General features: G+C 45.0%; 53 protein-coding genes and 3 pseudogenes (1 of these 56 running past the window's edge). 30 read left to right on the top strand and 26 right to left on the bottom strand.

Annotated features, from left to right (window positions below; genetic code table 11):
• The 5 genes from psb27 to pstS form a co-directional block, all read right to left on the bottom strand.
• Positions 1-251: the 5' portion of a photosystem II protein Psb27 gene (gene psb27 / locus PN466_RS12150; protein WP_271939900.1), read on the bottom strand. It extends 148 nt beyond the left edge of the window; only the first 251 of its 399 coding nucleotides appear in the window; the start codon lies at positions 249-251; the stop codon falls past the left edge of the window.
• A 92-nt stretch (positions 252-343) separates the two neighbouring features.
• Positions 344-1,177 (bottom strand): phosphate ABC transporter ATP-binding protein PstB, encoded by an 834-nt coding sequence (gene pstB, locus PN466_RS12145; protein WP_271939899.1) that lies wholly within the window; start codon positions 1,175-1,177, stop codon positions 344-346.
• A gap of 35 nt (positions 1,178-1,212) precedes the next feature.
• Entirely contained in the window at positions 1,213-2,109 is an 897-nt protein-coding gene (gene pstA, locus PN466_RS12140; protein ID WP_271939898.1) for a phosphate ABC transporter permease PstA, read from the bottom strand.
• A 70-nt stretch (positions 2,110-2,179) separates the two neighbouring features.
• Entirely contained in the window at positions 2,180-3,130 is a 951-nt protein-coding gene (pstC, locus tag PN466_RS12135; RefSeq protein ID WP_271939897.1) for a phosphate ABC transporter permease subunit PstC, read from the bottom strand.
• Positions 3,131-3,216: 86 nt separating this feature from the next.
• Positions 3,217-4,347 carry a phosphate ABC transporter substrate-binding protein PstS gene (gene pstS / locus PN466_RS12130; protein ID WP_271939896.1) on the bottom strand — a complete coding sequence of 377 codons (1,131 nt, stop codon included), beginning with the start codon at positions 4,345-4,347 and terminating at the stop codon, positions 3,217-3,219.
• 677 nt (positions 4,348-5,024) lie between these two features.
• Here pstS and PN466_RS12125 point away from each other — a divergent pair.
• On the top strand, positions 5,025-7,607 hold the full coding sequence (locus tag PN466_RS12125) for an EAL domain-containing protein (RefSeq protein ID WP_271939895.1): 2,583 nt from the start codon (positions 5,025-5,027) through the stop codon (positions 7,605-7,607).
• Here PN466_RS12125 and PN466_RS12120 read toward each other — a convergent pair.
• On the bottom strand, positions 7,599-8,582 hold the full coding sequence (locus tag PN466_RS12120; protein ID WP_271939894.1) for a GntR family transcriptional regulator: 984 nt from the start codon (positions 8,580-8,582) through the stop codon (positions 7,599-7,601). The genes PN466_RS12125 and PN466_RS12120 overlap by 9 nt on opposite strands.
• A gap of 143 nt (positions 8,583-8,725) precedes the next feature.
• Between PN466_RS12120 and PN466_RS12115 the strand changes: the two genes are divergently transcribed.
• The 4 genes from PN466_RS12115 (at position 8,726) to PN466_RS12100 (ending at position 11,222) form a co-directional block, all read left to right on the top strand.
• Positions 8,726-8,914 (top strand): hypothetical protein, encoded by a 189-nt coding sequence (locus PN466_RS12115; RefSeq protein WP_271939893.1) that lies wholly within the window; start codon positions 8,726-8,728, stop codon positions 8,912-8,914.
• A gap of 76 nt (positions 8,915-8,990) precedes the next feature.
• Positions 8,991-9,554: a peptide deformylase gene (gene def / locus PN466_RS12110; protein ID WP_271939892.1), complete on the top strand. Its 564-nt coding sequence runs from the start codon at positions 8,991-8,993 to the stop codon at positions 9,552-9,554.
• Positions 9,555-9,563: 9 nt separating this feature from the next.
• Entirely contained in the window at positions 9,564-9,764 is a 201-nt protein-coding gene (locus tag PN466_RS12105; protein WP_271939891.1) for a hypothetical protein, read from the top strand.
• A gap of 123 nt (positions 9,765-9,887) precedes the next feature.
• Positions 9,888-11,222, top strand: coding sequence for a PrsW family glutamic-type intramembrane protease (locus tag PN466_RS12100; protein WP_271939890.1), 1,335 nt, complete (start codon positions 9,888-9,890; stop codon positions 11,220-11,222).
• Positions 11,223-11,232: 10 nt separating this feature from the next.
• Here PN466_RS12100 and PN466_RS12095 read toward each other — a convergent pair whose 3' ends face one another.
• Positions 11,233-11,838, bottom strand: coding sequence for a hypothetical protein (locus tag PN466_RS12095; RefSeq protein WP_271939889.1), 606 nt, complete (start codon positions 11,836-11,838; stop codon positions 11,233-11,235).
• 268 nt (positions 11,839-12,106) lie between these two features.
• Between PN466_RS12095 and PN466_RS12090 the strand changes: the two genes are divergently transcribed.
• From PN466_RS12090 to PN466_RS12065, 6 genes are all read left to right on the top strand, one after another.
• Entirely contained in the window at positions 12,107-12,916 is an 810-nt protein-coding gene (locus tag PN466_RS12090) for a carbon-nitrogen hydrolase family protein (protein ID WP_271939888.1), read from the top strand.
• Positions 12,917-13,013: 97 nt separating this feature from the next.
• Positions 13,014-14,447, top strand: coding sequence for a cation:proton antiporter (locus PN466_RS12085; protein ID WP_271939887.1), 1,434 nt, complete (start codon positions 13,014-13,016; stop codon positions 14,445-14,447).
• A gap of 196 nt (positions 14,448-14,643) precedes the next feature.
• Positions 14,644-16,566, top strand: a complete 1,923-nt coding sequence (locus PN466_RS12080; RefSeq protein ID WP_271939886.1) for an N-acetylmuramoyl-L-alanine amidase — start codon at positions 14,644-14,646, stop codon at positions 16,564-16,566.
• A 107-nt stretch (positions 16,567-16,673) separates the two neighbouring features.
• The gene (locus PN466_RS12075; protein ID WP_271939885.1) at positions 16,674-18,218 is read left to right on the top strand and encodes an N-acetylmuramoyl-L-alanine amidase; all 1,545 of its coding nucleotides are present in this window, start codon (positions 16,674-16,676) and stop codon (positions 18,216-18,218) included.
• Between the two features lie 60 nt (positions 18,219-18,278).
• Complete coding sequence (gene murI, locus PN466_RS12070) at positions 18,279-19,130, top strand: glutamate racemase (RefSeq protein ID WP_271939884.1); 852 nt, start codon at positions 18,279-18,281, stop codon at positions 19,128-19,130.
• Between the two features lie 154 nt (positions 19,131-19,284).
• A complete protein-coding gene (locus PN466_RS12065) occupies positions 19,285-19,605 on the top strand; it encodes a hypothetical protein (RefSeq protein ID WP_271939883.1) in 321 nt (106 codons plus the stop codon).
• On the opposite strand, the pseudogene PN466_RS26315 reads toward PN466_RS12065, so the two are convergent.
• Positions 19,575-19,843 (bottom strand): annotated as a pseudogene (locus tag PN466_RS26315) (IS701 family transposase); the annotation flags it as partial. The gene PN466_RS12065 and the pseudogene PN466_RS26315 overlap by 31 nt on opposite strands.
• 468 nt (positions 19,844-20,311) lie before the next feature.
• On the opposite strand from PN466_RS26315, the gene PN466_RS12060 reads away from it, so the two are divergent.
• A complete protein-coding gene (locus PN466_RS12060) occupies positions 20,312-20,545 on the top strand; it encodes a hypothetical protein (protein ID WP_271939882.1) in 234 nt (77 codons plus the stop codon).
• 693 nt (positions 20,546-21,238) lie between these two features.
• Here PN466_RS12060 and PN466_RS26310 read toward each other — a convergent pair.
• The 3 genes and pseudogenes from PN466_RS26310 to PN466_RS12045 form a co-directional block, all read right to left on the bottom strand.
• Positions 21,239-21,949 (bottom strand): annotated as a pseudogene (locus PN466_RS26310) (site-2 protease family protein); the annotation flags it as partial.
• A 100-nt stretch (positions 21,950-22,049) separates the two neighbouring features.
• On the bottom strand, positions 22,050-23,360 hold the full coding sequence (locus PN466_RS12050) for a site-2 protease family protein (RefSeq protein ID WP_271939881.1): 1,311 nt from the start codon (positions 23,358-23,360) through the stop codon (positions 22,050-22,052).
• A gap of 464 nt (positions 23,361-23,824) precedes the next feature.
• Complete coding sequence (locus tag PN466_RS12045) at positions 23,825-24,955, bottom strand: site-2 protease family protein (protein ID WP_271939880.1); 1,131 nt, start codon at positions 24,953-24,955, stop codon at positions 23,825-23,827.
• A gap of 309 nt (positions 24,956-25,264) precedes the next feature.
• Here PN466_RS12045 and PN466_RS12040 point away from each other — a divergent pair, with 309 nt between their 5' ends.
• Positions 25,265-25,780, top strand: coding sequence for a 2TM domain-containing protein (locus tag PN466_RS12040; protein ID WP_271939879.1), 516 nt, complete (start codon positions 25,265-25,267; stop codon positions 25,778-25,780).
• 166 nt (positions 25,781-25,946) lie between these two features.
• Here the strand turns inward: PN466_RS12040 and PN466_RS12035 are convergent, their stop codons facing one another.
• Positions 25,947-26,486 (bottom strand): GIY-YIG nuclease family protein, encoded by a 540-nt coding sequence (locus PN466_RS12035; RefSeq protein ID WP_271939878.1) that lies wholly within the window; start codon positions 26,484-26,486, stop codon positions 25,947-25,949.
• 136 nt (positions 26,487-26,622) lie between these two features.
• Between PN466_RS12035 and PN466_RS12030 the strand changes: the two genes are divergently transcribed.
• The 7 genes from PN466_RS12030 (at position 26,623) to PN466_RS12000 (ending at position 38,034) form a co-directional block, all read left to right on the top strand.
• Positions 26,623-27,087 carry a GUN4 domain-containing protein gene (locus PN466_RS12030; RefSeq protein WP_271939877.1) on the top strand — a complete coding sequence of 155 codons (465 nt, stop codon included), beginning with the start codon at positions 26,623-26,625 and terminating at the stop codon, positions 27,085-27,087.
• 10 nt (positions 27,088-27,097) lie between these two features.
• Positions 27,098-29,602, top strand: coding sequence for a GH116 family glycosyl hydrolase (locus tag PN466_RS12025; protein ID WP_271939876.1), 2,505 nt, complete (start codon positions 27,098-27,100; stop codon positions 29,600-29,602).
• A gap of 50 nt (positions 29,603-29,652) precedes the next feature.
• Positions 29,653-32,400 (top strand): zinc-dependent metalloprotease, encoded by a 2,748-nt coding sequence (locus PN466_RS12020; protein WP_271939875.1) that lies wholly within the window; start codon positions 29,653-29,655, stop codon positions 32,398-32,400.
• Between the two features lie 201 nt (positions 32,401-32,601).
• Positions 32,602-32,778 carry a hypothetical protein gene (locus tag PN466_RS12015; protein WP_271939874.1) on the top strand — a complete coding sequence of 59 codons (177 nt, stop codon included), beginning with the start codon at positions 32,602-32,604 and terminating at the stop codon, positions 32,776-32,778.
• A gap of 602 nt (positions 32,779-33,380) precedes the next feature.
• Positions 33,381-35,075: a methyl-accepting chemotaxis protein gene (locus tag PN466_RS12010; protein ID WP_271939873.1), complete on the top strand. Its 1,695-nt coding sequence runs from the start codon at positions 33,381-33,383 to the stop codon at positions 35,073-35,075.
• A gap of 71 nt (positions 35,076-35,146) precedes the next feature.
• Positions 35,147-36,985, top strand: coding sequence for a serine/threonine-protein kinase (locus PN466_RS12005; RefSeq protein WP_271939872.1), 1,839 nt, complete (start codon positions 35,147-35,149; stop codon positions 36,983-36,985).
• Between the two features lie 17 nt (positions 36,986-37,002).
• Positions 37,003-38,034 carry an SGNH/GDSL hydrolase family protein gene (locus PN466_RS12000; protein WP_271939871.1) on the top strand — a complete coding sequence of 344 codons (1,032 nt, stop codon included), beginning with the start codon at positions 37,003-37,005 and terminating at the stop codon, positions 38,032-38,034.
• Positions 38,035-38,138: 104 nt separating this feature from the next.
• Here PN466_RS12000 and PN466_RS11995 read toward each other — a convergent pair whose 3' ends face one another.
• Both PN466_RS11995 and purN read right to left on the bottom strand, forming a co-directional pair.
• On the bottom strand, positions 38,139-39,620 hold the full coding sequence (locus PN466_RS11995; protein WP_271939870.1) for a GAF domain-containing sensor histidine kinase: 1,482 nt from the start codon (positions 39,618-39,620) through the stop codon (positions 38,139-38,141).
• 96 nt (positions 39,621-39,716) lie between these two features.
• Positions 39,717-40,367 (bottom strand): phosphoribosylglycinamide formyltransferase, encoded by a 651-nt coding sequence (gene purN / locus PN466_RS11990; protein WP_271939869.1) that lies wholly within the window; start codon positions 40,365-40,367, stop codon positions 39,717-39,719.
• Positions 40,368-40,619: 252 nt separating this feature from the next.
• On the opposite strand from purN, the gene PN466_RS11985 reads away from it, so the two are divergent.
• The 5 genes from PN466_RS11985 (at position 40,620) to PN466_RS11965 (ending at position 43,248) form a co-directional block, all read left to right on the top strand.
• Positions 40,620-41,147, top strand: a complete 528-nt coding sequence (locus tag PN466_RS11985; RefSeq protein WP_271939868.1) for a hypothetical protein — start codon at positions 40,620-40,622, stop codon at positions 41,145-41,147.
• Positions 41,148-41,178: 31 nt separating this feature from the next.
• Entirely contained in the window at positions 41,179-41,856 is a 678-nt protein-coding gene (locus PN466_RS11980; protein ID WP_271939867.1) for an HAD-IA family hydrolase, read from the top strand.
• Positions 41,857-41,940: 84 nt separating this feature from the next.
• Positions 41,941-42,708, top strand: coding sequence for a YebC/PmpR family DNA-binding transcriptional regulator (locus PN466_RS11975; protein WP_271939866.1), 768 nt, complete (start codon positions 41,941-41,943; stop codon positions 42,706-42,708).
• 5 nt (positions 42,709-42,713) lie between these two features.
• On the top strand, positions 42,714-42,974 hold the full coding sequence (locus PN466_RS11970) for a MoaD/ThiS family protein (protein ID WP_271939865.1): 261 nt from the start codon (positions 42,714-42,716) through the stop codon (positions 42,972-42,974).
• A gap of 91 nt (positions 42,975-43,065) precedes the next feature.
• Positions 43,066-43,248, top strand: coding sequence for a hypothetical protein (locus tag PN466_RS11965; RefSeq protein ID WP_271939864.1), 183 nt, complete (start codon positions 43,066-43,068; stop codon positions 43,246-43,248).
• 34 nt (positions 43,249-43,282) lie between these two features.
• Here PN466_RS11965 and PN466_RS11960 read toward each other — a convergent pair whose 3' ends face one another.
• Positions 43,283-43,666 (bottom strand): GxxExxY protein, encoded by a 384-nt coding sequence (locus PN466_RS11960; RefSeq protein WP_271939863.1) that lies wholly within the window; start codon positions 43,664-43,666, stop codon positions 43,283-43,285.
• Positions 43,667-43,728: 62 nt separating this feature from the next.
• On the bottom strand, positions 43,729-44,652 hold the full coding sequence (gene lipA / locus PN466_RS11955) for a lipoyl synthase (protein ID WP_271939862.1): 924 nt from the start codon (positions 44,650-44,652) through the stop codon (positions 43,729-43,731).
• 233 nt (positions 44,653-44,885) lie between these two features.
• Between lipA and PN466_RS11950 the strand changes: the two genes are divergently transcribed.
• Positions 44,886-45,494: a response regulator gene (locus PN466_RS11950; RefSeq protein WP_271939963.1), complete on the top strand. Its 609-nt coding sequence runs from the start codon at positions 44,886-44,888 to the stop codon at positions 45,492-45,494.
• Positions 45,495-45,501: 7 nt separating this feature from the next.
• Here PN466_RS11950 and recR read toward each other — a convergent pair whose 3' ends face one another.
• The 3 genes from recR to PN466_RS11935 form a co-directional block, all read right to left on the bottom strand.
• Positions 45,502-46,113, bottom strand: a complete 612-nt coding sequence (gene recR, locus PN466_RS11945; protein WP_271939962.1) for a recombination mediator RecR — start codon at positions 46,111-46,113, stop codon at positions 45,502-45,504.
• A gap of 287 nt (positions 46,114-46,400) precedes the next feature.
• Positions 46,401-47,396 (bottom strand): anti-sigma factor antagonist, encoded by a 996-nt coding sequence (locus tag PN466_RS11940; protein WP_271939861.1) that lies wholly within the window; start codon positions 47,394-47,396, stop codon positions 46,401-46,403.
• Positions 47,397-47,477: 81 nt separating this feature from the next.
• On the bottom strand, positions 47,478-47,948 hold the full coding sequence (locus PN466_RS11935; protein WP_271939860.1) for a glucosyl transferase: 471 nt from the start codon (positions 47,946-47,948) through the stop codon (positions 47,478-47,480).
• A 356-nt stretch (positions 47,949-48,304) separates the two neighbouring features.
• Between PN466_RS11935 and PN466_RS11930 the strand changes: the two genes are divergently transcribed.
• Complete coding sequence (locus PN466_RS11930; protein WP_271939859.1) at positions 48,305-48,628, top strand: STAS domain-containing protein; 324 nt, start codon at positions 48,305-48,307, stop codon at positions 48,626-48,628.
• 11 nt (positions 48,629-48,639) lie between these two features.
• On the opposite strand, the gene PN466_RS11925 is transcribed toward PN466_RS11930, so the two are convergent.
• A complete protein-coding gene (locus tag PN466_RS11925; RefSeq protein ID WP_271939858.1) occupies positions 48,640-49,776 on the bottom strand; it encodes a PP2C family protein-serine/threonine phosphatase in 1,137 nt (378 codons plus the stop codon).
• Between the two features lie 652 nt (positions 49,777-50,428).
• Here PN466_RS11925 and PN466_RS11920 point away from each other — a divergent pair.
• Positions 50,429-50,851 (top strand): ATP-binding protein, encoded by a 423-nt coding sequence (locus tag PN466_RS11920; RefSeq protein ID WP_271939857.1) that lies wholly within the window; start codon positions 50,429-50,431, stop codon positions 50,849-50,851.
• Between the two features lie 49 nt (positions 50,852-50,900).
• On the opposite strand, the gene PN466_RS11915 is transcribed toward PN466_RS11920, so the two are convergent.
• Positions 50,901-51,059, bottom strand: coding sequence for a hypothetical protein (locus PN466_RS11915; protein ID WP_271939856.1), 159 nt, complete (start codon positions 51,057-51,059; stop codon positions 50,901-50,903).
• 131 nt (positions 51,060-51,190) lie between these two features.
• Between PN466_RS11915 and cysE the strand changes: the two genes are divergently transcribed.
• Positions 51,191-51,994 carry a serine O-acetyltransferase gene (cysE, locus tag PN466_RS11910; protein WP_271939855.1) on the top strand — a complete coding sequence of 268 codons (804 nt, stop codon included), beginning with the start codon at positions 51,191-51,193 and terminating at the stop codon, positions 51,992-51,994.
• A gap of 23 nt (positions 51,995-52,017) precedes the next feature.
• Here the strand turns inward: cysE and PN466_RS11905 are convergent, their stop codons facing one another.
• The 3 genes from PN466_RS11905 to PN466_RS11895 form a co-directional block, all read right to left on the bottom strand.
• The gene (locus tag PN466_RS11905) at positions 52,018-52,611 is read right to left on the bottom strand and encodes an Npun_F5749 family FMN-dependent PPOX-type flavoprotein (RefSeq protein ID WP_271939854.1); all 594 of its coding nucleotides are present in this window, start codon (positions 52,609-52,611) and stop codon (positions 52,018-52,020) included.
• A gap of 73 nt (positions 52,612-52,684) precedes the next feature.
• Positions 52,685-53,407, bottom strand: coding sequence for an ATP-dependent Zn protease (locus tag PN466_RS11900; protein ID WP_271939853.1), 723 nt, complete (start codon positions 53,405-53,407; stop codon positions 52,685-52,687).
• A 30-nt stretch (positions 53,408-53,437) separates the two neighbouring features.
• A complete protein-coding gene (locus PN466_RS11895; RefSeq protein ID WP_271939852.1) occupies positions 53,438-54,295 on the bottom strand; it encodes a M15 family metallopeptidase in 858 nt (285 codons plus the stop codon).
• Between the two features lie 233 nt (positions 54,296-54,528).
• Between PN466_RS11895 and PN466_RS11890 the strand changes: the two are divergent.
• Positions 54,529-54,744, top strand: a pseudogene (locus PN466_RS11890) (hypothetical protein); the annotation flags it as partial.
• 41 nt (positions 54,745-54,785) lie between these two features.
• Here PN466_RS11890 and PN466_RS11885 read toward each other — a convergent pair.
• Positions 54,786-55,880, bottom strand: a complete 1,095-nt coding sequence (locus PN466_RS11885) for an AI-2E family transporter (protein ID WP_271939851.1) — start codon at positions 55,878-55,880, stop codon at positions 54,786-54,788.
• A gap of 90 nt (positions 55,881-55,970) precedes the next feature.
• Positions 55,971-57,431 carry a cysteine--tRNA ligase gene (gene cysS / locus PN466_RS11880; RefSeq protein ID WP_271939850.1) on the bottom strand — a complete coding sequence of 487 codons (1,461 nt, stop codon included), beginning with the start codon at positions 57,429-57,431 and terminating at the stop codon, positions 55,971-55,973.
• Between the last annotated feature and the right edge of the window lie 240 nt (positions 57,432-57,671).

The following is a 57,671-nucleotide window of genomic DNA, read 5'->3' as shown; positions in this document are numbered from 1 at the left end:
AAAGTAGCCACAGATCTATCTCGACGATATCGAGACGCATATTGATTAATTAACTCCCTTGCCTCTGCTTGAGCCTCAGCCTTATTGGGAGCATCTTCAGGAAGTTCAATCGCTGTGCGTAGGCTATCAACCATATTCAAAGTATCTTGAGAATAGTTGCCTGTAATCACAGAAGGGGTGTTGGAACACCCAACCAAACCCATGATCGCCACTAAAATCAAGGGTAGCAATCGTGCAAAAAATCGCTTCATAAGGATCATCAAAAACTGCATCATTGAGATTTACTCGTCAGTTGATCCTATCGTGAATGGTGACGTTGGCGATCATTGGGTCGTGATTAATCTTATCCAAAGCGTCCACTGACATACTGCTGAGTGGCTTCTTCTTGGGGATTTTGGAAAATATCTTCTGTATTGTCATATTCGACTAAATACCCAAACCGTTTACCCCCTTCAATTGCTTTAGCGTTGAAGAAGGCAGTCATATCAGACACCCGCGAAGCCTGTTGCATATTGTGAGTCACAATTACAATGGTGTAATTTTCTTTGAGTTCATGGATCAGTTCTTCTACTTTGAGGGTAGAAATGGGGTCGAGGGATGCACAGGGTTCATCCATTAACACCACATCCGGATTAATAGCAACTGTGCGAGCAATACACAGGCGCTGTTGTTGTCCTCCAGACAGGGCAAACCCACTTTGGTGCATTTTATCTTTGACTTCATCCCATAGGGCCGCTTGACGGAGCGATCGCTCCACAATTTCGTCAATCTCTGACTTAGATTTACCTAACCCATTAATCCGCACACCATAGGCGATATTATCATAAATGGATTTGGGGAAAGGGTTGGGTTTTTGAAACACCATGCCAATCCGTCGGCGAACTTCCACTGCATCAATGTTATTTTCGTATAAACTTTGATCGTGATAGAAGATTTTTCCTTCCAACTTAAAGATGGGAATTAAGTCATTCAGACGATTAAAACACCTTAAAATCGTACTTTTACCGCATCCTGATGGGCCAATAAAAGCAGTTACACGATTTTTGGGAATGTCCATAGATACATCCCGAACCGCTTTAAAATCACCGTAAAAAATACTTACATTGTCAGTTCTTAAGACGGTTTCAGTTTTGTTCACTGTAGTTGAATCTGCATTTGTTGAATCTGCATTGGTCATGGTCTTTCCTCAATTCTTGAATAAACGTATAAACATTAAAACTGACTTTGACGGGTGGCTAATCGAGCAATAATACTACTGATTAATACCAACATGACTAAGACTAAAGATGCTGCCCAAGCTAATTCTTGCAGTTTCAGATCAAAACTACTCGCAAAGTTGTAAACTAGCACGGCTAAGGATGGCGTAGGAGCCATCAAGCCTCTGGGCCAAAAATTAGAATTGAGTGCCGTAAATAGGAGGGGCGCGGTTTCTCCCGAAGCACGGGCAACCGCTAGGGTGACTCCAGTCAAAATGGCAGGGAGGGCAGCGGGTAAAACCACTTTAAGGACAGTTTGATAATTGGATGCTCCTACACCAACGGATGCCCAACGAATATCTTGAGGTACAATTTGCAGTGCTTCGTCGGTGGTCCGAATAATGGTAGGAAGCATTAACACCGATAGGGCTACGCCTCCTGCTAAGGCAGAAAAGGTTCCTGTGGTTAAAACAACTAAACTATATGCAAAGACTCCAGCAATAATGGAGGGCACACCACTCAGGACATTCGTGGCAAACCGAATTCCACGAGCCACTTTACGGGCGACTTGGCTACTCGAACTAAATTCAGATAGATAAACGGCTGCCAATACGCCAATAGGTACAGCAATTACGCTGGCAATGCCGACGGTAATAAACGTTCCTAGGATAGCGTTAGCAATTCCTCCTCCAGTTTGTCCGGCTGCTGGTGGCAATTGGGTGAATAGAGCTAGACTTAGGCGCGATCCTCCTTTAATAATCACATAAATTAAGACCGCAAATAGGGGCAATATTGTTAGTCCAATACAAATCCCAGAAATGGTTGTCATCACCCGATCAAATATGGCTCTGGGGCGGCTATTATCTTGGATTAGGCTACTGGCTAGGGACTTCGATTCTGTAGAAGGGTTCATAAAGTCAGGGAATAGGGAATAGGGAATAGGAAATAGGGAATAGGGGGAAATTTAGCCATTACCTATTAACCTAGTCATATTTGGCTTTGACTTGATTGACAATCCATTCAGCTAGCACATTGACGACTAAGGTCAGAATCATCAGAATCAAACCGGCGTACATGAGGGCAGAAACCTGTAGTCCAGAGGCTTCAGGGAATTGGTTCGCCATCAATGAGGCAATGGTATTACCGGGAGCCAAAATCGAGAGGCTCATTTTGTTAGAGTTACCGATGAGCATGGTAGCTGCCATGGTTTCTCCCATGGCTCGACCAAGAGCTAACATAATTCCGCCAACGATACCGGAGAAGGCGGCTGGCAGGAGAACGCGAAAAATGGTGACCCACCGGGTTGCACCGAGTCCTAGGGAGGCTTGTCGCAGGTCTGGAGGCAAGCTAGCTAGGGAATCACGGGCGATCGCCGTAATAATCGGTAGAATCATAATAGATAGGACTAATCCAGCCGGTAACATGCCTGGGCCAGCTAGAGGGGTGCTAAACAAGGGAAACCACCCAAAGGTGTTATGCATAAAGTCACCCATAGGCTTGATCAGAGGAATTAAGACGAAAATCCCCCATAATCCATACACCACACTGGGAATAGCTGCCAGCAGTTCGACAAGAAACACCAAAACAGTACGGATATTGACGGGAATAAAGTCTTCACTCAGGAAAACAGCCGTTCCCAGACCGAGAGGTACAGCAATCATTAGAGCAATGGCTGCACTCATCATCGTTCCGTAGATCATGGGCCAAATCCCATATTCATCTTGAACCGGGTTCCAGGCACTTTGGAAGAGAAAGGGAATACCAAATTGTTGCAGAGCATCAAGAGCACCCAAACCCACAGTGAGGGTGATGATAATTAGGATAGCGGCAATGGATAAGGCAAAAATAAAGGTAAGACCAATAAAACCTCGGTCTAAGTTTTTTTCTACATTAGAGCGCGATCGCCCAGATTCAGCTTTTGCTACAGAAACCATAGAATAACATTAATAACATAGGTGGGGAATCAAGGGTTAGGAGTAAGGGAGTCCCTTACTCCTAATCGCACGAGGAAATTGAGACTCTATTTCACTTCAATCTCATAATCTGGGCTAATGGAATCAGCAACCATGGCCACTTTTTCCCGCACGTTATCCGGTAAGGGAATGTAGCCCAAATCGGCACTAATCGTTTGTCCCTCGTTCAGACCATATTCAATCATGGCTTCGACAGACTTGGCAATTTCTGGATCATCATATTCCTTGTAGGCCAGCAACCAAGTATAGGTGACAATCGGATAAGACTCTTCCCCTTCTGGGTTCGTGACAAAAGCGCGTAAGTTTTCCGGTAATTGCACCGCTGCCAGGGATTGAGATGCTGCTTCATCAGTGGGATAAATAAAATTACCCGATTTATTTTCTAGGGATGCCATATTCAAGCCGGCGCTTTTGGCAAATCCTAGCTCTAGATAACCAATGGCTCCTTCTGTTTGCCTGACTTGGGCGGCTACCCCATCATTTTTGGCTCCACCAATACCAACCGGCCATTCTACAGTTTTGCCTTCACCAACTTGGTTTTTCCACTCTTCGCTCATGGCGCTCAGATTTTTAGTGAACACCCCTGTGGTTCCGCTACCGTCAGACCGATAAACTACGGTGATATTTGTATCTGGAAGAGTGATACCGGAATTAGCTGAGGCAATTTTGGGGTCATTCCATTGGGTAATATTCCCTAAGAGGATATCAATCAAAGCTTCTTGGGTTAAGTTGAGTTCATCAACACCTGGAAGGTTATAAGCCATTACCACACTTCCAGCGGTCATGGGGAGCATCAAAACGCCTTTGTCAACTTCGGAGATTTCATCATCTTTCATCGCTACATCACTGGCTCCAAAGTTAACCAAGTTTTGCATAAATCGTTCTACCCCAGCTCCACTACCAACCGACTGATAGTCAATCTGAAGGTTGGGGGTTGCATTACTAAAGTCTAGGAACCAGCGTTGGTAAAGAGGGGCGGGAAAAGAGGCTCCGGCTCCCGTTAAACTGGTGTTACCGGCTAGGGCCAATTTGCTGGTGGATTTCGCTTCACCTCCACCTGTAGTGCTTCCCACTTGAGATGTATCATCTCCACCAGCACAGGAGGCTAAGGCTACAGCGCTCAGGGCTGCAATTAATAGGGAAATGCTTTTACGCTTGCAGTTAGAGAAGGAAAACATAAGATCAATCAAGTTTGAGATTAGGGCAATCTTCAGTGTACGAGAAGATGTTGATTGCAGGTTAACCCTTTATGGCGCTCTTTTGGTTAAGATTAGGTAAAATAAATATTAATAAAAAATTATTTTAGAAATAATTTATGATTCTTTGATCGGACTTCAGAGTAAATCCGATCATGGATATATTAGTGGAAATTTATTTAAAAGTAATCACTGGAATTCTTTGATCAATTTGTTTTTTCATTCACTGTTGTTTTTATTTTAACAATAAGATAAAACCCAATGACTAATCTCTTGGTTGATAGAATTATCAAGAGAATCCCTAAAAACATATCTATGGAGAATCAAAAATATTAATCATTATTTAGACTCGATCCTATTGATCCCTGACTACATCATCTCCTAATCAATGCCATTATAAATCTCTATTTGTTTTTTCTCAAAGATAGTGTTTACTCTATATCTAATATCAGGTCAACCCGAAACCCCCTCAAGTCTATCTGAAAAATGCTAGAATTAATGTATCATTTGATATTTAACAAATAAATAGGAGAATTGTAAGGGAAAAAGTTGATGATTGATTCAAAAGTTCCATAGGGATTTTCGCAGTGCAACAACATCTTCAACAATTTCAGAAATCTATCCGACAAACAGACCCTTTGCATTGGCATGAGGGTCGGATGACAACTGAGACCAATCATCAGGAACGTTTTTTTAACCTGTCCCTAGAACTCCTCTGTCTGATTGACTTTCAGGGGAATCTACAAAAAATAAATCTGACATGGGAAACGACATTAGGATATAGCCCAGAAGAATTATCTCAACAGAATTTCTTGCAGTTCATCCACCCAGAGGATAAAAAGCCTACTCGCCTGGCATTAGAGCGATTAGTCTCAGGACAACCCCGCCTTGATTTAGAAAATCGATATTGCTGTCAAGATGGCTCCTATCGGTGGATTGCTTGGACTGCGGTTCCTGATCCAGATGAGGGGTTAATTTATATGGTGGGTCGGGATATGACCGATCATAAGCAGGTGGAGATTGAATTACACTCCCGTCTACAACAGCAAGCTGCGGTTTCAGAACTGAGCCAAAAGGCTTTAGAGGATCACGATCTTGATGCTGTAATGCAAACAGCCGTGGAATTGGTCAGTGAAACCTTGTCGGTAGACTATAGTGCAATCTTGGAATTGTTACCGAATTATCAGACACTGTTGCTCCGGTCAGGGGTAGGGTGGCAAGCTGAATTGGTGGGTCAAGCGATGTTAAGCGCTCAACCCACTTGTCATGCTGGGTATACTTTATCTCAGGGAAAATCCATTATTGTGGAAGATTTGCCGATAGAAACTCGATTTAGTGGTTCTCCTCTGTTGCATAATCATCGGGTGGTTTCTGGGGTAAGTACGATTATTTCTGGGATTCCAGGTTCCGAGGGGCCGTTTGGGGTGTTAAGTGTGTATGCGAGGGAGTATCGACCCTTTACCCAGGAAGATGTATCATTTTTGCAAACGATCGCCAATGTGCTAACGAGCGTGATGACTCGCCTACAAGCCCAAGATCAATTAAATTTGATGGAGCGGGCGATCGCCTCTAGCAATAATGGCATTATTATTACTGATTCCACTCAACCGGATAATCCGATTGTTTATGTCAATCCAGCCTTTGAAGAGATTACGGGATATAAGCGAGAAGATGTACTAGGTCAGAACTGCCGTTTTCTACAAGGGATTTACCGAGATCAAAATGCCCTTGATGCAATTCGTCAAGCTATTGAACAAGGAACAGAATGCCATGCCATTCTGCAAAATGTGCGTAAAGATGGTCAACTATTTTGGAATGAACTGCGGATGTCGCCAGTTTTTAATACTCAAGGCCATCTGACCCACTTTATTGGGATTCAAACTGATATCAGCGATCGCAAACAAGCGGAAGAGCAACTCGAACATCATGCCTTTTACGATCATCTTACCAATCTTCCCAACCGCGCTTTGTTTGTTGAATATCTACAACGGGCCATTGAAAAGACCCAAAAAGACTCCAATTATCAGTTTGCTGTCCTATTTCTCGATTTAGATGGCTTTAAGAAAGTCAATGATAGTCTGGGTCATTTGGTAGGAGACTTATTGTTAATGGCGATCGCTCGTCGTCTAGAAAACTGCCTCCGTCCAATCGATCTACTGGCGCGACTCGGAGGAGATGAATTTACCATCTTCCTGGACAAGATTCACACTCTTCAAGATGCCACCAAAGTCGCTCAACGAATATTAAGTAAACTCTCCAATCCTTTCCACCTCAATGGTCATGAAGTCTTTGCCAATAGCAGCATCGGAATTACCCTAAGCACGATCAGATATGACCAAGCCGATGATATCCTCCGAGATGCAGATTTAGCCATGTACCAAGCTAAAACGGCGGGTAAAGGACGTTACGCCGTCTATAATACCCTTCTCCATACCCAAGCGGTTAACCGCCTTAAATTAGAAACAGACCTCCGAGGAGCCATCGATCGCCAACAATTGCACCTTTACTATCAACCCATTGTTGACTTAAAGACCAGCCAACTGACCGGTTTTGAATCGCTTCTACGCTGGTATCATCCCGAATGGGGATTTGTTTCTCCCGCTGAATTTGTTCCTGTGGCCGAAGAAACGGGGTTAATTTTACCGATTGGAACTTGGGTTCTGGAACAGGCCTGTCAGCAATTGCACCTTTGGAATATCCAATTCCCCGATCGCTCTCCACTGACGATGAATGTCAATCTGTCTGTCAAACAGTTTGCCCAACCCGATCTAATCGAACAAATCGATCGCATTCTAGAGGTAACCCAGATTGAAGGCAAATTTCTCAAACTAGAAATTACGGAAAGCGCTATCATTGATAATTCTAAAGTGGCTAATCTAATTTTTCAACAACTGAAAGCCCGTCAGATTCAACTCTGTATTGATGATTTTGGTACGGGTTATTCTTCTTTAAGCTATCTGTATCGTTTCCCCGTTCATACCCTAAAAATTGACCGCAGTTTTCTCAATAATCTAGATTCCAAAGCTTCATCTCACTATCGAGAAATTATTAAAGCCGTGATTAATTTAGGTCATAATTTAGGGATGGATATTGTGGCTGAAGGGATTGAAAAGATTGAACAGCACAAACTTCTGCAACAATTCGGGTGTGAATATGGTCAAGGTTACTTCTACTCTAAACCGATGACAGCACAAGCGATCGCCAATTTATTAGCCCAGCCTTCAGCTCACGGATTAGTCTAATCCCAGTTCTCGCTTCAGGCGGTTAATCGAAGACTGATCGATATAGCTCTGGGTTTGAATTAATCGAGGAGGGCGAATAATATCTTCTCTGGCTTCTTGGAGGGCAGCTTTAACTGCGTCATAACTGGCAACGTCACTGACTACATACTGAACCGTCCTCACCATAGCATTAAGTTTATAGCGATCGTCTCGATGAGCGGTCATCACCAACACATCCTCACCGCGCAAACTATGAATAATCACTTCAACAGCGCGTAAAATTCCATGGGAGAGACTGACTACTCCAAAATATGTGCCTTTAGGTAGTCCTTTCACTAATTCAACTTCGGGGGCATAATCATAGATTTCTACAGGAACTACCCGCGCTGATTTGGGTGCAGCAATGTTTTCTGCATCGCCAAAAAAATAGCGACTGGTGACAACGGTCGCCGATCGCGTATGATTCAAGAGATCGTCTAATTCTTCTAAAGGAACTAACTGTACAGGAATATGCAGAGCTGCTTGTAATTCTTCCATCATCAGTTGCCCTACGCCAATATCATTGGTGGGAGCCGTGACTAAAACCCGCGCACTACAACGCAAACGCCAATCAACTTCTGCTAAAAATAATTCTCGTGCTTCGTGGAGAGAGCAGCCTTCTTGAATTAATTGATTGACGCTATTTTGGACAATGGATTGAGCTTGGGGATAGGTTTGGAGCAGTTCAGATTTATACTTTGTAAACAGTCCTTTCCCTTGCTGCCGCACATAAATTCCCGAACCAGCTTGGGCTTCAACTAGCCCGGTGTCTTCTAATTGGCGATAGACCTTGCTAATGGTATTGCGATGCAAACCGGTTTGCATGGCTAAGGCACGGGTACTCGGCAATTGAGAGCCAGGAGGGTATTGACCAGAGGCGATCGCAAATCGTAATTGATTAAATAACTGATTAGAAGCCGGAATTTCACTCTCTGGCTGGATCTGAAATTTGACCATCTGCCCAGATTTACTCCCACAATGTCACTGATTTCTAGTATATAGCGCTTCTGGGTAATAGCTGGTTGATCTATGGGTAGAGTGGGGAGAAAGTATCAAGTTTTGTTAAGCTATAGAGAAGTCCTATCTGAATTAAAGAAACAATGGATCTATCCACTATTCAAGAAAAAGTCACTATCCTAGAGAGCAAGCGAGAAGCCCTCGTACAGTTACTCGAACAACCGAATCTAGGTAGTCTCCGGTTAGATGTCAATCAAGCCTTGGAAGAGATGGATGACCTAATTGAAGAATTTAAGCAAACCTTTCCCTTGTCATCAAGCGATCGCCCCTAAATCTAAGTCAATACCGGAGTTGGTTACAATAGATCAGATGATTCACGACCTTTAGCTTGTTTAAGATACAGACCTTATGAGTTCTAGTGTTCTGGTAGAAAAGAAAAAACTCGATCACCCCCCACTGAATATCCATACCCTAGGCGATCGCGTCCTGCGGACGAATGCCAAGCGGATCTCGAAAGTGGATGAGAGCATTCGCCAACTGGCTAAAGAAATGTTACAAACCATGTATAGTTCGGATGGGATCGGCCTGGCAGCTCCCCAAGTAGCGATCGGCAAACAACTGGTGGTGATCGACTGCGATCCGGAAGAGGCAGCCAATATTCCCTTAATCTTAATCAATCCCACCATTAAATCCTACGGTCGCGAACTCTGTACCTATCAAGAAGGATGTCTGAGTGTTCCAGGGGTCTACATGGATCTCCAGCGACCGGATGTAATTCAAGTCAGCTATAAAGACGAATATGGCCGGCCCAAAACCCTCCAAGCTGACGGACTCCTCTCCCGTGCTATTCAGCATGAACTCGATCATCTCCAGGGAGTGATGTTTGTAGACCGCATCGAAAATGCGATCGCTCTCAATGAAGAACTGCAAAAATTTGGTTTTTCCAGTCAAGACGTTAAACCTTACTCCTAGAAATAACCCATGGCTTTAACTCCCAAAAGTGGCTTACTCTTAGCCCTGTGCTGTATTGCGGCGATCGCCGCCACTGGCTGTATCTTTGAACTCTCTTCCGGCACACCCGATCTGGGAGTTTCCACGACCCGTATTATCTTAGCTATCAGTATCCCAGTCACGGGCTGGTCTTTTTTTGCGGCTGTTCAGGATGCAAACAACAACCAGTAACTGTTCTATTTCGGTAAACTGATGCTAAATTTACGGACGTTTGCTCTGTTATTGATTACAAGTAGGGGCGAAAAATTCTTTGCCTCTACTCCCTGTTGCCTATTGCCTAGCGCCTAGCGCTGTATGAGTGGGACTGAGCCTCAAGGATTCTTAAAACTGATTCGGGGATTAGGAAGAACCCAGTCTAATCCCCGATATCCCCTATGGGAAACTGAAGAGATGATCATTGGGCGCGATCCCAGTTGCCAAATTGCCCTGGATGCCCACCAATATACGATCGTCTCCCGCAAACATGCGGTGATTCGGTATTCTCAAATAGACAACCATTGGGAAGTTTGCGATCTGGGCAGTGCTAACGGAACCTATGTTAACCAAAGTCTGTTAAGGGGATGTCACTGCTTAAAGAATGGCGATCGCATTATGCTCGGTCTTAAGGGGCCAGTATTTGAAGTTGAATTGCGCTCTCGAAACGCTGTCCCAACACCTACCTTAGTCTCTAATTCTAGTATTTCTCAACCCGCCGCTACTCAGTCAGTTACCCTCACCCAACTGTTTCCCATCTTCTCCACTGGACAAGAATTAGCCCGTAAAGCCTATCTCATCCCTGCAAGTTTAACCGCTCTAGTGGCGGTGTTACTCTTTTTCCTCAGGATTCCCGAACTGTTTAATCTGGTTTTAGGAGCCTATTTAGCAGCGATCGCTTATACTTATATTTATCAACTCTGCGGTAAACATAAACCCTGGTGGCTGCTCCTCGGATCGGCCCTCTGGACACTCCTACTGGCTATTCCTCTCGTGCAACTCCTTGCTCCCTTCTTCTACCAAGGCCTGGCAGGATGGGCAACTGGAGACCAATTGTTACCCACATTAGCCCGTCAAACCCTAGGGACAGGGCTGTTAGAAGAGTTGATCAAAGCTCTTCCCATCTTCCTCGTTCTCTTTTGGGGTAAATTCCGCTTTGTCTCTACTCACCAAACCTGGGGAGTACGAGAACCCCTGGATGGCATCTTAATTGGTACCGCTTCTGCCGTTGGTTTCACCTTAATTGAAACCCTAGGCTTGTATGTGCCCTCCCAAATTCAAAGTATTGCCGCCATTTCTGGAGGCGATATGGGACAACTTGCTGGACTACAATTATTAATTCCTCGCATTTTGGGATCGGTGTCTGGACATTTAGCCTATAGCGGCTATTTAGGCTATTTTATCGGCCTGAGTGTCCTGAAACCCAAGCAGCGATGGCAGATCCTAGCCATTGGCTATGGGAGTGCTGCCTTATTACATGGACTTTGGAATACGACGGGAACTTTTGTCGCCTCCCAAGTGTCTCTATTCGCTGGGTTGATCTGTTTAGCGGCCATTGGTGTACTATCTTATGCCTTTCTAGCTGCCGCTATTTTGAAAGCCCGTGCCCTTTCTCCCACGCGATCACAAAATTTTGCGACTCGAATTAAAGAGTAGATCCCCTCATCTAAACTGGATCTATCGGTTGATCTCGATAGGCGATCGCATAACGAGCCACCGCTAAAGTTAATCTTGCTCTGTCTAACTCTGAACACGATTCCCAATCTAGGGTACTTGCTTTTTGTACCACTCGGTCTAAAGCCGTTTTTTCTTCTCCTCCTCGCATGGCATAGGCAAAGGGACGAGCTAAGACCAATAGATCTTCAATATCCCACTGGGATAAGCTATCTTGGACACAGTGAATTAACTGATCGGCCATGGATGCTGAAGACGTAGTTAATTCCTCTGCCTTACCTGCAATCGTTTCCAGTAGAGACTGGGGAACTATTTGGCTAAATTTCCCTTGTAATTGAGAGTTTAAACGATTCGCTGCTACGGGTTGTAATGACTCCCATACCTTATCCAACGTTTGATAAAATTCGTGACACCCTTCATCCAAATCAGCCACCATCTCTGAAGTGTGTATTTCCATCAAATTCTCGATTTCGGAGAAATAAACCTCGTCCTCCAAGATTGAGTGATTCCACGGGTAAACTCGTTCCTGATTCAACAATAGAGCTTCGAGCAGTTCTATGTCTAAGGGGTAACCTGGAGGGGACCAGTCTGAATTCATTTTAAATTGATCCGTCATAATACTTAAGCAATATTGGCACTTGCATCTCAATAGCACGAGTAACTACAACTTAGCTCTTCGCTGTTCCGTAAGGAGTCAGCACTCTGGAGTTGGGAGTTGGGAGTAACTTATTCTCTCTACGATCTCTATATATCTATATCTGGAGTATCTGGAGTCTCTCCTCATTGTCTATTGCCTTTTCCCTATTCCCCTAATGCCCATCTAACAGGTATCCTAGATAGTTTATTCCTCACATCCAGTTCAGACCATGAAACCCTATCGAGCAGCCGCTATCCAGATGACCAGTGTCCCCGATCTGGAGAAAAACCTCGCTGAAGCGGAAGACCTCATTGATTTAGCCAAACGTCAAGGGGCAGAACTGATCGCCCTACCAGAAAACTTCCCCTTCTTGGGCATAGAAGCAGAAAAAATTGCCCAAGCGGACTCTATTGCTAGGCAAACTGAGAAATTTCTCAAAACAATGGCCCAACGCTTCCAAGTGACTCTCCTAGGGGGTGGATTTCCTATCCCAGTGAGCAGTGATAAAGTTCATAATACAGCTCTGCTGATTAATGCTAATGGAGAAGAAGTCGCCCGATATTATAAAGTCCACTTGTTTGATGTCAATGTGCCTGATGGAAATACCTACCAGGAATCCTTAACGGTGGAAGCAGGAACTGAAGTGTCTCCTATCTACAAGTCTGAGGAGTTCGGTTACTTAGGATTGTCCGTCTGTTATGATGTGCGCTTTCCAGAATTATATCGCTCTTTGTCTGAGCAAGGCGCTGAGGTTTTGTTTGTTCCGGCTGCTTTTACCGCTTATACCGGAAAAGACCATTGGCAAGTTTTATTGCAAGCCAGAGCGATTGAAAACACCTGTTATTGTATCGCACCAGCCCAAACCGGCTGCCATTATGCTCGCCGCAAAACCCACGGTCACGCTATGATTATTGACCCTTGGGGGATTATTCTCGCCGATGCTGGAGAAGAACCTGGAGTGGCGATCGCCGAAATCAATCCGAACCGTTTACAACAAGTGCGTCAACAGATGCCCAGTTTAAGCCATCGCGTATTCTAATCACAATCATGTGAAACTCTTACTTTCGCTTTTCTTCAGATTTGCTTTACATTTGTAAAGAACCTGTACAGTAGACATCGATCAGTTAAATAATATAATGGTTGAAATATTCCCTTGGGTGTTTTCTCACACCCCAACCAGTCTCACCCCCTTGTTAGCGACAGCAACTGAAGCTGAAGCCCCCAGCGCTACCCTCGTCTTAGCTGGAGTTCTTCTGAGCCTTGTTACTATTTATCTAGCCAGTAAAATTGGTAGTGAGTTATGCGCCCGCCTGGACTTACCTCCCGTCCTTGGAGAACTCTTGGGAGGGGTCGTTATTGGGGTTTCTGTCCTCAAATTGTTGGTCTTTCCAGAAGGCGGGGCAGGTGCAGAGGGATCTCTAATTATTACCTTGCTGGAACAAACAGCCGGTTTGACCCCGGAAGGAGCTAACGGTGTTTTTCTCGCTCAAAGTGAAGTGATCTCCGTTTTATCAGAATTAGGGGTTATTTTTCTCCTGTTTCAAATCGGTTTAGAATCTGACTTAAAACAACTGATTGATGCCGGAGTCCAATCAGCATTAGTGGCAGTCACGGGAGTCGTTGTCCCATTTTTAGCGGGTACATTGGGACTGATTTATCTTTTCCATGTGCCGAGTATTCCTGCCATTTTTGCTGGTGCAGCTTTAACCGCCACCAGTATTGGAATTACGGCTAAAGTCTTGGCAGAAATCAAACGTCTGAATGACAAAGAAGGACAAATCATTATTGGTGCAGCCGTATTAGATGATATCCTCGGCATTATTATTCTAGCGATCGTCGCCTCTTTAGCGGAAAAAGGTGAAGTAGAAGTTTCCAGCATTATTTATCTGGTACTCAGTGCTGCCGCGTTCTTGATTGGTTCGATTATCTTGGGTCGCCTTGTCATGCCCTACTTTATGGGTTTGATCAATAAACTCACTACTCCGGGAACCCTATTAATCGGTGGATTAATTATCGCCTTTATTTTTGCCTATATCGGTGCAGTCATTCAACTCGAAGCCATTTTAGGAGCCTTTACAGCCGGTTTAATTCTAGGAGAGACGGAAAAACATCGAGAACTCGAAGAATTAGTCGAACCGATTGGATTTATGCTCGTTCCTATTTTCTTTGTCACCGTTGGAGCCAAAACCGATCTGTCTGTTCTTAACCCTGCGGTTCCCAGTAACCGCGAAGGTCTGATTATTGCCAGTTTTCTAGTGGTTGTGGCGATCGTTGGTAAAGTCGTCAGTGGCTTTACCCTATTCGGTGGTGAACCTGTAAATCGGATCGCCGTTGGTGTAGGTATGATTCCACGGGGAGAAGTGGGATTAGTCTTTGCTGGAGTTGGATCGGCCAGTGGTGTTCTACCCGAATCCTTGGATGCAGCTATTATTGTGATGGTCATCCTGACCACTTTTGTTGCCCCACCCTTATTGAGAGTTGCTTTTCAACAGTCAGAGGCCTCTGAAGCATCAAGTGGGGAACCGAGCAAAGAACCCGCAGCGATCGCCGAATCCGAAACGACCCAGTGAAGCGATCGCCACCGATTGGCATTAAAATCAGCATTGAATAAAAGATTATGGGGGTGCAATCATCTGGTCAGATCGCGATCGCGATCTTAACCAGGATTGGCCCCCATCCCTTTTGTTGAATCAGTCAGCACTTGTAATATACTCGTGACCGGACTGTTACTTATACACTCCTCCCAATCAACCGTCATCAACCGTCATGAAATTTAGTCACTCTAAAGGCCCATCTGTGAAACTGCGTTGGTTATTTCCTAGCCTTTTAGGACTCTGGCTGTGGTCAGCTCCAGTCCAAGCAGCCAGTTTACAATATTGGCGGTTTGATGCCAGAAACAATCGTCTGGAATTTGCCACCAATGGGCGAGTTCAACCCACGGCTCAACTGATTTTTAATCCCACCCGTTTAGTGATTGATTTGCCGGGAACCACTTTAGGTAATCAAATTCGTTCTCAATTTGTATCGACTCCAGGGATTAAACAAGTTAGAACCGGGCAATTTGAACGGAACACCACCCGTATCGTCATCGAATTGACTCCAGGGTATACCCTAGATCCCAGTCAAGTGAGATTTGTGGGGTCTTCTGCTTCCCAATGGACGGTACAACTGCCCCAACCCCAACGAGAGGGGACAACCCCAACACGCTCCAATCCTCCCCCAACCTTAACTTCGCCTCCCAACCCTCGACCGGTTGCTCAACAGCCCTCCCCGAACCGCAGCACTAATCAAATTGAAACTGTTCGAGTGACAGGAGATGGTTTTTTTATTCGCACCACCAATCAGCCAGACATTGCCAGGGTAGAGCGCTCCTCAGACCAGCGTCAAATTGAAATTGATCTCAAAGGTGTTGCACTACCCAATAATTTAAACCCAAGACGCTTAAATATTAATAGTCGAGGGGTGAATCAACTGATTCTCAGCCCCTTGGAGGGAGATAATACCGGAACTCGCATTACCCTCAATGTCAATCCCCAAAGTGCGGATTGGCAAGCTTTGCCCAATCGCTTAGGTATGGTTCTGATTCCCAGGGCAGGGAGTGGAACTAATACTTCCGGTTCCAGACCTTGGCCTGCGGGTCGCCAAATTTCAGCCGCAGATTCTAATCAGTTTGATCCAACTCAACCACCAGTGATTCAGGCGATCGAACTTTCTGGAGGTAATTCCCAACTGGTGGTTCGCGCTACCGGAAGAGTCAATGCGGTGGGTCAATGGCCTAATCCTTCGGTCTATACCTTAAGAGTCTCTCCCGCTCGCTTAGGGGAAAATGTCCCATCGATTCCCGTTGGAGGGAATAGTCCCTTTTCTCGTTTTGATGTCCAACAGGCTGACGAGCAAACTGTGGTGATTTCCATGACTCCTCGTTCTGGGTTCACCTTGGGACAGATTAATCAAGCGGGTTCTCAGGTGATTGCTTTATCTTTGGGGTCAAGTGGTTCAACACTCCCTCCCCTCGCCACTTCTCCTAATCCTCGCCCTTCTACTGTTCCCATACCCGTCCCGCGACCGGCTAATCCACAACCGGCTCCTAGCCGTCCCTCGCCAGGTGTCCAATGGCCTCTGCCTTCGACCAGACGCACTCCCAATTCTCGGATTACAATTGTGATCGATCCGGGTCACGGTGGCCGCGATCCAGGTGCAGTTGGAATTGGGGGATTGCGAGAAACGGACGTGGTGTTAGATATCTCTCGCCAAGTGGCCGCTATCCTGCAACAAAATGGGATTCAAGTGATTTTAACCCGCGATCGCGAAGTGGAAATCGATCTCGCGCCTCGGGTAAATCTCGCCCAACGGGTAAACGCCACACTCTTTGTTAGTATTCATGCCAACGCAATTAGTCTGAGCCGTCCGGATGTCAATGGCGTGGAAACGTACTATTACAACACAGGCCTTCGCCTAGCCCAAGCAATTCAAGGTTCCATCCTCCGGAGCATACCGATGAGAGACCGAGGAGTAAAACGCGCTCGCTTTTACGTCCTCCGTAGAACTTCGATGCCTTCCGTATTAGTGGAAACTGGATTTGTGACTGGGGCACAGGATGCTCCCCGGTTAATGGCTCCGGCCTTTAGAAGTCAAATGGCTCAGGCGATCGCCAATGGAATTTTGCTGTACGTCCGGCAAAACTACTAGAGCACAGCTTTGAAAGTTTCACGCCCTCATCAGGGTTCACTTCCAAGGCTGATGTAGGGATTGTCGGATGAGCAAGGGCGTATCACTATCATCAGCGAGGAAATGGCGTGAAACTTCATTGGCTCTTACCCGGTGTTTTAGGATTATGGCTGCTTTCATCTCCTGTCTATGCAGCCAGTTTGCAAAATTGGCGCTTTGATGCCAGAAGCAATCGTTTAGAATTTACTACCGATACCAATGTCCAACCCAGAGCGCAACTCATTGAGGGGCCGACTCGCCTGGTGATTGACTTGCCCGGAATTCAGTTAGGGAGTGCCCTACGCCAGCAGTTGGTCAATACTCCTGGGATTGCCAAAGTCCGTACGGGTCAATTTAATTCTAATACGACTCGCTTAGTGGTGGAACTTGCCCCTGGTTATACCATTGACCCCAATCAAGTGAAATTCCAAGGCATTTCTCCTCGTCGATGGGTGGTGCAAATTCCTAATCCTCAACGGGATAGACGACCTACGCCCCCTCCTGTTTCAGCGCCTCAACCCGCTCCCCCAAGTAGCGCCACATCGGTGGTGGAAGCGATTCGGGTGACCCGTGATAGCTTTTTGTTACGGGTGAATGGAGATCATCCCAAAATTAAGTCTGTTAGACGCACCTCCAATCAACGGCAAATTACCCTCGATTTTGAGGGGGTGACCTTAGCCCAAGATTTACATCAAAGACCCTTGGTAATTAATAGTCGAGGGGTAAGGCAAATCCAGATGAGCCAACATAGGGATTCGATTGTGCGAGTAACTCTAGATGTGACTCCTGCAAGTCCCGATTGGAAAGCAGTAAGAGCATCTTATGCGGTGATTCTTATGCCAGTTCCGGGTACTGGTACTTTATCTACCCAAGATGCCCAACAATCTTGGCCCACGAATCTGGAACTCGTATCAGCGAATTCTTCTGTTGGCCCTTCTCCTACACAACCTCCATCACCTTCACCGCCTCAAGATGGCATTGCGATTAATGTACCGCCACCAGCCAAACCCTTACCTCCACCAGTTCCTCGTCCCCAACCCTTACCTCCTCCAACGACTAATCCTCGTCCTTCCAACCCCAGACCTCCTCGGAATTCTCGCATTCGGGTAGCCATTGACCCCGGTCATGGTGGCCGCGATCCCGGAGCGGTGGGAAATGGACTCCTGGAAAAAGAGATTGTGATGGATATCTCCAATCAAGTGGCTGCTATCTTGGAGCAAAATGGCGTACAAATCGTGATGACCCGTCGCGATGACCGGGAAATTGATTTAGCACCAAGGGTTGCGACGGCTGAGAGGGCAAATGCGACATTATTTGTGAGCATTCATGCAAATGCGATTAGTCTGAGCCGTCCAGAAGTGAATGGGTTAGAAACATTTTACTATCAAACCGGTCAGCGTTTAGCTCGTGATATCCATAATACGATCCTGCAAACTTTAAATATTCGCGATCGCGGAGTTCGTCGTGCTAGATTTTATGTGCTGAGGAAAACATCGATGCCTTCGGTCTTGGTGGAAACTGGATTTATCACCGGTCGGGAAGATTCGGTGAAGTTAGCTAACCCAGTTTTCCGTCGCCAGATGGCTCAAGGCATCGCGAATGGCATTTTGCGCCATATTCAGCAAAATTATTAGTGGGGGGAGGCGCAGCTAAACCCCATGGTGTGAGTGAGTGATTTGGAGTAAAGAGAAATCATGACCATCAATCATCGACCAATTGGGGTTTTTGATAGCGGTGTAGGCGGACTAACGGTTCTGAGCGAACTGTATCGTCAGCTTCCCCAGGAATCGATTATTTATTTTGGCGATACCGCACGCTTGCCCTATGGTACGCGATCGTCGGAAGAGATTATTCAATTTGTACGAGAAATTATCACCTGGATGGAACAGCAACAGGTGAAAATGGTAGTCATGGCTTGCAATACCAGTAATGCTTTAGCACTAGAAGCCATTAGCGATGAGTTCTCAACTCCCATCCTCGGATTAATTTTACCAGCCGCTAGAGCGGCTGTTGCTGTCGGTAAACGGGTCGGAGTGATTGCCACTCCTGCAACTGCTGCCAGTCAAGCCTATCGTCAAGCCATGATTGAAGTTGATCCAACGGTTCAGGTATGGCAAGTGGGATGCCCAGAGTTTGTACCCCTCATTGAACAAAATCGCATCAATGACCCCTATACTTATGAGGTTGCTCGTTCCTATTTGCAACCTCTGCTACAACAAAATATTGATACTCTGGTTTATGGCTGTACCCACTACCCTCTTTTAGATTCGGTGATTCGTCAACTGTTGCCAAAATCGGTACAAGTGATTAATCCAGCCGTTCATGTTGTTAAAGCAACAGGTCAAGAGCTGGAGTTGCTGGGTTTGCGGAATGGCTACGCACCTAAGCCCACCCGCTTTGGTGTTAGTGGTTCTCCTCAACAGTTTACAACGGGTTCTCTGTGTTGGTTGGGATATACCCCCCTGGTTGAACAGGTACATTTAAGTCCTATTCCGGTTTCTAATGCACGAGAGTGCAATAAAGAAAATGCGACTATGAACCCATAACCGCTAATCGTGGGGGCGAAAAATGTTTCGTCCCTACGAGATGTAGAATCAGGAATAGGCAATAGAATAAAGAGCAACGATGGTATTGTTGGCGATCGCATGGCTGATTAAGGCGAGGGCTGAGGCGGGGACTTATCGGGCATCGAAGAAAAGGATGGTATCCCTGGCTGAATATACCGTCAGACACTGGAAAAATATCGCTGAAGAGCTGAAAGCGGTTGATTCTGATAAATTTGACCCGATCCAGGATGGGCAGGTTACCGGCTTGTTTAGCCAGGCTCTGGGCAATGAGCCAGTGCAGGTGTTGACGGCGGCGGATTGGTTGGTGCTGTTGCAGGAAGTGCGGGGGAAAGCCAGGCTGGAATTATCGTTGAATGTGTTAGAGGAGTTGGCGCGGAACTTGCATGAGAAGTTTGCTTTTGCCTTGCGGGAGGTGTTGAAAAAGGTTTCTGGATCTGTTGTAATTTTCCAATAAGTACGCTTACCTCGTTTGCCAAAAATAATTTCTCGGACGTAACGAATTTCTTTTTTTCATCGCTCATCATGCACTCAAATTTTCTCTATCGATTCGCTCTTAACCTTGCTCCAGGCGGAAGCTAGACCCCATGGTTGCTTCGTATGGCTACCATATACTCAAGTCCTCATTTTTCTAATTTCCTGATCAACTTTTCTTCACTTTCTCCAGACAAGCTATCTGATAGGACTCCTTTAATCCCATTGTCTAATCCATTGATTTGGGCAATAGCTGGTAATGTTTTTCGTTTTATTCCCGATACTATAGCGTTTCTCTCTTCTATGAGGTACAGCTTGAAGCCTTAGAACCTAAGCCATACAAGCTATTGCCTATTCCCTATTCCCTAGCGCGAAGCGCTATATACCTACATGAAGTTCTTTGAATGCTTCATAATTCCTAACATCTGAAAATAGATTTCTATTCAGTGAAAATATCATTTGATTTAGATGACACGCTCATTTGTTGGCAATCACATTCAAGATATGAGCCTAACGCAGTTCCACGCTTATTGAGATTATGGTTTAATGAACCTTTACGATTCGGGACTGGAAATCTCATCAGACAACTCAAAAAAGAGAGACATGAAATATGTATTTATACCACTTCATATCGTCCTCTTATTTATATACGTTTATTCTTCTGTTTTTATGGTATTCAGATAAAAGAAGTGATTAATCAAAAAGTTCACGATCGGTACTTCCAGAAATACAAAGCCTATCCTTATCCCAGCAAACACCCCAAAGCATTTGGCATAGATCTTCATATAGATGATGCTGAAGGAGTTCAATTAGAAGCGGCACAGTATGATTTTAATGTGGTGATCACATCTCCCCTAGATAATCACTGGGTACAAAAAGTTCTGAATGCTGTGAGAAACTTCAAAGAGAGCGAAACTTCCTAGGCATTACTCTTCTTGTGATTTTCTAGCTTTAAGGTCGTCCAAAGCATCACCGAGGACTTCTGCGGCTGCTTCTTGACCTTTTTTAGCTTGGCGTTGAATGTCTTCGCGAGTGAGGTAGCCTTGAGCTTCTTTGTGACTATTTTTAAGGGATTCTAAGCGATGTTGCATGGCGATCGCCTGGTCAAAGTTGCGTATGATTAATGCAGGAGTGTGAGGATTGAGATCTCTGACGCGAATGCGGTGTGCTCTAACCAATTCAGAAATCGACGCTGTTCCCGGCAGTTGCTGGCGCTCGATTTTGGGAAAGGGCGAGCTATTGTCAAAACCTTGAGTATTAGACGTAGTCAGAAATGTTCCGTCTTCAAATTCAGATTCTAAATCTATCGTTTTACCGCCTTTAGGAGCTAAACCGATCGCCTGAAGCGCTTTGACTAATAGGGGTAAAGGAAAGTGAAAAATTCCAGCTACAGTACGGCGATCGCGACTGAGCATCACCCGAATCAAAATACGCGGTTGGCTTCGGTTGGCTTTAGAGATCGTCACATCTTCCATATCTGCCAGTTTCTCAAAACCTAAGCGTTCTAATTGTCTTTGTGTCTGCTGGTAAAACTTCAAATCGAGATGGGAAAAATCTTGAGCATCAACCTGCACAAATTCATGCTGCTGAGAGTAGATTTTCTTATGATAATCCAGTAATTCTTCAGCCGCTTGATTCACGTCAGTCGAGTGACTCGCATTTTGCAACATAAACAAACTGATGATGAACGTCCAAATACCACCGGAAATGGGGATACCAAACAGAACCAGTGGCATATTAAACAGGGAGAGTATGGAGATCGCCACACCGAAACAACCAATGATCTGTCCCATACGACTGGCAAACACCAGACCCTGCTTCGGTTTACCGGTAATTTTCCACACCAGAGCCTTGAGGATATGGCCCCCATCTAGGGGTAAACCGGGAATCAGGTTAAAAAGGCCTAAAATCAGGTTAATGTATGCTAGAAAGCCAAAAATGAGGGCTAAGGGGGCACTTAGGGGAACAGCGATACTGGCTAGGGCAGTTAACAGTACAATGACAGTAAACAGACCAAAGAGGATTAAATTGACCGCAGGGCCGGCGATCGCCACCCAAAAGGCTGCACTAGCGGTTTTTGGTTCTTTCTCGAAACTTGCCAGTCCTCCAAAGAGAAATAAGGTAATGGATTTAACCCCAATCCCCTGGCGAATGGCAACCAGACTATGACCGAGTTCGTGGGCTACAACCGAAGAAAAGACTAGCAGAGCAAAACCTAATCCTATAATCCCACCACTGAACATCGCGAATCCGACAACCAGAAACCAAGATAAATGGATATAGAAGGGAATACCAAAAAGACTGCCCACACGAAGATTGCCGTTCATAAGACACCTCTGATTTTAAGATTGCATCGCATTGGGGGAGCGGTGCGTCTCATTCTCTTCATTGTATGTAGAGATCGCCTGATTCAGGATTAAGGTTATTTTAGGAGGATTGGGCGTTACGTTCAATGGTGTTGCGAGTGACGTACCCTTGAGCTTGTTTGTGCTGATTCATGAGGGTTTCTAAGCGATGTTCGAGGGCGATCGCCTGGTCAAAGTTGCGTACAATCAGTGCGGGAGTATGAGGATTGAGATCTCTGACGCGAATGCGGTGTTGTCTGACCAATTCAGAAATAGATGTATCTGTAGGAAATTGCCGATCCTCAATATTAGGAGTAGGAAATGGTAAGTTAGAGAAACCTTGAGTATTAAGAGTGAGGAGAAACGTTCCTCCTTCAAATTCAGAATCTAGACTTACCATTTTACCGCCTTGGGGAGCTAAACCGATCGCCTGAAATCCCTTAACCAATTTGGATAAAGGACTGGTGTGAATCCAAGCTACAGTGCGGCGATCGCGACTGAGCATTAGCCGAAAGAAAAAACGCGGTTGGCTGCGGTTGACTCCAGAGATCGTCACATCTTCAATATCTGCCAGTTTCTCAAAACCTAAGCGTTCTAATTGCCTTTGTGCCTGCTGGTAAAACTTCAAATCGAGATGGGAAAAATCTTGAGCATCAACCCGTACAAATTCATGATACTGAGAGTATATTTTCGTCTGAATATCCACTAATTTCTGAACAGCACCCGCATTTTGCACCATAAACCAACTGATGATGAACGTCCAAATACCACCAGAAATGCGAATCCCAAAGAGAACTACTGGAATATTAAACCAGGAGAGTATACAGATCGCCACACCCAAGCAACCCATGATTTGTCCCATACGACTGGCAAACATCAGACCCTGCTTCGGTTTACCGGTAATTTTCCACACCAGAGCTTTGAGAATATGGCCCCCATCCAGGGGTAAGCCAGGAATCAGGTTAACCAGGCCTAAAATCAGGTTAATGTACGCTAGAAAGCCACAAATCGAGGCTAAACGAATACTCAGGGGAGGAGTCATAGTTATGAAAGTAAACCGTCCTATGACCATAAACAGACCAAAGAGGATTAAATTGATCCCAGGGCCGGCGATCGCCACCCAGAAAGCTGCACTAGGGGTTTGCGGTTCTTTCTCTAAACGTGCTAGTCCCCCAAACAGGAACAACGTAATCGATTTAATCCCAATCCTCTGACGAATCGCAACTAGACCATGACCGAGTTCGTGGGCTACAACCGAAGAAAAGACCAACAGAACAACGCCTAATCCTATAATCCCATAGCTGAATGTCACTAAACCGACAAGCAGAAACCAGGACAGATGAAGATAAAAGGGAATACCAAAAAGACTGCCCACACGAATATTGCCGTTCATAAGACACCTCTGATTTTGAGCTTGCATCGCATCGGGGGAGCGGTGCGGCTTGCTCTCCCCATTGTAATCTAACGGCTGTAATTAGAGTGACAGCAACTTAGTTGGATACCCTACCCCTCTACCTAACATTTTCATGGATTACCTGGACTTGATATCAAGACTCGTTGGGAAAATAATCCATATCTAAGACTTGTTCTTGAGAAAAAGGACAATCCGCTGGAAATACTGCCTATTGAAGTCCTCCACTTTTAAATAACTAATGGTTTTCTCAATCCACAAATTAAAATCTGTTTGATAGAGCTGTGAAAATTTGTTTTCCATGGTCAAAACCGATTGTTTTTATTTACATAAAGTAGTCTGTCATGTATTTAAAAATCTGTAGGGGCGAACGGCCGTTTCGCTTCGCGACATGAACGCCCCTACAATGAATAATTATTCATTATTCATTATTAATTGTTAATGGATTAGGCTTGCTGTTGAACCAAGCGGGCAATTTCCGTCTTATCCAGTAAGCCGACTAAAATACCATTCTCGCGAACCACTGGTAGTTCAGAGAGTTGTTTTTCTTGCAAGAGTTGCACAACTTCTAAGAGGTTTTGATCGGATTGAATCATTTCTGAAGTAGGAGTTGGTTTAACTAAGGATTCAACCCTGGTTTCAGGCCATTCGGAGGTGGCAACCGATCGCATATCATCAATGGAGATTGTTCCTAACAGAAGACCTTCGGCATCAATGACCAAGAACTTTTTCCATTGCTTTTGACCAATTACATAGTTATTGGCAAACTCGCGCAAGGAGAGATGAGACACAACGATAGGACTTTCGGTATAAACTGCATCTTCTGCTTTTAGGTGAGTGAGAATATCTTGCAGGGTTGCTGACTGGGCTGAGCGACCAGCATTTTGCAACAGGAACCAACCAATTAAGAGCGTCCAAATACTACCAGCAATGGGTACACCGAACAGAACCATTTGAATATTAAACAGGGAGAGTCCGCCGATCGCTACACCGAACCAACCGATCGCTTGTCCCATCCGACTGGCAAATACCACGCCTCGGTTTGGGTTTCCAGTGATTTTCCACACTAGAGCCTTAAGGATATTACCCCCATCCAGTGGTAAACCAGGAATCAGGTTAAAAAGGGCTAAAACTAGGTTAATGTAAGCGATAAGCTCAATAATGGCGGCTATGGGGCCACTCAGGGGGGCATATATAGCGATACCTGTAAACAGACCAAAGAGAATTAGGCTCACCGCAGGGCCGGCGATCGCCACCCAAAAAGCTTCAGCAGGAGTTTTCGATTCTTTTTCTAAACTCGCTAGTCCCCCAAAGAGAAATAAAGTAATCGAATTCACCCCAATCCCCTGACGGATAGCAACCAAACTATGGCCAAGTTCGTGGGCTAAAACAGAAGAAAAGAGTAGCAGAGCAGCGCCTAATCCTAAAATCCAAGGTAAAGCTAAACCAAGTTGGGGAAAAGTAGCACTGAGGTTGGTTCCATAGTTCAACGTCACTAAACCGAGAACCAGAAACCAGGAGGGATTAAGATAAAAGGGAATGCCAAAAAGACTGCCCACACGAATATTGCCGTTCATAAGACACCTCTGATTTTGAGATTGCATCACATAAGGGGAGGGGTGCGCCTCGCTCTCTCTATTGTAATCGTCGGCTCATTGAGGGTTAAGGACGTTTTGGGGGGATTATCCGTCCTTGAACAGTTCGGCTTAAGGGTTTAGAATCTGCCTATTCTCTTGCTCTAAGTCCTAGTGTTAACACTTCCCCATCCCCTTGTCTGGATCGGTTAAACTTCGGCATAATAGATGGGGGCAAATGTTATCCCACCTTCACTCTCACTCCCCCTCCCCTGGTCAATGATTGGATTCTGATTCTCCTATAACTTTAAGATGATGTCTGGTTCTTCGTCGCCTATCTCTCGTTCCTATCGCCAAGAGGATCTTCAACAGATTTTGCAGTTGGCGATCGCCCGCCAAAATCATTTAGAAGAGTTTTCCTATGAACAGTTAGTGGAAATTGCCACAGAACTAGAAATTTCCCCTGAACAGTTAAAAGCTGCCGAGCAAGAGTGGCTAGATAAACAAGGTAAGCTGAAACATCGTAAAGAATTTGATATCCAGCGTTATCAAACCTTAAAGAAAGATGCTGGCAAATATATTATTGCTAATAGTTTTCTCGTCGTTATTAATTTAGTCAGTGTTGGCACGTTGTCCTGGTCGCTCTATGTCATTTTGACCTGGGGACTACTCCTTGGTCTGAAAACCTGGAATACTTACCAGATGACTGATGTTGAATATGAGCAAGAGTTTCAGAAATGGTATAATCGCAATCAAATTAAGGAGGCAGCCCAGAAAACTTGGGAGAAAGTCAGTCAAGTTCTTTGGAAGCCCAGTGAAAAGCAATAGGCAATAGGCAAATAGGCAAGAGTTAAGAATGTAGGTTGGGTTTCGTGCCTCAACTTAACGTCAGTCAAACCTTGTTGGGTTTAACTATCGTTCAACCTAACCTACAAATTCAACCTTGCCACTTGAGAGGCAACGAGCTTAAGCCCATCTTCATAAAGATATGGAATTACTTCAAGTCCAATAATCCTTTTTCTTTTAATTTCGGATTAAACCGAAATGAATCTTGAATTTTCCGAGGCTCTAAACGCGCTAAGATTTCCTCTTGAACTCGGCGAGCTACCGTTTTTAAAAGCTTGATTTTTCCTAATTCATCACTGGTTTCATAACTTGCCTTTTCCTCATCTGTCATGGACACCGTAGCATCAATGGGATCGGTCCATTGACTGAACTGTGTGTCATTCCCTTGGGGAATTGATCCATTTTCGGTAATCCAAGCTTCTTTGATTTGTTCTAATTGGCTGCGGTTCGGCTTGTCAATCACATAGGCTTTCACCCAATAACATCCTTGAGGTTGTCGCACCATATGTTGTTTTAGGCTTAGATAGATATCCCGTGAATAATGAACCAGTTGTAATGTTTTATTTTCGTTAAAAATAGCATAAACTCCAATTTTTTTAGAGAATTGTTCGGGGAATTGTCCTTGATCGTCAAGGTAGGGGATATAATCCAAGTTTTCTAGGAGACAGGTTTCCAACGGAGAAGACATAAATTAGTGCCAGATTATCACGTCAAGTTTCTTGATTTATATCATAGTGAGTTCACGGAGAACAAGGGTAGCCTATTGAGCAAAAGAGCCTAAAAGCGCTATCATAAATTAAGGGAGCAATGAAGAAAAAATACCCATGAAAACCGTAATTCCTCATGAGTCAACTTATCAAACACTAGAAGATCTGCTGGTAGTACAACAGTGGAAAGAAGCAGATGAAGAAACCGGCAGGATATTATTGCAGTTAAGCGATCGCGCTTCAGAAGGCTACATCAACAAGTCCCATGCTCTGGCTATCCCTACCTCCGATCTCCAATGGCTCGATCGCCTGTGGAGAGAACATAGCTACAATCATTTTGGGTTTTCGATCCAACAGCAAATCTGGAACCTCAGCTATCAAAACTATGCTGAATTTGGCCAGAGAGTTGGATGGAGATCGCAAGAAATCTGGTTAGATTATGATCGATTAACCTTTAGCCTTGAAGCTCCATTGGGGCATTTACCCGTCGCCAAACTCCTGATTCCTGTCGGGGATCATCCCTGTTTCTCCTTTGTCCTCGGCACCTGGAGAATTGCCCTACTATCGCGCCGAGACTTGTAGAATAAACCCTATGACCAACCAACCCTTTCAACCCCAGATTCCTTCCTGTGCATGGCAACGCCCTCTCGGTTTAGGGTGGGACAACCCTTACACCGTGCGTTATGCTTCCAATTTAGATGATGGCCCTTGGCATGGAATGCCCCTCGGTGGCTTAGGTGCAGGATGCATCGGGCGATCGCCCAGGGGAGACTTTAACCTCTGGCATATTGATGGGGGAGAACATATCTTCAAAACCTTACCCGCGTGTCAATTTAGTGTCTTTGAAGAAACCTCAGATGGGCGCAGCAAAACCTATGCCTTAAGTACCGAACCCCCCACAGATGGAAGCCTAAGCAGTTGGCAATGGTATCCCCCCACCAGCACTGTCCAACAAACGGGAACCTACAGTGCCCTTTATCCCCAAAGCTGGTACCACTACGAAGGAGTTTATCAGTCCCAACTGCTGTGCGAACAGTTTTCGCCCATTATTCCCCACAACTACCAAGAAACAAGCTATCCCCTCGCCATCTTTGAATGGACTGCCCATAACCCGACCGATCAACCCCTTACTCTGAGTATTCTGCTCACCTGGGAAAATACGGTGGGTTGGTTTACGAATGCGATCAAAACCCCTGAAATCCGGGTTCGGGATGATGGATCGCCGGTTTATGACTATCAACCCCAATGGGGAGAAAGTACGGATAACTATAACCGGTGGATTGAAAATAACTTTCGGGTGGGATGCTTAATGAGTCGCCTGAGTACCCATGAGATCCCCGAAGAAGGAGAAGGGCAATGGGCAATCGCCACGATCGCCAATCCAGCCGTCGAAGTCTTTTACCATACCCGTTGGGACCCTACCAGTAGTGGGGAGGCGGTTTGGTCTCCCTTTGCTACCGATGGGTCTTTGTCCGACTCGGAAGACGAAACCCCAGCCGCATCTGGGGAACGTCTCGCTTGTGCGATCGCCGTCCGCTTTACCCTCAGACCCGGACGGACTCGCAAAATTCCCTTTATCCTCGCTTGGGACTTTCCCGTTACCCAATTTGGCTATACCCAAGCCAAGGGTGACTCTGCTGGACAAGTTCCCTCAACCGATGAAGCAACCGCCGGGCAACCGATTGGCTACTATCGACGCTATACCGACTTTTTCGGGCGAAATGGTAAAAATGCCTGGTCAATGGTACGCACAGCTCTGAAACATTCAGATACTTGGAAAGAGGCGATCGCAGATTGGCGCAAACCGATTTTAGGCGATTCCGGATTTCCCGAACCCCTGAAAATGGCTCTGTTTAATGAACTTTACCTACTTGCCGACGGTGGAACCCTGTGGACAGCAGGCACAGAAAATGACCCCATTGGTCAATTTGGGGTACTCGAATGCTTAGACTATCGCTGGTATGAAAGCTTAGACGTTAGGCTCTATGGTGGATTTGCCTTAACTTTACTGTGGCCGAAACTGGAAAAAGCAGTGATGTTAGCCTTTGCTCGCGCCATTCCCCAGGGAGATAGTACGCCGAGAATTATTGGTTATAATCAAGCGCAAGCGGTGCGCAAAATTGCCAGTGCTACCCCCCACGATCTAGGCGCTCCCAACGAACATCCTTGGCAGAAAAGCAACTATACCAGCTATCAGGACTGCAACCTATGGAAAGATTTAGGATGCGATTTTGTCTTGCAAGTCTATCGCTATTTTCTGTGGACGGGAGCAGAGGATCTAGAGTTTTTGCAAGAGTGCTGGTTCGCTCTTGTGGAAACCCTGGATTATCTCAAAACCTTTGATGAAGATGGTGATGGCATCCCCGAAAACTCAGGAGCGCCCGACCAAACCTTTGATGATTGGCAGCTTAAGGGGATCAGCGCCTATTGTGGGGGGTTATGGTTAGCGGCTTTAGAAGGGGCGATCGCGATCGGTCAACATCTGCAAGACGCTCAAGACTCCCCAGAGACCAACGTCCAAGCTCAAATTGAACAATGGTCAACCTGGTTAAACCAATCTAAACCTCTGTATCAAAAAACGCTCTGGAATGGAGCATATTATAACTTGGATAGCCAAAGTGGATCGCAAGTCGTGATGGCCGATCAGCTCTGCGGTCAATTTTATACCCAGTTATTAAATTTACCATCCATTGTGCCCGCTGACTGCACGATAGCCACCCTACAAACCATCTATCACACTTGTTTCACCCAATTTAATCAGAGCCAAAACCCAGATCGAGCAGCTCTAGGTGTAGCCAATGGTGTTAACCTCGATGGCTCGCCAGAAAACCCCAAGGCAACCCATCCCCTAGAAATCTGGACAGGAATTAACTTCGGATTAGCCGCATTTATGTTACAACAGGGAATGAAAGCCGAAGCCTTTACTATTGCGGAAGCTGTAGTCAATCAAATTTATACCCATGGGCTACAATTTCGCACCCCAGAAGCCATTACCGCAGCCCGAACCTTCCGCGCTAGTCATTATTTGCGGGCCATGGCCATTTGGGGACTCTACCAAGTTTGGGTAAGGAAAGAGGATGAGGGGATAGGGAGATAGGGGGATCTAATCATGGAATCAAAACTAACGCTTAACTGTTGGATTGGGGTATGAAAAGACTATATCTAATTGCCGGTTTAATTCTGGGATTTCTGGCGGTCACGATCTTGCCCAGTTGGGGAACATTTGTCGATCGGCCAGTTACACCAGTGGTACAGGTTTCCCAGACTATTGAAGATCGGATCAAATCCGAAGAAGCATCAGAGTCTAAAGCACCTAAATCCTTCGATCAGGTGATTCAAGGAACTCAGAAACAAGATGGTTTATTTCCCCTCTACAAAGCCGAAAAAAATAAGCATCTCTATTTAGAAATTGCCCCCGAACAACTGAACCGGAATTTCTTATGCGTGATGACTCTATCGAGTGGCATTGGCGAAGGATTTTTATTAAATGGAATGCCCATAGGTGAGATTTTATTCCAGTTTCGCGAAGTGCAAGACCGGGTGCAATTTGTGGTTCCTCAAACCAATTTTCGCACGAATCCGGGCGATCCCTTGGCGCGATCGCTCCAGGACGGCTTTAGCGATTCGGTGCTGTATTCCTTAGAAATTAAAAGTGTTCATCCAGAACGGAAATCCTTACTGATTGATGTCAGCAATCTAGTCATGGGAGAAGGGGATCTCAGTGGCTTATCCACGTTTTTACCCTATCTGCTCGATGGCACCTATTCAGTCGCTCCAGATAGTTCTTATATTACAGAAGTTGAGAATTTTCCCGAAAATCTGGAAATTGAAGCCCTCTATGGCTTTCGAGGGGGAGGCTTCGGGTTATCCAGCCTGCCGGACAGCCGCGCTTTCAATTTAGCCGTGCATTATAGTTTTTCCCCATTGCCAACCCATGACTATCAGCCTCGGTTAGCGGATGAGCGCGTGGGTTATTTTTTAACCGCCTATAAGGACTTTGGCAATAGCGATCGCCGCGATCCCTTTGTGCGTTACATTAATCGTTGGAATATCCAACCAGGAAAACCCTTAGTTTTTTGGATTGAAAATACCGTTCCCCTAGAATATCGCCAGGTGGTCAAAGAAGGGATTCTGATGTGGAATGAAGCCTTTGCCCAAGCAGGATTACCTCAGGCGATCGAAGCGCGACAAATGCCCGATCAAGCGGACTGGACTCCAGCCGATATTCGCTACAATGTGGTGCGCTGGTCAAGTTCCTTTGAACCCAGTTTTTATGGGATTGGCCCTTCCCGCACGAACCCCCTAACTGGACAAATTTTAGATGCAGATATTTTGATTGATGCCAATGTTGTGCGCTTAATCAAAGGACAATATCAAACCTTAGTCAATCCTGACGCAGGAGGGGGAGAACAACAGAATTTACTGCAACGGTTTTGCCAAAACACCCTAGAACAAAGTTATTTACGGGGGGTTGACCTTTCGGAAGAATCGGAAGAGAAAAAAGATCTTCTCTCTGGGTTTCCCTTAGCAAAATCTCTCTTAGATCGGGATGTTTGCTTTGCCAAGGAGTTTAACCGGCAATTGGCGATCGGGTCAACCTCCCTTTCTTTGATGCACAATGTGTTGCCCAGTAGCCCAGAAATGGAGAATTATGTACAACAATTTATCCGCTTTTTAGTCGCCCATGAAGTCGGTCATACCCTAGGATTACGGCATAATTTCCATGGCAGTACCCTCCTGAGTCCAGAAGAATTACAAAACCCAGAAATCACCCGTACACTGGGAATGGTGGGGTCGGTGATGGATTATGTCTCCCCGAATTTAGCGCCCCCAGGAAAACCGCAAGGGGATTATTTTCCCACCAAATTAGGGCCTTATGATATTTGGGCAATTGAATATGGGTATAAACCTCTAAATGCAGTTTCTCCAGAAGCAGAATTGCGAGAATTGCGCCAAATTGCTCAACGGGCGGCAGAACCAGAATTAGCCTATGGTACGGATGAGGATTTTATCAGTGGTCTTGACCCAGCGGTGAATATTTTCGATCTCAGTAGCGATCCCCTGACCTATGCCCAATGGCAATTTGAAAATGCCCAAGCTATGTGGTCTCGGTTAAATCGGCGATCGCCTGCTCCGGGAGAGAGTTTCAGTGAAATGCGGGATTTATTTGATGCTGTGTTTTTCTACTATTTCCGCAATGCGATGAATTTAACCCTCTATGTGGGGGGACAATCGTTTAATCGCCATTATGCGGGCGATCCGAATGGCAGTTTGCCCTTTCAACCCCTGCCAGTAGAGAAGCAACGAGCAGCCTTAGAAGCGATCAATGAAAATGTGTTTTCCGCAAAAGCTTTTGAGTTTTCACCCCAGTTGCTGAATCAATTAGCGCCCTCTCGTTGGTCTCATTGGGGGGCATTCCCAGATTTGTTTGAGTTGGATTATCCAATTAGCGATCGCCTCCTATTCTTACAGACGGTTGTCTTGCGAAATCTCCTCTCTCCCACCCGTCTTTCCCGTCTGCAAGATCTAGAGTTAAAAACTGATTCGATGGAAGAAGTCTTGAAATTACCGGAACTCTTCACCACCTTGCAAGAGAGTATTTGGACGGAAGTTATTGATGGAGATATCGCCAATCTCTCCAGTATCCGTCGCGCTCTACAACGGGAGTATGTATCCGTCTTAAGCAAGATGAGCTTACGACAAGTTAGAGTTCCTGAAGATGCCGTTACCCTAGCTTGGTATAACTTACGGGAATTAGAAGATCGGATTGATAACACCTTGCGCCGACGGGGAAGAGGCTTAGAACCTTATACTAAGGCTCACTTAGAAAAAACTCGCGATCGCATTGCCAAGGTTCTTGATGCTCCCCTAGAGTCCAAGTCAACGGTGAAATAGTAGCTCTGGACTTTAGTCCTATCGAGTCTGCTCGATACGTTAATTATCCCTAGATACTCCTATCGAGCGATCTCGATCACTATCCCTATCCTAGTTAATCACCCTTAAGATCCCTAAGTGTCACGCCAGCTCAGAGAAACTCATCACGGCTAGGCACAGGCTTCCGGGAGATACTCAAACTATAGAGTTCAACCTAATCCCATGCCTGCTGAAGCCATTTTCTCTGAGTTCATGATAGAGCAAGTCCTCGCCCAAATTTTTGCCCGTGGCAGAATTTCACGGTTAGATCAACAACTCCTCATGCGTACCTTACAATCAGAATCTATCTTAACTACAGAACAACGTACCGTAATTCAACGAATCTTTGAAGCACTCTAAAACGGATGGCTAAAAGTAGTTGATTAGCCATAGAGAGCTTCGCGCTAGGGAACAGGTATAGCAGAAAAGGAGTTGGTTAGGACAGTTAGGTGATGGTTTAAGGCAATAGGCAATAGGCAACAGGCAATAGAAAATGTCCTAACTCTCCCTTTCCCTGCTATAACAGGCAACAGGCAATCGTAGACGATGAAAGACTTATAGGATTTAGAAATGTCCTAACCATAAAACGTAGCACTATAACTTGTATTGCTTAGAATCTAAGGCTTCACGTTGTACTCTTCCAGAAGAAAGAAGAACTATATTAATTAAAATTTTTAAGAGTATTATTGCTATAATCATATAGCAGAGAAAAAATGGTTAAGACAGTTAAGTTATGGTTTGAGGCAATAGGCAATAGTCACGAATCGCAATAGAAAATGTCCTAACTCTCCTTTTGTCTGCGATAAAACCCACTTTATTTTCAGGTTGTCATAAACCAGAAATAATTATCTTACAATTGTTCAATATAGACATAATCACTCTTGCCTGTATGGTTCGATGAATATTAATTGTCAAATACTGTATTTTAAAAGGAATATTCAATTGAAGAAGAAAAACATACTATGTCATCAACCTATCATAGTAAACCTAAAGTTCCTAGTCAGATCGCCTGGATAGTCGTCCTGATCTGTATCCTTCCTTTTAGCTTAAATCTCTTAGGACTTGACTTTGGAACACCCGGCCAATCTTTCGATCTCCAAGATGCTCTAAATTGGGAAAACAGTCAAGTCGTTGATGCCATGCACTATGCCTTAGCCGGTAGCTTTGTACATACCATTTTAGAATGGAGTGCTTGTTGTGTGGCGCTTTTAATTGTTCTATTAAGTTTTCTCAATTATAGTATCCAAGGCAATCCGATTACTCCTACATTAGGAATTGCTTTATTCTTTGCAGGAGTTATGGATGCTTTTCATACTTTAGCCTCCGATCGCTTAATTAATACGGTCGCCGATCCTGAAAATTTAATCCCCTTTACTTGGGCAATTTGTCGTTTATTTCATGCCCTAATTATGATCGGTGGAGTTTTGATTCTTTTGATGAATAGTTCCATCGATTCCCCAGCTAAAAAAAACTCTAAAAAACGATTTAGACTTATTTTTTCAGTCAGTATCGTATTTGGCTTTGTTGCCTATGGTATTATTTACTTTTCTGCCACCAGTCACCATCTTCCAGAAACAATGTTTCCCAATTCGCTAATTACGCGTCCCTGGGATGTAATTCCTTTGCTGTTATTTCTGTTCAGTGGCTGGGTCTTATATCCCATGTTTTACAGAAAGGAACCGAGTATTTTTGCAGATTCATTAATCATTAGTGTGATTCCCAATGTCGCTACGCAAGTTTATATGGCCTTTGGCTCAACTGCTTTATTTGACAATAATTTTAATATTGCCCATTTCCTGAAAATTATTGCCTATCTTGTTCCTTTAACTGGACTGTGCTTAGAATACATAGAAACCTATCAAACTAAAACTCGATATTTATCTAAAGATCTCAAAAACAGTATTAATTTATTAAAAGTTTTGGGGAGTCAAGTGCTAGAATCAACCCAAGTTACTCAGCTTATTCGAGATTCTAGTCGCCAGCTCAAAGGCATGATTGATAACCAAGTGGTGGGCAGTCAGAAGGTAGGGAGAAATACTGAGATTATAGCGGAAACGTCTGATATCTTATTGGATAAGATTGAAAGTTTTCAAACTACATTTACTGCTCTTAATCACTCAGTTGATATTCTATCGGGGCAATTAAAAAAAATTGATAATGACTCTAGACGCGTCAATCAGATTGTTAACAGGATAACAGGAATCGCCACACAAACCAAGATGTTATCTCTGAATGCTTCGATTGAAGCAGCTAGAACAAATACCCGTGAAAGCAGTCAAGAATTTACGGTGATTGCGAGAGAAATTAGTCATTTGGCAACAGAAGCTGCAATGATTGCTAAAACGATTCAGCCGATTGTGAAAGAGATGCAAAAATCGGTGAAAAATGGGGTGGATCAAATGAAAAGTTTTACGAAAGAGTATATGGAAGCATTGGGTCCAGAAATTCAGTCCATGCGCGACAATATTCAACGGCAAAAAGAAGGAGCGAATCAGATTACTGAAGCGGTAAATGAACTCAATTCAGATTCTGAACATACAGCGACTTATCTTAGAGAAACCTTTGAACAAACCAGTTTTGCTTTACAGAACCTTGAGCAAGCCGTAGAAGATTTACAATTAGAAATTAATCGATTTTCCGGTGCAAAAGAGGATTGATGGGGAAATATAATAAAATAAAACAATTGCGATCGCTAGATCCAATTGAGTTGTGAGTGGAAACGTCTGTTATGTCATCACCCTTGGGCTTGATTCTACAACATCGCTATCGGTTAGTGAAACTTCTGGGTCAAGGAGGGTTTGGTTGTACCTACTTGGCGGAAGATTTGGGGCGCTTTAATGAACTGTGCGCCATTAAGGAGTTTGTCCCGAGTTCCAGAAATCCTCAAGGACTTCAGAAAGCTGAGGAGTTATTTCAACGGGAAGCAACGATTCTCTACAAACTGCAACATGCCCAAGTTCCCCAGTTTCGCGCCAATTTTGAGGAAGAGGGACGCTTGTTTTTAGTTCAAGATTATGTGGAGGGGAAATCCTATCAGACTCTGCTCGATGAGCGCAAAGCACAAGGGCACGTGTTTTCGCAAGATGAAGTCAAGACGTTTCTGGCTCAAGTGTTGCCGGTTTTGGGATATCTCCATTCTCAAGGGGTAATCCATCGCGATATTGCCCCGGATAATATGATGTGGCGACAACGGGATGGGTTGCCGGTGTTAATTGATTTTGGTGTAGGAAAAGAACTGGCGACACAGTTATGCAGTGAAACGGGAACTTTGCCAACAACGGTGGGTAAGGTGGGATATGCTCCCAGAGAACAACTTCAGATGGGTTTAGCCTACCCAAGTAGTGATTTTTATGCTCTAGGGGTGACGGTGTTGGTGCTGTTGACGGGGAAGGAACCAGCGGAATTGTTCGATCCGCAAACCCTGACTTGGAAACTGCCGAGTTCTTCCCTGAGTCCCCAGTTTACCCAGATTTTGGAGCGCCTGTTAGCGGAACAACCGGGCGATCGCTTCCCAAGTGCCGAGCGCATTTTACATGCGCTTGGTGGTGCAACCGTTCTCCCTCGTTTGTCGGAGCAACAAACCCAAGCACTTACCCCTCAATATACTCAATCTCAATATCAAAATTCTGTATCTTCAGGTACCGAGCCTATGTCTGGTTCCAAAATAGCAATGATTGGGGCGATCGTGGCGTTGGTTACAGGGATTACGTCTTGGATGGTGGTGAGTGCTTGGTTGCGTCAGGATAGGGTGGAAACGGTCAATCCTGGGGTAGAATCTCCTTCATCGTCTCCATCTCCCTTTCCCTCACCGTCTGTATCTCCTTCACCGTTTCTATCCTCTTCCCCTTCACCAACTCCCCTTCAAACCCCTAAACCTCCTAATTTACCCACCACGTATCAGGAACGGTTAACGGTTGAACCGGGGGACGTGACAAGGGTGGAAGGATCGCTCAAAGCCAATGAAGTCCAATATTATCTGATTTCTGCCCAGGAAGGGGATCGGTTTTCGATGTTTATTACTGGGGATGGAGTGTTGATGACGCTGTTGACTCCCGAAGGAGAGGAGATCGGCGATCGCTCCACGGATATTTCCCTCTGGGAAGGAGACTTTCCTATTTCTGGAGAATATGCCGTCATCGTTAGTCCCTTGCGAGGCTTACAGGAAACAGATTATCAACTGGAAATTGAGCAGTTGAATATTCCCGTTAAACCGACTCCAGAACCGGAAACGACTCCAGAACTAGAGCCAACCCCGGAACCGGAAATTAACAGTGAAACGATTCAGTTTGCACCGGGAACCACAGGAATAGAAATCAACTCTCAGAGCGATCGCGAGCAAATTCAGCGATATTTACTCAGGGTAAGAAAAGATCAGATCATGCAAGTCAGGGTAATTGAAGGTAATGTAACCCTGAATATCCGCTATCCTACAGGAGAACTGATTCCAGAAGCCTATGATTTACTCTATTGGGAATCTCAAGTTCCCGAAAGTGGAGAGTATATCATTGATGTCCTAGCTACCGAGTCCACAGACTTTAGCTTAGATATTAGTGTGACGGATCAATAAATCCTGTTTTTTATCGCATGAGATTTAAAAAACCAAGTCAAACGTTCGCTAAAATCGGCTTAATTCTCTTGATCTCCCTAGGATTAACAGAAATTATCTTTCGAGTCTACAACTACTTGCATCCCAGTTTCATTTTTCATGATAACTCCTACAATCGCTTTCGCGGCCAACCCTTAGCACCTGAATATAACTTTCGCTTGAATTCTCAGGGATTCAAAGATGTGGAGTTTCAAGTTGAAAAAGCGCCAAACACTTTCCGCATTCTGGGCATAGGAGACTCTTTTGCTTATGGTGTCGTTCCCTATAACTACAACTATTATACTCGCTTGGAAGAGAAACTCAAACAACGAGACGATCGTGTAGAAATCATTAATATGGGAATTCCTAACCTTTCCCCAAAAGATTATCTTGCTCTTCTGGTGACTGAAGGACTAGCCTTAAATCCAGATCGAGTCATCCTGAGCTTCTTTATCGGTAATGATTTTGATGATTCAAAACGCAGTATTGAATCCTATTCTTATGTGTTCTCGTTTTGGAAATTCCTCATCGATCTTCAGAACAGTTATGAAGGAACCGTCATTCATGGCAACCTAGAGTATCAGGACGATCTACCCACACTCACGGATGAGAAATATTTACAAATTGAAATCGGCAGAAGTGACTTGTTTCGGGTCGATAATTCAGAACTAGAATCCAAAGTGTGGGGAGCCATGACGTATTTAAGAGAAATTAAAGAGTTGTGCGATCGCCAGAATATTGAGCTGCTTGTGATTCTGATTCCTGATGAACTGCAAGTCAATCCAAATCTACAAAGTAAAGTCATTGATTCACAAGAGATGAATCTCCAAGATTTTGACTTTAGCTTACCCAATCAATACTTACAAGAAGAACTGAATGAAGCGGAGATTAATTTTATCGATCTCCTCCCTTACTTTCAAGGATATTCAGAATTTGAACAACTCTACAAACCTAATGATAGTCATTGGAATATTGCCGGTAATGAACTCGCTGCGGAACTGATTTTCCAATACTTACAACGCACACCGTAATCACGATAAAGGTCTTGAATGGGGAGAACAAGGAAACACAGTGATATGGAGATAGAGCATTCCCTATAGCCTATTGCCTGTTCCCTATTCCCTAGCGTAAAGCGCTATACATATTCTTGCAATTTTACGATATACCGATAACTAGCCGCATTTTTCCCTTGAATCTCTAAATGTCCTCTATGGAGTTGAGCCAGATTAAAACTTAACTCTAAACGTAGAAACTGCATTTTAGTTTTGAAGCTACTAGAAGTCTCTCGTTGCTCTTCTAGAGTTTCTAATGGGGACGAAACCTCGGTGAACCCATCAGATTTTACCGAATCATATGCAGGAGATTCAGACCAACCAGAAGAGCTATCAGGAGGAGCTACACTGTGCTTAGAGTCTCTTAATTCTTTTTGTTTAAACCAGTGTTTCACTTCATCTAGGTTAGGAAGTCCTTCTCCAAGCCAAGGATGGGAAATCCAAATGGAAAAATACAATTGATCTTCCCGATGAGAGGCATGAAGGCGAATGATACTTTCTTCGGCTGCACCCTCCATGACACTAGCAATCAGATGGTAGAGAATTTGTTGGACTAATACTTTATCAACATGCCAAATGCGGACTCCGGGTTCAATAGATAAACGAATTTGTTTGTTTTGATCGTTAGCTAAAGTCTCTAAATGACTGGTGGCTTGCTGACAGAGCATTTCTACATCAACTGGCTTAATTTTGAGCGGTGGAGCGAGGTCATCAAGAACAGCTAATTCTAAGATTTGATTAATTAAAGAGAGTAAATTTTGACCACTATCGTAAATAATGGTCATGTATTCTTTTTGTTTTGGGGTTAGGGGGCCATAGGTTTCGGTGTTGAGCATTTTAGCCATTCCCAGGACTGAGGTTAGGGGCGTGCGTAGCTCTTGGGTCAGTTGATTTAGGAGTTTGTTTTTACTGGCCATAGCCGGAGCAGGCCTGGAAGAGTGGGTGGTGAACTCTTGAGAAGAGGAATTTTGGGGCGTTGCACTCACACCGACTAATCCAGTTTGGTTAGAGGGTATTTTCAGTATATGGGCACGTTCAAATTCACTCAAACTCCAGCGAGCTGTCATTTCTAGATAGGAAATTTCTTGCGAGGTGAATCTGTGAGGTTCAAGATCTAAAACAGCTAAGGCTCCAATACATTCGCCTTCAGAGAGAATGAGGGGAAGGCCTAAATAGGAGTGAATTCCATATTCTTGATAGAGGAAATTTTGGCTGAGTTCTTCATGATTAGCTAAATCAGCAATTAGCCATTTTTTGCGGGTTTCGACAATTTGACGACTGAGGGAATGTTCTAGGGGGATGGAGCGTTGGGCGGCTAGGTCATTCATGAGTCCCAGACGGGAGAGACCAAAGGCAGCTTTGAGCCATTCGACTTTGCGATCGACAATGCCTAGAATGCAAATGGGAACTTGCAGATAGTGGGCAACGGTTTGGGTGGCTTCTTCAAAGATGGGTACACTACTGTTGTCAAGTAAGCCAAGTTTTTGTAAGGTCTGTAATCGATCGTGTTCCCTTTGGCGATCGCCACTTACAGCAAATGCCTGTTGATTCTCACGCTCATCCATTGTCATTTTTACGCAGCCATTTGTTTTTTTTTTAGGGACTAGAGATTTTCAACCGATCCGAGTTTTCTCTTATTATATCTTGGTATTCCCCATTCCCTACAACGCACTATATTGCTGGGCAGCTAGGGCGATCGCTTGAGGTAAGATTCGATGTTCTTGTATTTGAATTCTGGCATGTAGGGTTTCTGGAGTATCATCGGGTAGCACGGGAACCGCTGCTTGCACTAAAATTGGCCCTGTATCTACTTCTAAATCCGCTAGATGTACGGTACATCCTGTAATTTTCACCCTGGCTTCTAAGGCATCTTCTATCCCGCGAATTCCGCGAAAACTGGGTAATAAACTGGGATGAATATTAATCACACGGTTAGGGAAAGCACTGAGGATTATTTCAGTAACGATCCGCATCCATCCTGCCATAATTACCCATTGTACCCCGTGTTCTTTTAGGGTTTCGACAATGGCAGCATCAAATTCTTGACGGCGCTTTTTATAGTCTCGATGGTTGAGTAAAATAGCAGGAATACCCCAGCGTTGAGCGCGAGCGGCAACTTTTGCCCCTGGGTTATTGTAGATCAGGGCATTGATTCGGGCATGTAGTTTCCCGGCGGCGATCGCCTCTAATAGGCTCTCAAAATTACCGCCGCTCCCCGATGCCATCACCCCTAATTGCAGAGGTTCCGTAAATTGAGGATAGCGATCGCACTCTGGAGAAACTAAACTCCGATCGATGGCAGCAGTTTTCATTTTTTATGCCCCCGGTAACTCTAAAATAGTCCTGAATCAGTAGTTTAACATAGGTCGTCTTCCTGAAAACAGAAGATTCCTAATGTTCTAGAAGATTTATAAAACAAATCTTAATTCTGACTGATATTCCTGAAAACCTTTGCTTAAATAGTCCTGTTTTGTTTGTTGTACTGACGCAAAAGAGGGAAGGACAATGGCAGAAGGATCGCAACCCGATAAAAAACATCTTTAAAAATTGCCCGAGGTAAAATCATGCAACGAACAATAGCACAACTCCAACAAGAGATTCAATCAGGAGAATCCGTGATCCAAGAGGGTATCCGCTACATTCAAGTCGCTTGCGTGCGCGTGACGTATCTGCCAGCCGAACTTCAGTTATTTGAAGCCTATCAAATTCTCGATCAAGGGGATACCCGCAAAAGAGATCTCGCGGGCGTATCTGAAAAGCTCAAATCAGGTGAAGAACCCATTCAAGCCGCAATGCGGGGAATTCGGGAAGAATTAGATTTAACGCTCTCAAGCGATCGCTTTTTATCTCTAGGAACTGAATTATGCCAAAAGATCTCTAAAGGCTATAATTTACCTACGGTCTATACCCTCCATAAATTCTCCCTAGAGTTGAACCAAGAGGAATTCGATCGAATTGCTCCCATTTACATCTCCCAAGAGGCTGATAAAACTACAGTCTTTAAGTGGATGCCCATCACCCCAATTACCCTTACGCCAGCCTCCCTCACTCAGCTCCAGACCAGTCCCCTGAGCGATCGCCCCTGTCCATAATCCTGACTTCTATTGATGTTATCCCGATCGGTTGTCCCCATATCCTCTTGTAATTGTGGTGCTGAATACTCTACACCTCATCTTTGATTTTGATGGTACATTAGCAGAATCTTTGGATCTAGTGGTTGAAATTAGTAACCGTCTTGCTCCCGAATTTGGCTATCGCTCCACTTCGCCAGAAGAACTCCATTACCTCAGAAACAACTCTACGGAACAGGTTCTCAAGAAAGTAGGAGTGGCTTGGTATAAGCTTCCCTTCCTGATGCTGCGGCTAAGACGGGAAATGAATCAAGCCATTCATACTTTGAGCTTAGTTGAGGGTATGGCAGACGTATTAGAGACCCTTAAGCATCAAGGGTATACCTTGGGAATTGTGACCTCAAATGGACGAGAGAATGTCAATAGTTTTTTGAAAAAATACCAGTTAGATCATTTATTTGAGTTTATTGAATCGGAGTTAAATGTATTCGGAAAAAGTCGGGTGATTAAGAAGATAATCAAAAAGCGACGTTGGTCTCTAGAACAAGTAATCTATATAGGGGATGAAGTGCGTGATATTCAAGCGGCCCATCAAATCGGAGTTAAGGCGATCGCTGTTGGTTGGGGATTTCAGTGGCCAGAGATTTTATCAGAGTACGATCCAGATTTTTTGCTCTCAGAACCTCGGGAGTTGATTGACGTAGTGGCAGCGCTCAAGGGGGCTGAATAGGTCTGGATGAGTTGATTTTAAAGTTGGAATATGTTATGATTCAAGATTAAGAAAAGTTAGATTATTAAATCCCTAAACCGGATTATGGCAGGACATAGTAAGTGGGCAAATATTAAGCGTCAGAAAGCACGGGTAGATGCAAAAAGAGGACAAGTATTTACTAAAGTTTCGCGAGAAATTATTGTAGCGGCTCGCAGTGGTGCCGATCCAGCAGGGAATTTTCAGTTACGGACGGCAATTGAAAAGGCAAAGGCAGCGGGAATTCCCAATGACAATATTGAGCGAGCGATCGCCAAAGGAGCAGGCACTTGGGAAGCCGATAATAACCAATATGAGTTTATCCGCTATGAGGGATATGGGCCTGGTGGCGTGGCTATTCTGATTGAAGCTTTCACCGATAAGCGTAATCGTACAGCCGCAGATGTGCGGGAAGCCTTTAATAAAAATGGGGGAAACTTAGGGGAAACTGGATGTGTGAGCTGGATGTTTACCCAGAATGGAGTCGTGCGACTTACCGGTAAAGTAGATGAAGATCAGTTATTAGAAATCTCCATCGAAGCAGGAGCGCAAACCTACGAATGGGTTGACGATCCCGATGATGAGGCAACTGTAGAAGTGTTTACCGAGGCAGGCAATCTGCAAAACTTGACGCAAACCCTACAAGAAGCAAAACTAGAGATTATCACCTCAGAGTTACGCTGGATACCGAATATGACGGTAGATGTAAAAGAAGAAGACTTAGCGCGATCGCTGCTTAAATTACTAGACGCTCTCGAAGACTTAGATGATATTCAAACTGTCACTCCTAACTTTGAAATGAGCGATCAATTAATGTCTTTAAGTGTCGTTTAGCAATTATGGCTACATCTCCTATTCCGATCACCATTAAGCTCTTTGCCGTTTATCAAGAAGCCTATGGTGTACCTGAACTGGCCTGGGAATTTCCCCCCCATACCCCCGTTTCTGTTGTACTCGATCGTATGATTACTGAATATCCCCAACTAGCCCCATGGCAACCCCTAACCCGGTTTGGGATTAATTTACAGTTTGTAGAGGGCGATCGAATCCTAGAATCTGGCGATGAAGTCGTCTTAATTCCTCCCGTGAGCGGAGGATAGGGGAATGGGGCGAGAAGCTCTCTGCCTTTCTTTCAACTGTGCTAAGATACGGAAAGACTGAAAAAAAGTCAGACCACTGAACGGAGGGTTTATGAGGCTCAAGCGATGGGAATCTCCCCGCCGTAAAGGGAGAAATGATAAAGGAAAAGGCGGATCGGCCCGCCAGCGACAACTGAAAAAACAAACCCAAATGCTACGCAAGCGCTTAAAGGGTGAACAAAAGAAGGGAGAATGTGATGTTCTCCCTTCTTTTTTGTCCCTAGGTTATACATAAAACCACGGAGGCACAGAGTACACTGGGTTTTGGATTAGCCATTGATCAGGCGTTTGATGCCGTTTTTAAGAATGGGAACGTTGAAGTTGATGAGCAATCCTAGGCGGAGTTGACGGAGTTTGAGGTAGGTCAGAAGTTGGGCTTGATGAATCGGTAGGATAGCTTCAACAGCTTTTAGCTCCACAATCACTTGATTTTCAACCAGTAAATCTAAACGATAACCACACTCCAACTGTAATCCCTTATAGAAAACAGACTGGGCGACCTGCTGCTCAACTCGTAATCCTCGCTGCTGCAATTCATACCTTAAGCAATTTTCATAGGCAGACTCCAACAAACCCGGCCCCAACTCTCGATGCACCTCAATTGCTCCCCCAATCACCTCCCCCGATATCTTATTCAAATCACCACCTTCCATCTCTGTGCCCTCCGTGCCTCCGTGGTTTATATCCTCTCCCTTCCCATCCTACACCTTCCCAGCTAAGACTCTTGCCCCGCATGGTAGGAACTACGAACCAAGGGGCCAGAACGCACATGATTAAAGCCCATATTGCGGGCAATTTCGCCTAATTTCTCAAATTCATCAGGATGCCAATAGCGTTGCACGGGGAGATGATCTAAGGACGGGCGCATGTATTGACCCAGAGTTAGGCGATCGCAATTAATCCCCCGTAAATCCTCCAATGTCTCCACAATTTCCGCCTCAGTTTCCCCATGGCCCAACATTAACCCCGATTTCGTGGGAATATTAGGATTCACCTCTTTTACCCAGCGCAGCACATCCAAAGAACGCTCGTACTTCGCTCCTCGGCGCACGGGACGCTGTAAACGTCTGACGGTTTCAATATTATGGTTATAACAAGCCGGATTCGCCTCAGCCACCTGAACAACTAAATCCCGTTGTCCCCGAAAATCAGGCGTTAACACCTCAATTTCCGTTCCTGGATTCACTTCGCGCACTCGCTCCATAGTCTTCACAAACCATCCAGCCCCCTGATCGGGGAGATCGTCGCGAGCAACCGATGTTAACACCACATACTTTAAGCCCAAGAGCTGTACCGATTCTGCGATTTTATCCGGTTCCTCTGGATCGAGGGGCATGGGAGCATGTCCCTTATCCACCTGACAAAAGGCACAAGCACGGGTACAAGTCGGTCCCATGAGTAAAAAAGTTGCCGTTTTTTGGCTATAGCACTCAGCCCGATTCGGACATCGCCCTTCCTCACAAATAGTATAAATTTGGCGTTGCTTGATAATTTTTTGTACCGTAGACAGCTCGCTCGCTTTACCAATAGAGCGCCGTAGCCAAGGGGGAAGGGTGGCTAAAGGCGATCTCTCTCTCTTCTGGGTAGCAGCCGAAACAGCAGCAAGTGTAACCGATACATCAGATGGATTAGAATTCATGGTTAACGATCAATAGGGTTCTCAAACGACTCCAGTGATTAGGGTCAGAATTCTATTATTATTGATAGATAGAGCAAAAAAGAGAGGAATTGCCTTGATGATCTTCTAATCATCATCATGGGCGTGACCTCACCCCATTCCTCTTCTGGATTGACCTAGACCTCTGAACACCACCGTTCGCCCCCCTGCTCAACTCAGGATTGCTATTCAATCGTCACCTTTTCAAGGAGTTCATTGTGGGACATAAAATTCTAGTCATTGATGATAGTCGTGTCATCAGAGCGCGAGTTAAGGATATGTTACCAAAAGGTAACTTTGAAGTCGTTGAAGCCAAAGATGGTGAAGAAGGACTCAATTTGATCCGCCAAGAACACCCTAACTTGATTATGCTCGATTTCCTCTTACCCAAAGTCAGCGGATTTGAGGTTTTTCAGCAAATTCAGGGTAATAGCGATTTGCGTAAAATTCCTCTGGTCTTAATGTCAGGACGTAAGGAAGAGGTTACCGAAAAAATTAAAGAACCCTTTGAATTTTGGGAATTTATCCCCAAGCCGTTTGAACAAAAAGATTTGATTGCTGCGATTAAGTCAGCTATGGCTAAAGCCAAAAAGCCTCGACCTGCTCTAGGGGGAGGAGACACAACGGCTGGTAATACAGGATCGACTCCTACAGGTGCTGCACCGTCAGCCGGAGCATCGGGGGCCGAAGTTGCCGCCCTAAAAGAGCAAATTGAGAAAATGCAAGCTGAAATTAACGCACTGAAGAAACAAGTTGCTCAAATTGAACCTTTGAAACAACAGGTCGTGAAAATTTTCAACTTTGTTAAGCAAAAACTGAAATAATTGGGTTTTAATCGAGTTCTCGGCGACCTTCTAAGGCACGAGCGAGGGTGACTTCATCAGCGTATTCTAGATCTCCTCCCATGGGCAATCCAAAGGCGATGCGGGTCACCCGTGTAAAGGGTTTCAGGAGTTGACCGATATAGAGGGTAGTGGTTTCTCCTTCCACACTAGGACTAATCGCTAGAATCACTTCTTGGATGTTTTCTTGGCTCACTCGTTGCACCAGTGATTGAATCGTCAGTTGTTCTGGGCCAATTCCATCCATGGGGGAAATTACACCGCCGAGAACATGATAGAGTCCTCGGTATTCTCTGGTTTTTTCCAGAGCAATCACATCTCGCGAGTCTACGACTACGCACAAGATCTGGCGATCGCGATTTTGATTACGACAAATACTACATAAAGGATCGGCGGAAAGATGATAACACTTCTGACACAACCCCACTTGTTGTTTAGCATCCAGTAGAGCCTGTGCGAGAGCTTTGATTTCTGCTTCTGGCCGCTTTATCGTATGAAGAGCCAGACGTTGCGCCGTTTTTGGTCCAACACCAGGTAACCGTTGGAATTGCTCGATCAGACGAGCTAAAGGACTAGGATAAACCGTTTTCTTGCTCCTTATTGGTACAGATGCTTCTCCAGCGTAACACTGACCGATGAGCTTAAGCGAGGATTAAGAATTTTCATTCTGGGGTTGCTTTTTGGAAGGAATGGGATACCCTAACAAAATGTAGTGTTTACTTTAGGAGAGCCATTGGGTATGACGGTTCATGATTTACTGACGTTGATTTTATTGCTCAGTCCTGGAATTCTTTTATCTGCTCTGGTAATGTTTACCTTTGCTGCTGGTGGATAGATGCCTCATTAATCATTAACGATTAATCATTATTAGCTGGGGGTTTGTGAGTTCTACATCGCTCCCGCATTTTTTTGAAATAAGACCACAATAGTCTTCAAAATGAGTTTAATATCATGCAATAAACTCCAGTTTTCTTGATAGCGCAAATCCATTTGAATGACGGTTTCAAAGTCTCGGATAGACGATCGCCCATTCACCTGCCATTCTCCAGTCATACCTGGTTTCACATCAAGCCGTTGCCATTTAGGAATCTCATAGCGCTCAATTTCATCTGCTGTAGGGGGACGAGTTCCCACGAGACTCATTTCTCCCCTTAAAACATTCCAAAACTGGGGTAGTTCATCTAGACTCGTGCGACGTAAGAATTTCCCTACACGGGTAACTCTCGGATCGTCCTTATTTTTAAAAAAGGCTCCTTCTGCTTCATTTTTAACTTGATGCTTCAGGGCTTCAGCATTCGCCACCATAGATCGAAACTTCCAAATTCTAAAGCGTTTCCCCATCCAGCCGCAGCGAATTTGACCGAAAAATATGGGCCCAGGATCGTCAATTTGAATGGCGATCGCAATCGGGAGAAATAGAAGTGCCGTAATCCCTAAGCCCACCAAACTACCGATAATATCTAATAACCGCTTGAAGGGAGATCGTACCGAAGGATGAATCTTTGGGGCACTCTGAGGAATCTCAGTGACTGGTGTTAACAGGGCATCTGTACCCAGATCAATGGTAAAGGCCTCCGTAAGTCCCGTTAATTCAAAAGCCATCTTCACTTGAGGATGAAGACTCCAAATAATCAACTCGATCTGCTGGGCACGAGCTATTTTCAAACAGCCCACTAAAGCGCCAATACCACTACTATCAATAAATGTAGTTTGTCCTAAATCCAAAATCACCCGCTCGAGACCCGATTGCCGATCGCAGACCTGCTTAAAATAGTCTTTAAACGCCACCGCTTGGGTCACGGTAAAATTTTTGGATAATTGAACCAAACAACAAGCCCCAAAAGAAGTCATGGCAAACTCAGGGGGATTAACTGGATTGTTCATAAACACCTCAAGGGGAGTCTATTGCAGTTCTATTCTGTCAAAACAGAAAAAATACCCTATGGTGAAAATCAGAGGGCTGAGTCAACGGCCCTTTTTTAGAGAGCGTTTCACCGTTTCATTGGCGACTGTCATTAGGGTAGACCGAGAAATCCTTCGAGGAGAATGAAGAAACCGTACTAGGTCTCCTGGAGACCAAGCAATGGGAACTCCTGCCAATGCTAGATTACTGGCCAACTCAATTTGGCGATCGTCAATATGCTCTTTATAGCATTGGGCACGGGGAACTAAAATATAAGGGTTAGCCGTTTTATCGAAGCACTTGAGCCAATGAGGGTCACAGTGCCCAATGATCAGACGAGCATCTTTACCCAACTGGATTAATTCAGTCTCTGGAATATCAGCAAAACAGTCTTTGCTTTCAGGCCAAACGCTACAACTGCCGTATTGTACAATGAGTTCTTCCTGAATCAATTCTCGGTTCACCAGAACCTGCAACCAACTCATCAAACGATTAAAGGGATAGGGTTCAGTGCCAACTGTAGTTAGAATCATTCTCTTTAATGGCGATCTCTCTATATTGTTATAGATGCATTGATTTCCCATAATCATTTAGCTATAATTGCGATCCTATTTTGGTCAGAGATCGCTTGGGTTTTGAGGAGCAACCTACGTCATTCCTTTACCCTACTCCCCTCAAAATACCTTGGTTTGACTCTAAGGACAATCCCACAATGATTGCAGAGATTGCCTTAAACACACAAATATCCAGGATCTTAGCACCCCTTTGAGTTCTTCGTTAATCCGGATAGAATCAGATTAACCCGAATCGAAAATTATAGTATCCTATTGAACTAAATCCAATAAATCGGGATCGTTAACCAACTTAGCAACTTCTGTCAACCAGAGCTATGAGTCAAACTGTTAAACACATTCAACCCTCCGGCATTTTAGATAGTACCAAAGCAGGTCAGTTTAGAGATGAAGTCAGCGCATTAGTCAAATCGGGTGCTGACGCGATCGTGATTGACCTCAAAGAGGTAACCTTTATTGATAGTTCTGGTCTAGGGGCCCTAGTAGCGGCTTTAAAAACTGTACGCTCTGCGGGGGGTAAACTCTTGATCTGCTCCATTAATGAGCAAGTAAGGATGCTCTTTGAACTCACCAGCATGGATCGGGTATTTGAGGTCTATTCTAGCCGTGAGGAGTGCGAGAATAAGTTGCAGAATTCATGAGTGCCTCGCCGTTAATGAAACTTAATCTGAAGTAACGATAAGTCATCATTCAAGATGGTATTGGAATTTAATGTATAAATGCAATGGAGTAAATGATCTAACAATTCAGAGCAGAGGTGTTGATGGGTGACCAAAAACTCACTAAACGCCTCAAGTCCCCAGAGTGTGCCATCGGTCTGATGAATTTCATAGACCCCATCACTAAACACATAGAGGGTACTCTGGGGTTCGATATGACACTGATGTACCTTATACTCTACTCCAGGAAACATACCAATGGGGAAACCGGGTGTCTTCAGATGTTGAACTTCTATATCCTGCTTGGGTCTAGGAGATAAGAGGATAGCGGGAGGATGACCGGAGCTGGCATAGACCAGAGACTGTTCCTTTCGGTGATAAACCCCATACCAAATCGTAAAGTAGCGATCGCCTTGAGTTTCCATCTGAAATGTATCATTCAGACCCATTAGCACCTGATGGGGTTGAGAAAAATCAACCCCAGAGAGAGATTGAGAGCGCAATAAATTCAAGACAGAAACCGATAACAGGGCACTGCCCACACCATGACCCGCCGCATCCACCACATAAATCACGAGCTGATTTTCATTGAGCCAATAATAATCAAAACAGTCCCCTCCCAATTGACGAGAAGGAATAAACCTCGAATCAATCGAAACAGACTCGTGCAAAGGGCCGGGAAGAAGTGATTTAACATAATCTGCTGCTTCTGTCAACTCTTCTTCAAGTCTCTGTTTAGCTGTTTGTAAATCTTGACTGAGTTGGTGCAGTCGCAAACCTGCCCGCACCTTCGCCCGTAACTCATTCACCTCAATGGGTTTAGACAAAAAATCATCTGCCCCGTTATCGAGACCCTGAACCCGGTCTTCCACTCCCTCACGGGCCGTCAGCAGCACAAAAAACGTCGTTGTTAAATCAGGATTAGCCTTAATGCGGCGACAAACTTCCAATCCATCCATGCGGGGCATCATCCAATCGCACAAAATCAATCCAGGGCGCAGACTGGCTGCTTGTTCTAAGCCGTCTTCACCATTCGTGGCAACGGTCACATCATACCCTTGATTCTTCAGTGCTTTGGTCAACACTAACCGAAACAAAGGGTCATCCTCTATAATCAAAACTTTGTACATGATTTAAATGTCATCAGACTGGGAGCTGGAAAATCTGACAAAAGTGAGATCGCTTTGATAGCCTATTTGATCGCTTATAAGAGATATGCTGAAAACCCCGTGAATTCATTCCGGGGATGAAGGCGAGCGGGCAGGTTTTAACCTGCCCTTATGGTACAATGGGATTCACAGGAATGGTAATTAACCTGTATAAAAACCTAAATGCCTAACGGCAATCTGTACCTTGGCAATTGAAGATATGGGGTTCTATTCCATTGTTCTAGTTTTCCCCTAGGAATAGGTAAAATCTTCAAAGGGGCTAGACAACACAGGATTGAAATAAAAACCAATTTTGGAATAATCCAACTACCGAGGGGCACTCGGAAAGTAACGCTTGAGGAGAGACCTACCTCTGGATTGAATTTCGCAAGGGATTTAGTCTAAGTGGACTCGTTGAACCAAGAATCCCCGCATCGAATGGCCGGGGAATGTCAAAAACAGAAGCACCAAACCCACAATTGAGTAAGAAGCGTGACCCTCGATTTAGTGTCCGTCTCTATCTTACCGATTCCAAACCCATGGTTATGATGAAATCATAGCCTTTGGGTTGGCGGGTTCAAGGGTTTGAATGCTTCTTCACCTGTGCTGATTGCCTGATTTAAGGGTTATACCATTGAAATTGCCCCATAGAGCTTATCTGCAAGTTCATTCTAATGGCCAGGCTTTATCCCATGCCTTGGCCTGGTTTGAAGAGCTTAAGCCTCCCTCCCTACCCATTCCTAAAGACACCTGGATTGAGTGTCAAACTGCATTTTATGAAGGATTAACCAATGCTGTTCGACATGCCCATCATCATTTGGCTAAAGATACGACTATTGATATTGAAGTGATCTTAGCTGCTGATTCAATCACCATATCGATTTGGGATTATGGCCAAGGGTTTGATATTGAGCAATGGCTCAGAACCCAACCTCGCCCAACCCCTGATCAGGAAGGGGGACGGGGTTGGTTTATGATGTCCGATATTGCCGATTGCCTCAGCTATACCCATACAGAGGATCGACGCAATTGTTTGAAGTTGATCAAATACTACTAGAGCAGCACGCTTGAAATTAGGGCTGACCGAGTGTAGTGCAATATCTCAGCTAGTCTCCGAAACACCAGATGAATAAGGAGACGATGAGGGTTATCAGTAGCCAAGGAGAAAGAGAGAGGCTTTTCAGAAGACTGATGGCTTCTAGTGCGATGAGTTCACTGCCGAAGTATCCGGCAATTAAGACGATGAGCAAAATCAGGATAGGCATCGATCGCTTTTAGGTTTAGGAAAAGATGACTCGATTTCACTTTAACTTAACGCCAATCACTTGGGTAAACTGGCCACTAAACGTTAAGATCTACAGTGATCTGTTTGATGAAGCGTTGGATACTTTCAATCGTGCTAAGTAATCTTGTTGCTGACTTCCGTATCATCTTCGATCGCGATCCCGCTGCCCGAAATTGGCTGGAAGTCTTGTTTTGCTACCCTGGACTACAAGCGCTACTGTTTTATCGCTTGGCCCATTGGCTCCATGTCCTAGGACTTCCGTTTATTCCCCGGCTGATTTCCCATCTGGCTCGTTGGTTTACGGGTATTGAAATCCACCCAGGAGCGACCATTGGTAAAGGAGTCTTTATTGACCATGGTATGGGTGTGGTGATTGGTGAGACGGCGATTGTCGGAGACTATACCCTAATCTATCAAGGGGTAACTCTAGGCGGAACGGGTAAGGAAAGTGGTAAACGCCATCCTACCCTGGGCGAAAATGTAGTGGTAGGTGCGGGAGCTAAGGTTCTCGGTAATCTGTTAATTGGCAATAATGTCCGCATCGGTGCGGGATCGGTGGTCTTGCGGGATGTGCCTTCAGATTGTACGGTGGTCGGTATTCCGGGACGCATTGTTTATCGTTCTGGAGTTCGTGTTAATCCCCTAGAGCATGGACGACTACCAGATGCGGAAGCGGAGATGATTCGGACTTTGGTAGACCGAATTGAGCAATTAGAAGAACAGGTGCGTTTGCTTCAGGAAAGTAAGGGCATTAGTCTAGAGGGTCAATGTATTAGTTCAGCGAGTTGGGATTCCTGGAATCAGTCTGCTTTGCAGGAGGAAGAATTAGAATCCCCATCCCATCGCTCTAATTACAGTAGTTGTGCCCTGAAAGATCGAGCGCTTGAAGAGTTTTTAGATGGATCGGGGATTTGAAGCAAGGAGTCATGAGCGATCGCTTAAGGATTAAGGGGTCGCTCACTCCAATCACCATTGGGTTGCAACTGATAGTGTATCCTTTGTGGGGGAGACTCTCGTAAATCAACGAGATCGACCTCAATGGGCTGGAATAGGACTAAGACAAAATTAGGTAAGGGAGTATCAGGATTGGGATAAGTTCCTGGAAAACCGTTTTTGTCTCGGTCTGTTCCACAAGCGGGCCAGGTAAATTGTTGTCGAGTGGCATCCGAGAGCTGTTGCCAAACTTGAATTCTTTTTGATAGTAGAAAAGAATGATCAGTATTTTCATCAATACAAGTGGTTTGGGCTGAAAGTCTAAATTGCTGGCGTGTGAGGCTGAAATACCAACAGATTTCTGCCCAAGGACTGCGATGCAATTGATGTATTTTATCGCTGCGGTTATCAGTGACGATTTGGAGTTGATGGGTGGAGTCGAGAAATCCTCGAAATACAACATTCCGATTGGCGGGTTTCCCGTTGGGGCGAACAGTAGCCAGTTGAAAGTAACGGGATTCTGAACGATCTCGGTGATCCTTTAAGGCTTGCTCTAGAAGCGATCGCCAGAGGGGAGGAGGGGAAAATGAGGAGGACATGGGGAAAGGAAGACGCGGAAAATGGGATCGTTTTAGTGAATTTAGGGAGATCTGAGGCTCCATCGTCCATCTATTATGGGCAGCAGATATCAATTGGAGCTAGATCCGTTGAGGTTATACAAGCCTGTTGTTTAATTTGGTCTTGACATTCAGGAACAGATAAACGTTGACCCATGGCGACAACTAAGGCTTGATAGGCATCCCACTGATTTTCAATTAAGGTTCGGGCTTGTAATTTGGCCCATTTTTGCTTAGGGGTAAAATCAACAGTTCCAGGGGAATAGAGTTTCAGGAGCATGTTGAGGTTTTGTCGGTCATCGGCTCCCCCTTCAGCATTACCATGAACGAGTTCTTCGGCTGCAACGCCTGCCATCAACAGGAGACAATAGCGGTCAATCCATTGCTGGGTGAGGGCTGTCGATTTGAGTTGTTCTGTTATGGCTTCTTGATCGAAACTTACGCCCGCTTGTCCCCGTTGCCCCGCTTTCAGGGCTTCCCAGGGGTTGAGGGTATAGCCAGTGATGGGAATATCTAGGAGAGAGGCAACGAGAAAATGACCGGCTTCGTGGTGTAAGAGGCGATCGCGATATGCAGGCGATAAACTGGCAATTAAGCCTAACCCTAGATTACTGCCTTGGCCTTGCCATTGAAGGCTATCGATCGCCATAAATCCCAAAATTCCAAAAGCTATGATTGCTGGAATTGCTGGATTTAAATGGATTATAGGCCCCAATAGACTCGACAGGGTCAGGGTAAAAACGGCGATCGCGATCAAATTTAAGCTCAGTTGATTCATGAATTTCTCTCGATAACGAATAATTTCCCCTCATTCCTCTGATGCTTCGTCAGTCTGGAACTCCTCTCGGGCCTTATAAAACGTCTCCAAACTATGGCGATCGCCAACAAAACGCCAGTGCCAGGGTTCATAGCTAATGCCTTGAGGATTATTCGGGGGAAAGGACAACTCAAAACTATAATAAGCGGCATTTTCTTCTAACCACTTAAAAGCAGAAGTATTCTCAAACTCTGGAGAAAAATCAACTGCCGGTACATAGCCATCCCCAATATCGATGGCATACCCAGTATGATGCTCACTATAACCTGGAGGAGCGCTCACTTCTGCCCGTTGAGTCGCGACTTGTCCCCGTTGAGCTTTAACGTCAAAAAATAAATACTCCTGATCGTTTAAGCTACGAAAGGCAGACAAAGGAACCAACACCACTCCATCTCTTTGGGCTGCATTCACCATCTGTTGGAACTTAATCGCCGCCATTTTTCGTAATCGTAAACTACCATCAGCGGTAATCGCCATTAAATCATCGACTGGGGCTTCTTCATAAGCCAAATGACCGAGTAAGTTCCCCCGATCGGACGTTGTTGGGGTTTCAGCTTCTTCCGCTCCATCTTCACCCAACTCGTTGGTTTCTGTGGCTGAGGATAGGGGAACTCTAGACTCTGAGGCAGTGTTTGGGGTAAGGAAATTACTACTGAAAATGAAAATACCGGTGCTGAGAGCGATCGCCACTCCTGCAAATCCGATCCACATTCCGCGCCCAGAACCCGATGATGCAGTTTCTTGCACCTCAGCCACCGGTACAGGAGTATCCCGTAAAGCTTCTGGGATATCATCGGTAATTACTTCTTCCTCCTGGGAGGTGAAAAAATTGGGTAGATTTTCACTCATCGGTGACTTACTCCAACACGGAATTATTCTTCTTAACCTTACCAAAGATTAGGGGTTTAGATCCAAATCGAGATAATTAAAGCACAAAATCACACGGATAAATTGATGATTTTGGGGTGAATTTTGAGGCACTCAGAGCGATCTAAATCACTTGAGAAGAGCGATATCAATCACAGTTAAAATGCTAGATATCGTTGATAGTAAAGTGAAGATGACTCGTGTATGGACTGATTATGTTAATAAAACACCAAATCCTACCTGGAGCGATCTCCGAAATTTTAGTTTCTGCACGAGAAACGGGGGTGTTAACTCTGGCTGATCGCTATGGTCTTATGGCTGCGACCTTAGATGAACACTTAACGGAAGAAGATGAGCGATCGATGAATCGGTTATTACGATCGGTGATCAAAGGAAAAGTGAAGATCAGTCCTGAAATTTCGGCGGTTTATTATTCTCCTTACCCCACGTTATTTCATCGCACCAATACTGTTTATGTCTCCCCCAAGTCTTCTGTCGCCTGAGAACTCATGTGAGTTTGTTTTTCGGCTTCTAGTTTAGGTTGAATATAAAGATTTTCCAAGAGGGTTGCTCCCCCTGCCACCCAAGGGGGCACGATTAAGGCTCCAATAATTCCTAAGACTTGAGTTCCGCCAAGGACGGCGAGTAATTGATAGAGAGGATGAACGCCTACTGATGAGCCAACCAGGAAAGGATCGAGAATATAGGTTTCTAGATTTTGAATAATTACAAAAAATAATAACACCCATAAGAAGGTCCAGCCTCCGGAAGCGATCGCCACTACAAGGGCAGGGATAGCGCCTAAAACCGGGCCGATAAAGGGGATTAGGTTGGTGACTCCGGCGATCGCTCCTAAACCGAGGGAAAATTCCCGTAATCCCAGGATACCTAAGCCTAGAGTAGTGACAATGCTTAGGATAAAAGAAACGACTAACCGACCGCGAATATAGCTACCCATACGGTAGCTAATCGTGGGAATTTGGGACGCAATTTTGGTGTCCCAAGGTTCAGGAAGTAGGCGCACCAAACTGTTAATTAAGGTTTGGCTATCGGCGACCATATAACCAGAAATAAAGAGAGATAAAATTAAGCTAAAGACTCCTCCAATAATGCCCCGCGTAATGCTATAGGATCGCAGTACCAATTGTTGACTTGAGCGGATCAGCCAACTGGTGATTTGTTGAAAATCTACAAGTTCAAGGAGTTCGGGAGGCGTATTGGTCCAATTGTTGAGTGAATCTTCTGTTAATTGTAAGAGAACATCAGCATAGGAGGGGAGTTTTTGCAACAAACGCTCAATTTGCTGAAAGACAGTTGGGCCGATTAATAAGCCCAGACCCGTTAATCCAAAAAGCAGGGTAAGATAAACTAAAATTACACCTAACCATCGGGGAATTCGTAAATGTTCAGCCGCATCTACTAAGGGAGCAATAGAAGCGGCCAGCACAATCGAAATCATTAACAAAAGCACGAGTCCCCGTAATTGCCAAAATAAGACAATTAACAAAACCGAGAGTAAGGTTAATAGGAACGTGGATAGGGAAAAAGCAATCCGTTGTTCGTGCATAAAAAGGAAGAAGGAATAAGGAAAAGGGAAAAAGAAAGAGGGAATCGGAAATCGGAAATCGGAAAAACCCAATTTTCCCTCTTTAGGGCGTTAATTGTGATGCCATTGGGTGATGCCACCGGGTTGATCGATAAGCGTAATACCTTGGCTTTGTAAGTTATCGCGAATGCGATCCGCTTCGGCAAAGTTTTTGGCTTTGCGGGCAGCTTGACGAGCGGCGATCGCCTCTTCAATCTCGCGATCGCTCAATTGCGCTCCTGGAGACTCAGGTGCTGTCTCGGCTTCCACTTCTAACCCCAACACTTGAGAGAGAGTAACTAAGGTTTGCCATTGTTGATATAACTGCTCTGGATCGACCTCTGTTTTACCTTCATGAATCAAACGATTGTTTTCACGGTTCAATCCTTTGGCTAATTCAAATAATACGGCTAATCCGCCTGATGTATTCAGGTCATCATCCATCGCACTATTGAAATTTGCCACACTTTCCGGGTTGAGATCCTCAGATTTCGCCTGCAAGTCCCATCCCCACGCTGCCCCATGTTTGTAACCAAAAGATAACCCTTCTTTGAGGGTATTCCAAGAGCGCTGTGCAGAGGCGATCGCCTCTGGAGTAAAATCAATCGGTTTGCGATATTGGGCCTGAACAACAAATAACCGTAGCGCCATCGGTTCCGGGCCATTTTCAGAGTCCAGCAAATCCCGAATCGTTGTAAAATTACCCAAAGATTTGGACATTTTCTCCCCATTCACCGTCACAAAGCCATTGTGTAACCAATACCGGGCCAAGGGTTGACCCGTAACTGCCTCTGACTGCGCCACCTCATTCTCATGGTGAGGAAACACCAGATCCGCGCCACCACAGTGAATATCAATAGTCTCTCCCAAACACTCCCTCACCATAGCGGAGCATTCAATATGCCATCCGGGGCGACCTTTTCCCCAGGGAGACTCCCAACTCGGTTCGTCGGGTTTTGCTCCTTTCCACAAGGCAAAGTCAAAGGGGTCTTTTTTCTTAGAGTCTTCCGAACTTTCTCCTACTCTCCCCGATGCTCCTGCTTGCATCTCCTCCAACTTGCGCCCGGAGAGCTTCCCATAATCTTGAAACTGACGTACTTGGTAATACACATCACCGTCAGAAGCATAGGCATATCCTTTGGCTTCCAATTCATGGATAAGGCGTAAAATACCATTTAAGGTATGGGTTGCCCTGGGATAGTCATCAGCTTCCAGGACATTGAGACGAGCCATATCTTCAAAATAGGTTCGAGTATAGGTTTCGGCTACTACTTCCATTGTTGACCCAGTTTCTCTAGCACGTTTGAGAATCTTATCGTCAATATCGGTAAAATTCTGTACGTAGCGCACTTGATAGCCTCGCCATTGCAAATAGCGCCGCAGGGTATCCCAAGCAATGTAAGACCGTGCATGACCGAGATGACAGTAGTCATAAACGGTGACTCCACAACAATAAATCCGTACTTTCCCTGGTTCTAGGGACTCGAAGGGTTGTTTACTGCGCGTGAGGGTATTGGTCAACGTTAGGGTCATGGGGCGATTGCACACTCTTTAAGGGGTCAGCCCTCATCATACCAAATCTAGTTTTCTTCCCGCGATCGCAGAGAAAACGATCAAGGGGTCGTTGGTGGAATCATATCAAGTCCGATGAATAAGTTACGATATAAATGAAGAGTGTCCAAGCAAAGCAATGCCCCGACTCCTTAAGATAGTCCCCCACCAGAGTAGAGAGTCCCTGGGCGTAGCCTACCATCAAGCAAAAGAGGGCCCAGA

This window comes from Roseofilum reptotaenium CS-1145, from assembly GCF_028330985.1.
GTDB lineage: Bacteria > Cyanobacteriota > Cyanobacteriia > Cyanobacteriales > Desertifilaceae > Roseofilum > Roseofilum reptotaenium.
This window is presented reverse-complemented; position numbering and strand designations above follow the sequence as displayed.

Coding starts and splice junctions, on each gene's coding strand:
- pstB (WP_271939899.1), bottom strand. CDS start 1,177: ATGACCAATGCAGATTCAACAAATGCAGATTCAACTACAGTGAACAAA.
- pstA (WP_271939898.1), bottom strand. CDS start 2,109: ATGAACCCTTCTACAGAATCGAAGTCCCTAGCCAGTAGCCTAATCCAA.
- pstC (WP_271939897.1), bottom strand. CDS start 3,130: ATGGTTTCTGTAGCAAAAGCTGAATCTGGGCGATCGCGCTCTAATGTA.
- pstS (WP_271939896.1), bottom strand. CDS start 4,347: ATGTTTTCCTTCTCTAACTGCAAGCGTAAAAGCATTTCCCTATTAATT.
- PN466_RS12125 (WP_271939895.1), top strand. CDS start 5,025: ATGACAACTGAGACCAATCATCAGGAACGTTTTTTTAACCTGTCCCTA.
- PN466_RS12120 (WP_271939894.1), bottom strand. CDS start 8,582: ATGGTCAAATTTCAGATCCAGCCAGAGAGTGAAATTCCGGCTTCTAAT.
- PN466_RS12115 (WP_271939893.1), top strand. CDS start 8,726: ATGGATCTATCCACTATTCAAGAAAAAGTCACTATCCTAGAGAGCAAG.
- def (WP_271939892.1), top strand. CDS start 8,991: ATGAGTTCTAGTGTTCTGGTAGAAAAGAAAAAACTCGATCACCCCCCA.
- PN466_RS12105 (WP_271939891.1), top strand. CDS start 9,564: ATGGCTTTAACTCCCAAAAGTGGCTTACTCTTAGCCCTGTGCTGTATT.
- PN466_RS12100 (WP_271939890.1), top strand. CDS start 9,888: ATGAGTGGGACTGAGCCTCAAGGATTCTTAAAACTGATTCGGGGATTA.
- PN466_RS12095 (WP_271939889.1), bottom strand. CDS start 11,838: ATGAATTCAGACTGGTCCCCTCCAGGTTACCCCTTAGACATAGAACTG.
- PN466_RS12090 (WP_271939888.1), top strand. CDS start 12,107: ATGAAACCCTATCGAGCAGCCGCTATCCAGATGACCAGTGTCCCCGAT.
- PN466_RS12085 (WP_271939887.1), top strand. CDS start 13,014: ATGGTTGAAATATTCCCTTGGGTGTTTTCTCACACCCCAACCAGTCTC.
- PN466_RS12080 (WP_271939886.1), top strand. CDS start 14,644: ATGAAATTTAGTCACTCTAAAGGCCCATCTGTGAAACTGCGTTGGTTA.
- murI (WP_271939884.1), top strand. CDS start 18,279: ATGACCATCAATCATCGACCAATTGGGGTTTTTGATAGCGGTGTAGGC.
- PN466_RS12065 (WP_271939883.1), top strand. CDS start 19,285: ATGGTATCCCTGGCTGAATATACCGTCAGACACTGGAAAAATATCGCT.
- PN466_RS12050 (WP_271939881.1), bottom strand. CDS start 23,360: ATGAACGGCAATATTCGTGTGGGCAGTCTTTTTGGTATTCCCTTTTAT.
- PN466_RS12045 (WP_271939880.1), bottom strand. CDS start 24,955: ATGAACGGCAATATTCGTGTGGGCAGTCTTTTTGGCATTCCCTTTTAT.
- PN466_RS12040 (WP_271939879.1), top strand. CDS start 25,265: ATGATGTCTGGTTCTTCGTCGCCTATCTCTCGTTCCTATCGCCAAGAG.
- PN466_RS12035 (WP_271939878.1), bottom strand. CDS start 26,486: ATGTCTTCTCCGTTGGAAACCTGTCTCCTAGAAAACTTGGATTATATC.
- PN466_RS12030 (WP_271939877.1), top strand. CDS start 26,623: ATGAAAACCGTAATTCCTCATGAGTCAACTTATCAAACACTAGAAGAT.
- PN466_RS12025 (WP_271939876.1), top strand. CDS start 27,098: ATGACCAACCAACCCTTTCAACCCCAGATTCCTTCCTGTGCATGGCAA.
- PN466_RS12020 (WP_271939875.1), top strand. CDS start 29,653: ATGAAAAGACTATATCTAATTGCCGGTTTAATTCTGGGATTTCTGGCG.
- PN466_RS12015 (WP_271939874.1), top strand. CDS start 32,602: ATGCCTGCTGAAGCCATTTTCTCTGAGTTCATGATAGAGCAAGTCCTC.
- PN466_RS12010 (WP_271939873.1), top strand. CDS start 33,381: ATGTCATCAACCTATCATAGTAAACCTAAAGTTCCTAGTCAGATCGCC.
- PN466_RS12005 (WP_271939872.1), top strand. CDS start 35,147: ATGTCATCACCCTTGGGCTTGATTCTACAACATCGCTATCGGTTAGTG.
- PN466_RS12000 (WP_271939871.1), top strand. CDS start 37,003: ATGAGATTTAAAAAACCAAGTCAAACGTTCGCTAAAATCGGCTTAATT.
- PN466_RS11995 (WP_271939870.1), bottom strand. CDS start 39,620: ATGGATGAGCGTGAGAATCAACAGGCATTTGCTGTAAGTGGCGATCGC.
- purN (WP_271939869.1), bottom strand. CDS start 40,367: ATGAAAACTGCTGCCATCGATCGGAGTTTAGTTTCTCCAGAGTGCGAT.
- PN466_RS11985 (WP_271939868.1), top strand. CDS start 40,620: ATGCAACGAACAATAGCACAACTCCAACAAGAGATTCAATCAGGAGAA.
- PN466_RS11975 (WP_271939866.1), top strand. CDS start 41,941: ATGGCAGGACATAGTAAGTGGGCAAATATTAAGCGTCAGAAAGCACGG.
- PN466_RS11970 (WP_271939865.1), top strand. CDS start 42,714: ATGGCTACATCTCCTATTCCGATCACCATTAAGCTCTTTGCCGTTTAT.
- PN466_RS11965 (WP_271939864.1), top strand. CDS start 43,066: ATGAGGCTCAAGCGATGGGAATCTCCCCGCCGTAAAGGGAGAAATGAT.
- PN466_RS11960 (WP_271939863.1), bottom strand. CDS start 43,666: ATGGAAGGTGGTGATTTGAATAAGATATCGGGGGAGGTGATTGGGGGA.
- lipA (WP_271939862.1), bottom strand. CDS start 44,652: ATGAATTCTAATCCATCTGATGTATCGGTTACACTTGCTGCTGTTTCG.
- PN466_RS11940 (WP_271939861.1), bottom strand. CDS start 47,396: ATGAACAATCCAGTTAATCCCCCTGAGTTTGCCATGACTTCTTTTGGG.
- PN466_RS11935 (WP_271939860.1), bottom strand. CDS start 47,948: ATGATTCTAACTACAGTTGGCACTGAACCCTATCCCTTTAATCGTTTG.
- PN466_RS11930 (WP_271939859.1), top strand. CDS start 48,305: ATGAGTCAAACTGTTAAACACATTCAACCCTCCGGCATTTTAGATAGT.
- PN466_RS11925 (WP_271939858.1), bottom strand. CDS start 49,776: ATGTACAAAGTTTTGATTATAGAGGATGACCCTTTGTTTCGGTTAGTG.
- PN466_RS11915 (WP_271939856.1), bottom strand. CDS start 51,059: ATGCCTATCCTGATTTTGCTCATCGTCTTAATTGCCGGATACTTCGGC.
- PN466_RS11905 (WP_271939854.1), bottom strand. CDS start 52,611: ATGTCCTCCTCATTTTCCCCTCCTCCCCTCTGGCGATCGCTTCTAGAG.
- PN466_RS11900 (WP_271939853.1), bottom strand. CDS start 53,407: ATGAATCAACTGAGCTTAAATTTGATCGCGATCGCCGTTTTTACCCTG.
- PN466_RS11895 (WP_271939852.1), bottom strand. CDS start 54,295: ATGAGTGAAAATCTACCCAATTTTTTCACCTCCCAGGAGGAAGAAGTA.
- PN466_RS11885 (WP_271939851.1), bottom strand. CDS start 55,880: ATGCACGAACAACGGATTGCTTTTTCCCTATCCACGTTCCTATTAACC.
- cysS (WP_271939850.1), bottom strand. CDS start 57,431: ATGACCCTAACGTTGACCAATACCCTCACGCGCAGTAAACAACCCTTC.